This is a genomic window from Bacteroidota bacterium (assembly GCA_040388375.1).
Classification (GTDB): Bacteria; Bacteroidota; Bacteroidia; order UKL13-3; family UKL13-3; genus JAAFJM01.
This window is the reverse complement of sequence record JAZKBU010000016.1, coordinates 1-45,716: the sequence shown is the minus strand read 5'-3', so window position 1 is coordinate 45,716 and position 45,716 is coordinate 1. Positions and strand designations below refer to the sequence as shown.

Here is a 45,716-nt window from a genome sequence, read left to right as displayed (position 1 = left end):
TTATCAACCAATGTAGTTTTCCCGTGATCTACGTGGGCAATAATAGCTATGTTTCTGATTTTTTGCATGTAATGTCTATTTTTAAAAAGCGTGCAAAAGTAGGTTATTATATGCCAATAAAAAAATGTTTTTAAAAGATTGTTAATCATTTAACTTAAGAAATTACTCTGTTGTAAGCTTTTAGTATTTTAGGTGGGCTGTTATTAAATCATAGAAAATAGCCATTAGAGAGACTTATTATTGCAAAAAAAACATGGTGAAGTATGTCAAATAGTATAAGTGATTCAAAATATGTAACAGCTGAAAATGCTGTTTCGGTTGTAAAATCAGGTAATAGGGTATTTATACATGGAAGTGCAGCTACTCCTGTTTATTTAGTACAACATTTATTAAATAGATACGAAGAGTTGAAACGTGTTGAAATCGTGAGTATTACTACTTTTGGTAATATTGATTTTGGTAATATTAAATATAAGGATAGCTTTTATATTAACTCTCTGTTTGTATCGGCTAATACACGTTCGGCCGTTAATAATGGGCAGGGAGATTATGTCCCGGTCTTTTTAAGCGAAATTCCACGATTGTTTCGTGAAAATTATTTGCCCATTGATGTGGCTATTATACATGTATCTCCTCCTGATACACATGGATATTGTTCAATGGGTACCTCGGTTGATATAGCAAAAGCTGCCGTGGCGAGTGCTAAAAAAATTATAGCACAAGTAAATCCTAATATGCCCAGAGTACATGGAAATGGGTTTATTCATATAACCCAAATTGATAAAATGGTTTGGAATGATGAGCCTTTATATGAGGTTGATTATACAAAAGATATAACACCGGTGGTTGAACAAATTGGGAGAAATGTGGCAGCATTGGTTGAAGATGGGGCAACATTGCAACTAGGTATTGGAGCTATTCCTGATTTGGTATTGCGTAATTTAACAAATCATAAAAACTTGGGTATTCATACTGAAATGTTTTCGGATGGAGTATTGCCTTTAATTGAGAGTGGTGTTATAAACAATAGTATGAAGACTGTTAAAAAAGGTAAAGTGGTTACCTCATTTATGGCAGGAACTAAAAAACTATATGATTTTGTTAATGACAATCCATTGATTAATGGTTTAGAAATAGATTATGTAAATGATACAGATATTATCAGAAAAAATGATAAAGCAACTTGTATAAACAGTGCTATCGAAATTGATATTACTGGGCAGGTATGCGCGGATTCTATTGGGACCTATCAATATTCTGGTATAGGTGGTCAAATGGATTTTATAAGGGGGGCATCTCTATCAAAAGGCGGAAAACCTATTATAGCATTACCTTCTACAACCAGTAAAGGTATTTCCAGAATTGTTTCTACTTTGAAAAATGGTGCAGGTGTGGTAACAACCAGAGGGCACATTCATTGGGTGGTAACCGAGTATGGGGCTGTTAATTTGTTTGGGAAAAATTTAGAACAACGGGCGTTGGCTTTAATTAATTTAGCACATCCTGATCATAAGGAGGATTTGGAACGCGAATTTCATCATCGTTTCAAAGTATAGTAATACTTTAGATAAATTTTGTTTAATTAGCATAACCGTATGAAAATTCTACTACTGGAAGATGATTTTACTTTATCGAAAGAGATTAAGCAGTTTCTTGTGTCGAAGGAATTTGAATGCGATGTGGTGTATGATGGAAGTTTGCTTTTAAAGCAAGCCCATATTAGCAAATACGATTTGTTTATTTTAGATATTAATGTGCCGGGTATTAATGGATTTGAGGTTTGTAAACAAATAAGGGCAAATGACAAAGAAACACCCATTATTGTTTTAACAGCTTTTGGCGAAGTAAGTGATAAAGTTAAGGCGTTTAATAACGGGGCAGATGATTATTTGGTAAAACCGTTTCATTTTGACGAGTTATTTGTGCGTATTTCCGCTTTGTTACGCAGGAAAAATAACCCTCAGCAAATAGAAGAGAAACTAGCTATTGACGACCTGGAAATTAATTTAACAGAGCTAAAAGTACAGAGGCAGGGTATAGAAATTATATTATCGCCTAAGGAGTACCAGTTACTTGTTTTGTTAGCCAAGGCCAAAGGTAAATCTGTTTCAAAGCAGGTAATAGCCGAAACTATTTGGGATTACAATATTGAAACCAACTACAATACCATAGAGGTATACATTAATTTTTTACGTAAAAAAATAGATAAAGATTTTGCAGTTAAGTTGATTCAAACAAGACCGGGTTATGGTTATTTTTTAAAAGCAGACTAGTATGACGTTAAAGAGGAGAATAGCCATATATAGCAGTTTGTTTTTTTCCATTATTTTTGGTGTTACCTCCGTATTGGTTTTTGTCCAATTCTCCAATTTTAGGAAGGACGAGTTTAGAGAGCGTTTGGAAGAAAAAGCGCTTACTTCTATGAAACTATTGATAGAAGTGCAGGAAGTAGACAAGCAGCTTTTGCAGCTAATTGATAGAAACTCCATCCACAAATTATACAATGAAAAAACACTTATTTTTAACGATAGCTTTCAACTCATTTATAGCAGTGTTGACGATGTTGTGATACACTGGACAGTTGATGATTTAAGAAAACTGAAAGAAGAAAAAACGCTTTTTAAGGCAGATGGGGAGTATGAGGTGTACGGTATTTATTACGATTCACAGAGTATAGATTATTACGCCTTAATATCGGCTGAGGATAAATACGGTAAAAGAAAAATTCAGTTTTTAAGCGTATTACTACTCATTACTTTTTTGGTGGCCACTTCAGTGGTATGGATTGTGTCATTTAATTTTACACGTAAACTGGTTTTACCCCTCGATAATTTCCAACAGAAAATTACCAATATAAGTTTAAATAATTTAACAGAGCGTTTAGAGGAAAGTAATAAAAAAGATGAAATAAATTTAATTGCCAAAGCCTTTAACCAAATGATGTTTAGGATTGAAAATGCTTACAGGAAACAGCAGGAATTTACCGCCAATGCATCGCACGAGTTAAGAACACCTGTAGCCAGAATAACTACCCAGTTAGAAAACTTAGCACACTTAGAAAACCATTCAAACGAAACTAAAAAATATATTGAAAACTTAAAAAACGATGCCAATCAAATGGCCGATTTAATTACTTCATTGTTGTTGCTTTCAAAGGTTTCTGATAATAACACTGAGTTATTACAAGATAGAAAACGGATTGATGAAATAATTTTTGATGCCATAGCCATTGTAAAAAAGCATTACCCCGATTTTTATCCCCATTTCGAGTTAATAGAAAATCCTTTGGTGGAATATAAGCTGGATATTATTTGTAATGACTCATTGTTACGAATAGCTTTTGTTAATTTATTGAAAAACGCCTATTTGTATTCAAATGATAAGAAAGCCATTATAGAAATAGAGCAATTAAGCAATGAACAGGTGTTGGTACGTATTAAAAATAATGGCGAAGTATTAGATTCTGATGAACAACAAAAATTGTTTCAGGCATTTATGCGGGGTAAAAATTCTATTTATAAACCTGGTTCAGGCTTGGGTTTACGCATAAGTCAGCGCATATTTACTTACCACGGAGCTCAACTAAATTATACCGTTTCTCCACCCAATTGGAACCAGTTTGAAATAATTCTTACGGTTTAAGCTATTTTTAAGCTACAGTTTAAGTCCCATTTAAGTTAAACACAATAACCTTTGTCAATAATTTAACGGCAAGGTAAATGAGGTATTGTATTCTTTTTTGTGTTTATTTCTTAGTTAGTCAGGTAAGTGCACAGCAAACTTATACTGTTGAAGAATGTGAAAGTCAGTTTTTAAAAAACAATCTGCTATTGGTAGCAGAGCAGTTTAATGTGGATGCTGCTAAGGCAGCCATTATTCAGGCTAAAGTATGGGATAACCCTTATATATCTGGTGAGTTTAATTTATACAATCCCAATAACCAACAATATTTTGATGCCGGCACAAACGGACAGAAAGCCTTTGCCATACAACAACTTATTTATTTGAGTGGCAAAAGGCGTAATGAAATTGCATTAGCAAAAACAAACAGCAGTATAGCACAATTACAATTTGAAGATGCACTACGCAATTTAAAAGCAGCTTTAAAACAAAGTTTTTATACCATATACTTTGAACAGAAAAAAATAGAAATTTCAGATAAACAATTAACCAATCTAGATACACTTATTAAAGCATACGTGGTTCAAACCAATAAGGGAAACGTAGCCATGAAAGATTTAGTAAGGTTACAAGCCCTTTATTTTAGTTTGAAGAATGATAGAACATTGCTTATTCAAAGCCTCATTGATGAACAACAAAAATTAAAACTGATTACAGGTATTGCCACTGAAATTACACCTGCTGTTCCATCATTATCAAAATACTATTTACCCGGCAAAGTATTGCAGTATTCTTTAGACTCACTGTATAGTATGGCTATTAATAACCGTCCGGATTATTTATTGGCACTTAAAAGTATAGAGAGCAATGAATTTAGTGTAAGAATACAAAAAGCAATAGCGAGGCCAGATTTAACATTAGGAACTGCTTACGACCAAAGAGGTGGTGCTTTTAATAACCAGATTAATTTCACTTTTGGAATGCCATTGCCTGTGTGGAATAAAAATAAGGGCAACATAAAAATAGCGGAGATACAATTACAGCAATCGAAAACAATGCAAAATTATGCTGCGCAACAAGTAAAAAATGAAGTATATACAAACTATATAAAATGGTCAGAAGCCAATAAAAATTACCAGTATTTAACTACTTCCAACACTGAAAGCTTTGAACTTGTATACCAGGGAGTAATTAACAATTTTAGAAAAAATAATATAACCATACTGGAGTTTACAGACTTTATGGAAAGTTATAACCAAAGCATTCAAAATTTCAATGAAATAAACAAAGCCCTTGTCCTTTCTTGTGAGGATTTGAGTAAAGCCGTTAACAAACAAATATTTTAACATGTTATATAAATCAATTGTTTTCCTTACTAGTATTTTAGTATTGTTTTCATCGTGTAGCGAAAAGAAAAAAGAAGTTGAAACCGCTACTGCTTTTGTATTAAGCGATGTGATGTTGAGTTCAACTAAAACTTCGGTGGCTACTTTATCACCACTTAAAAATGAAATATCATTTTATGGAAAAATTACTGCTGACAATAATAAGCTGATTGAAGTATTTCCAATTGTTGGTGGTAATGTTACCAAGGTTTATGTAGAGTTAGGTGATTATGTTACCAAAGGCCAGTTACTGGCTACCATTTTAAGTACTGAAGTAGCAGGCTTTGAAAAAGATTTGGACGATGCCAGAAATGATGTAATTGTAGCTAAAAACAACCTGAAAGTAGCACAAGAATTGTTTGAAGGCAAGCTAACATCAGAGCGTGATGTACTGGAAGCGAAGAGCCATTTAGATAAAGCACAATCACAATTATTGCGTATACAGGAAACATATAAAATTTATAATATTAAGAAGGGTGCTATTTATGAAGTACGCTCTCCATTAAATGGGTTTATTCTTCAAAAAAATATTAACCAGGATATGTTGTTGCGTAACGATAGGAGTGATAACATTTTTGACATAGCAGAAATAAATGAAGTTTGGGCTATTGCCAATGTAAATGAAAGTGATATTGACCAAGTAAAATTAGGCATTGATGCAGCGGTAACAACATTAACCTATCCAGATAGAGTATTTAAAGGCAAAGTAGATAAGATCTTTAATATTATAGATCCATCAACCAAGGCTATGCAAGTAAAAATAACGCTTAAAAATGATAAGTTTTTATTGAAGCCAGAAATGCGTGCAAACATTAAACTGTCTTATACCGAAAACGATCAGCAAATGATTAATATTCCTTCAGAAGCAGTGATTTTTGATAAGAGTAAAAACTTTGTGATGATATTTAAAGACCGCAATAATATTGAAACAAGACAGGTTGAAGTATACAGACAAGTAGGTGATACCACATTTATTTCATCAGGTTTAAAAGCAGGTGAAAAGGTAATGACACAAAATCAATTGCTGGTTTATGATGCGTTGAATGATTAATTAACAATAAACAACAAGTGATATTAAGATAATTGATAAATCAATTATCCATTTTTAATTTTCAATTATCCATTCAAAAAGTGAACAAACTAATTAAAAATATTATAGCATTCTCGCTAAAGAATAAACCATTTACCTTCTTTTGGGTATCCATATTAATCATCTCCGGATTTGTGGCTTTTAAGAATATGCCCATTGAAGCATTCCCCGATGTTACCAATACGCAGATTATTATAGTAACAGAATGGAATGGCAGGAGTGCGGAGGAAATAGAACGCTTTGTAACTACACCGGTTGAAATTGCCATGAATTCAGTACAGAAAAAAACCAGTGTTCGAAGCATTACCATGTTTGGTCTTTCTGTTATAAAAATAATTTTTGAAGACGATGTAGAAGATTTTTTTGCAAGGCAGCAAGTCAACAACCAGTTAAGGACGGTGTCGCTTCCTGATGGAGTAGAACCTGATGTGCAACCACCTTATGGTCCTACAGGTGAGGTATTTCGTTATACACTTAAAAGTAACACAAGAGATTCACGCGAATTGTTAACCATTCAAAATTGGGTTATTGACAGACAATTGCGTTCCGTACCGGGAGTAGCAGATTTAGTGGCTTTTGGTGGCAGAGAAAAAACGTACGATGTAAGTGTTGACCCTAACCGATTATCAAAATACAATATAACTCCTTTAGAAGTTTTTCAGGCAGTAAATGGAAGTAATTTAAATGTAGGAGGCGATGTTATTGAAAAAAATGGACAAGCTTATGTGGTAAGAGGAGTTGGCTTGTTAGGAAGCATTAAAGACATTGAAAATATTATTATAGACGATGCAGGAGGTAATCCGGTATTGGTTAAAAATGTGGGGGAGGTTGTAGAAAGTTCGTTGCCAAGAGTAGGTCAGGTAGGACTGAATGGTAATGACGATGTGGTGGAAGGAATTGTGGTAATGCGTAAGGGCGAAAACCCAAAAGAAGTATTGGGAAGAATAAAAGCAAAAATTGAAGAGTTAAACACGCGCATTTTACCCAACGATGTAAAAATGGAAACATTTTACGATAGAGATAATTTAATGAATTATACTACCACAACCGTTATGCATAACATGTTTGAGGGAATATTATTTGTTACTGTTATTGTTTTTCTATTTATGGCTGACTGGCGTACCACAGTCACTGTTTCTATTATCATTCCACTCTCCTTATTATTTGCCTTTTTGTGTTTAAAACTAAAAGGTATGAGCGCTAATTTACTATCACTAGGAGCGGTTGATTTTGGTATTATTATAGATGGGGCGGTTGTAATGGTGGAGGGAATATTTGTAACCCTTGACCATATAGCCCATAAGCGGGGCATGACTGCCTTTAATAAACTCTCCATTGGAAGTGTAATAAAGCAAACAGGTACAGAATTGGGTAAGGCAATATTCTTTTCTAAACTAATTATTATAACAGCTTTATTACCCATTTTTGCTTTCCAAAAAGTAGAAGGTAAAATGTTTTCGCCATTGGCTTATACATTGGGTTTTGCTTTGTTAGGCGCTTTAATTTTTACATTAACATTAGTGCCCGTTTTATGCCATATATTTTTAAACAAAAACGTAAAAGAAAAACACAATCCATTTGTTAATTTCTGGAATAAAATAGTGGAGAATGGTTTTGCATGGACATTTAGAAATAAGCGCAAAACATTGATTACATCAGTAGCATTAATAGGGCTGACATTTTTCTCCGCTTCATTTTTAGGTACAGAGTTTTTACCCCAATTAAACGAAGGCGCTTTGTGGGTTGAAGCCAAATTCCCCATGAGCCAGAGCTTAAAAGAAACCGTTGAAAAAACAGCTATTTTAAGAACAGAGTTACAAAAATTTCCGGAAGTAAATGGTGTACTTTCGCAAGTAGGAAGGAGCAATGATGGAACCGATCCAAGTGGCTTTTATTATGTGCAAATGCAGGTTAATTTAAAGCACAAAGATGATTGGAAACGTAAAATATCAATGGATGATTTGGTTAGGGAAATGGACGACTCATTATCGAAATACCAGGGTATAGGTTACAACTACTCACAACCCATTATTGATAATGTGGCAGAGAGTGTAGCAGGTATCAATGCTTCCAACGCAGTTAAAATTTATGGCGATAACTTAGAGAAGCTTGATGAAATAGCCAACGATGTGATTAAACAAATAGAGCATGTTGAAGGTATAAAAGATGTAGGTATTTTAAGGAATGTGGGTCAGCCGGAAATGAGTGTAATACTTGATAGGGAAAAGATGGCGGCCTATGGTGTAAAAGCAGCAGATGCACAAGCCGTATTGGAAATGGCTTTTGGAGGTAAAACAGCTACACAGAAATTTGAAGGAGAGAAAAAATTTGATATACGTGTAAGGTATTTAAAAGAGTATAGAAAAGATGAAATAGACATTTCAAACTTAAAAGTACCCACTATACAAGGAGTAAAAATTCCTTTGAAGGAAATAGCGAGCATTAAAAAAATTACAGGCCCTGCCTTTATTTACAGGGATAATACCAAACGATTTATTGGTGTAAAGTTTTCAGTACGCGACAGAGATTTGGGAAGTACCATAGCCGAAGCACAAAAAAATGTGGAACAAAATATTCAATTACCAACAGGCTACAGCATAGGCTGGACAGGTGAATTTGAAAACCAAGTAAGAGCTACCAAAAGTTTAGGGCAAATGGTTCCAATCAGTTTAGTAGGTATTTTCATTTTGCTGTTTATTATGTTTGGTAATATAAAAGACTCATTGCTTGTTTTGGCCAATGTTCCTTTTGCTATTATTGGTGGTATTATGGCATTACATGTTACAGGTATTAATTTTGGTATATCCGGTGGAGTCGGTTTCATTGCATTATTTGGTATTTGTATTCAAAATGGTGTTATTCTAATTTCAGAATTTCATAAAAACTTAAAAGGCAAAATGAATTTAGAATCTTCTATAAAAGAAGCTGTAAAAGTACGTACACGTCCTGTTGTTATGACGGCATTAATGGCATCTATTGGTTTGTTACCGGCAGCTATTAGTACAGGTATAGGTTCTGAATCGCAAAAACCACTAGCAGTTGTTATTATAGGTGGATTGATAACTGCAACGATTTTAACCTTGTTGGTATTTCCAATTATTTTCTGGGTGTTTAATCGCCCCAAAAATGTAGAAATATAAATAGCATTTACAGCTGCCTGATTTTTAGTGTATTATTTTGTTGTAAGCTTAATTAGGCGTTCAATATTTTACAAATAATGCTTTAATTTGCGCCTTCTATAACATTAAATAAATTATTATAATGAATTACGATTTAGTAGTAATAGGTAGCGGCCCTGGTGGCTATGTAGCTGCCATAAGAGCAAGCCAGTTAGGACTTAAAACAGCCATTATTGAAAAAGCCGAAATGGGAGGTGTTTGTTTAAACTGGGGTTGTATTCCAACCAAAGCTTTGCTTAAATCTGCTCAAGTTTTCGAATATATAAAACATGCTGCTGATTACGGAATTAGTGTTCAGGGTGCAGAAAAAGATTTTGCAGCAGTGGTAAAACGTAGCCGTGGTGTAGCTGATAATATGAGTAAAGGTATTGCATTCTTAATGAAAAAAAATAAAATAGATGTAATAGCCGGTCATGGTAAATTATTAGCTGCCGGTAAAGTAGAAGTGACTGAAGCTGCCGGAACTAAAAAAACAGTAGAAGCTAAACATATTATTTTAGCAACAGGTGCACGCAGCCGCGAGTTACCTAATATAAAAATTGATAACAAAAAAGTAATTGGCTACAGAGATGCAATGGTGTTGCCAACACAACCTAAAAGCATGATAGTAATGGGTAGTGGTGCTATTGGATGCGAGTTTGCTTATTTCTATAACAGCATGGGTACTAAAGTTACTATTGTAGAGTTTATGCCTAATATTTTGCCGGTTGAAGATGAGGATTCAAGCAAAGAAGTAACCAAAGCATTTAAAAAATCAGGTATCGAAATTTTAACCAATGCTTCAGTAGAAAGCGTAGATACAAGTGGTGCAGGTTGCAAAGTAAAAGTTAAAACAGCCGAAGGAGTTAAAGAAATGGAAGCCGATGTAGTGCTTTCAGCAGTGGGTATTCAAACCAATTTAGAAAACTTAGGCTTAGAGACTTTAGGAGTAAAAACAGATAAAGGTAAAGTATTAGTTGATGATTTTTACCAAACCAATATAAAAGGTGTTTATGCCATTGGCGATATAGTAATGGGACAAGCATTGGCACACGTAGCAAGTGCTGAAGGTATTATTTGTGTAGAGAAAATTGCAGGACACCATCCGGAGCCTTTAAACTACAACAACATACCGGGCTGTACTTATAGCTCACCGGAAGTAGCCTCAGTTGGTTATACCGAGAAAGCTGCTAAAGAAGCCGGATACGAATTAAAAATAGGTAAGTTCCCTTTTAGTGCAAGTGGTAAAGCAAGTGCTGGTGGTGTAAAAGAAGGTTTTATAAAAGTAATTTTCGATGCTAAGTATGGTGAGTTTTTAGGAGCCCATATGGTAGGAGCAAATGTAACTGAAATGATAGCCGAAGTAGTGGTAGCTCGTAAATTAGAGACAACCGGAATGGAGATTATTAAATCAGTTCATCCGCATCCAACCATGAGCGAAGCTATTATGGAAGCCGCAGCACAAGCATACGGTGAGTGTATACACTTATAGTAAATACATTATGTAATTAAACAAAAAGGCTACCCAACAAGGTAGCCTTTTTGTTTGCGCTTAAGTTTGGTTTAGTTGTTATTTTATAAAAAATATTTATTATCGTGTTTAATCTTTTTATTAAACATTGGCTACTATAACTTTACTTATCATTATTTTTCTGTGGGCTTACATCAGGTATTTTCATATAGTAAAGCCCGATGCCCCCGATGATATTTACGAGGTAGAAAAAAATGTATTTGACACCTACAATCAATTTTACCAGGCCAATATTCCTTATTACAATAACTTGGATTCGTTATCCAAAGCAAAATTCGTAGAGCGAAGTATAGATATCAGCAAGCATATACAAATTCAAACCCGTGATGAATTGGTGTATGATGGTGAAATGAATATGTTTATTTGTGGTTGTCTAGCCCAATTAACTTATGGTTTGAACAGCCCAAACCTTGATATGCTGAAAGGTGTTGTACTTTTCCCTGATATATTTTACAGTAGATTAGTTGAAAGTGATGTAAAAGGACTGGCCCTTGGAAATGGAGTAGTGTTTTTAAGCTGGCATCATTTTAAAGAAGGTTATAAGGATAGCAGGGATACTTTTAATTTGGGCTTGCATGAATTTGCACACATACTCAGAATGGAAGCTTTAGACGATGATGTAGCAGATAGTAGATTTAGCAATTATTATGAAGAATGGAATGAATTGGCAAGTTTATCGTTTCATAAAATGCGCAATGGCTCCATTAGTTTTTTCAGGGATTATGCAGCCACCAATGAATCGGAATTTTTTTCGGTTTGTATAGAAAACTTTTTTGAAGTGCCCGATTTATTTGAACAGGAACTGCCTTCCCTGTATTATCACCTTTGTTATTTGCTAAATCAAAACCCGTTAAATACAAGCCATAATTATTCATTTAACAGGGATGATATACAAATGATAAATGAAGAGTTAAAGCGTGATATTCCTGTATTTGAACATGTATTTAGTACCTATGAAAAACAGTTTTGGCAATATGGTTCGCACGTTACTTTAATGGCTTTGATTGCTGCTGTTTTAATTTCGGTAAACATATTGAACGCACAAATTATGCGTGGTCTGCTGATAGATTTCTTTATTATATCAAGCATCATATTATGTGTAAGGTACTGGTATTTTTCTGATATACGTGCCATCACTAATACAGGTTATGTTACCCATTTAGTAACCCGTGTAATGCCGCTTTTGGCTGTTATTACCTTTGTGTTTCACTTACTGTTTATTTAAATAAAAAAGCCATCCGGTTGGTACCAAATGGCTTTATCAATTATTTAAAATTTACCCCAGTTGTTTAATTCATCAGTGGTAAATAATTCAGGGTAAAATATACGCAACTGAAAACGCGGAGGTAAGTATTTTTGCCAGTTGGTTCCACCTGTTGCAGGCACATCTTCCTTGGGTTTTTGTAAATATTTTACAGCCGATTTATAATGCATCAAAGGCCAGTTTACATTTACATTTAAATCAAACTTTCTCAATTCCGCTTTAAGCGTTTCGTCTTGTTTATCCGTTTCACTTAGCGTTTGGTATATGGTCCATAAATTGTTCTCTTTATTTTGGCATGCCAGTCGTTTAAGTTTGTCACCATATTTTTGTTCAAACTTGGTTAAGGTTAACGTTTTCTTTCCAGTGTCCGATTCAGTAGCACCTGCTTGCCAGTATATATGATTAAATTGTTGGTCAATCGGAAGGTCTTTTACTTCTTCTCGTTTTTCTTTGTTTACCAAATTTATAAACTCAGTAGCATATATTTCAATCATACGGTATTGTGCACTTTGGAAACCACTTGCAGGCAATAAACTCATTCTAAACTTTAAAAACTGTTCAGGCTCCATACCATTTACCATTATTTCAAAACTATGGGTCAGGTTATTAAAATAAGCATTGATACGTCTTACTCTTTCCGCAAAAAAATGAACATCAATATTGTTTTTTGAAGTTACAATCTGTTCCATTTCATGGAGCGAAAGTTTAAAGTATAATTCAGTAATCTGATGATAGATTATAAAAATCATTTCATCTGGAATTAAAGTTTTTGGTTTTTGTAAAGTCAGTAAACTATCAACAGCTATATAATCCCAATAGTGCGTGTAATCCTGGTATAACAAGCCTTCTAAGTAACTTTTAAAGTTTTGGCCTTGGGTATTGTATTTATCTTTAATCTGGCTGATTAACGATAATACTTCATCGTCTAATATTTCTTCGGACATATGATTATGTTTTAAAAGGGCGATATAAAATTGTTTAATGAAGGCAATACTTTGTCTTTATCGCTAACCAATGGATTTTTTGTTTGCCATTTGATATTTAGCTGTTCATCATTCCAAAGTAAACCTCCTTCACTTTCTTTGTTGTACAAGTTACTGCATTTATATAAAAATAGTGTGTTGTCGGCTAAGGTTTCAAAGCCATGTGCAAACCCCGGAGGAATATAAAACATGGTTTTGTTTTCGGCACTTAATTCTATGGCAAAATGTTGTCCGTAAGTAGGGGAATTTTTTCTAATATCAACAGCTACGTCCATTACCGCTCCCTGAATTACCCTAACCAGTTTAGCTTGCGCAAATGGTGCTGCCTGAAAATGTAAGCCTCTTACAATACCTTTTTGCGATAAGCTTTGGTTGTCTTGTACAAACTCAATATCAATACCGGCAGCATACATTTTTTCTTTGTTATAGCTTTCGTAAAAATAGCCACGTGGGTCGTTAAATACTTGTGGCTCTATAATGAGTAAACCTTCAATAGGTGTTGTTTTTATTTGCATACTGTTATTGAATTTATATTAGAACCAAGAGCTTGATTTGGACTTTGATTTAGTTTTACCTCCTAAGCCAAGTGCGCCCAATAAACTACGTGTAATAATCTGTGCAGCCGTGCGGCCTACCTGTTTGGTTACCGGGCTGCTTAGTATTTGTTCTAAAGTTGATTTTTCGTTTTTATTTGTTTTGCTTTCCGATGCTTGTTGGGTGTTGTCAATAGTACTATTAACAGCATTGGCCAACTTAGCATTTAAAATTTCATAAGCACTTTCACTGTCTATAGTTTGATTGTATTTAGCCGCAATTTTCGATTGGGCTATTACCGCATTTATTTCAGTATCGTTTAAAATATTCATGCGCGACTGTGGTGCACAAAGCATGGTAGCCACCAATGGAGTAGGAATACCTTTTTCATTTAAACAGGTTATTAAAGCTTCGCCCATACCCAGTTGGGTTAATAATTCATCCGTTTTATAAAAATCGGATAACGGATAATTTTCGGCAGTTTGTTTAATTGTTTTCCTGTCAGCGGCAGTAAAGGCACGCAAGGCATGTTGTACTTTTAAACCTAATTGGCCCAGCACTGCTGCCGGCACATCGGCCGGGTTTTGCGTACAAAAAAATATGCCAACGCCTTTGGAGCGGATTAGTTTTATAATGGTTTCTATTTGTTGTAATAGGGCGCCACTTGCTTCCTGAAAAATTAAATGCGCTTCATCAATAAATAAAACCAGTTTGGGTTTATCCAAATCACCTTCTTCCGGTAAAGTGGCATACAGTTCTGCCAATAGGCAAAGCATAAATGTAGAGAATAGTTTTGGCTTGTCCTGTATATCATTTACGCGTAATATAGAAATGATACCTCTTCCATCATCGTTTATACGCATCAGGTCATCTACCTCAAAACTGCGTTCCCCAAAAAAAGCATCCGCATCCTGTTGTTGAAGTTCTATTACTTTACGCAATATAGTTCCTGTTGATGTAGTTGAAATTTTGCCATACTGTTGCTCCATTTCAGCCTTGCCTTCATTGCTTATATACTGCAATACTTTAATGAAATCTTTTAAGTCAAGCAATGGCAATTGTGCATCATCACAAAACTTAAAAATCATGCTTACAAAACCCGCTTGTGTTTCGTTCAGGTTTAAAATTTTTGAAAGTAATAAAGGTCCAAATTCACTTACCGTTGCTTTTACTTTTACGCCCGGTTTATTACTTATAGTAAGCAACTCGGTAGGGAAAGCATCGGGCGAATAGTTAATACCTATTTTTGTATAACGTTCCTGTATTGCATTGTTCAATTCGCCTTTGGCGGCAAGGCCACTTAAATCGCCTTTTATATCCAATAACAATACAGGTACACTGGCATTGCTTAAACCTTCGGCTATGGTTTGTAGTGTTTTGGTTTTACCCGTTCCGGTAGCACCCGCTATCAATCCATGCCTGTTAAGCATTTTTAAAGGTAAATTTACAGGGCACTCTGCCAATGTTTCACCATTAAGCATAGCTGCACCTATCTGAATACTTTCACCTTTAAAAGTATATCCGTTTTTTATTTGCTCAATAAATAGTTCCTTCATTCTTTATGCGTAAAGAGTTATTGACTTAGCGATTGATGAATTAAATACAGGATAGTTTATGCTTGCCCAGTTGGGCCACTAAAATTCATTGGGAATGGAGGCATCATGTCAGGCAGGTTAATTGTACCAACTTGCTCTTCGTATTTCTGGATATTCTCGCCTAAAGCAAGTAATAAACGTTTGGCATGTTCCGGGGTTAATACAATACGCGATTTTACTTTTGCTTTGGGTACACCAGGCATTACTCTTATAAAGTCAAGTACAAATTCACTATTGCTATGGGTAATAATGGCTAAGTTTGCATAAATTCCTTCTGCTATTTCTTCGCTTAGCTCAATATTAATTTGGTTGTTGTTGTTTTCTTCGTTGCTCATATGTGCAAGTATAATTCAAATTTTTGTTTATAGCTTACCACAATAGTAGAGTTTGCAAAAAGTGTTTATATATTTATTGGGCTGCTTTTAATGTAAAGCCAAATGTAGTGCCAGAGCCAATGGTACTTCGTACATTAATGGTTTGCAGGTGAGCTTCAATAATATGTTTTACAATGGCTAAGCCTAATCCTGTACCACCGGCAGCGCTGTCATCCCTTGCTCGGCTTTTATCTTCGCGGTAAAAACGTTCGAAAATACGAGGCAGGCTCTCCTGATTTATGCCCTGTCCGTTATCGGCTATTTCAATTAAAATGTTTTCGCCCATTACGTAGTAAGCAGCAGTAGTAAATCCGTTCTCGTTACCATATTTAATGGCATTGCCAATTAAATTTACCAGCACGGTTCTTATTCTATACCTGTCAGCCAACACATAAAAAGGTTTGTTGCAACCTTCTTTTATCAGTTGCTCAATGCCTTTTTGGTTGGCTTTTACTTCAAATTGTTCATATACATCTTTGGTCAGGGCATTGATATCAAAACGATCCATTTGCATGGTTAATTCACCACTTTCCAGTTTCGATATTTCTAATAAATCAGCTACTAAATCACTTAACCTATCAGTGCTTTTAGCGGCCTTTTGCAAAAACTTTTTATTCACTTCCGAGTCGTCCATAGCACCATCTAAAAGCGTATGCAAATAACCTTGTATGCTAAAAATAGGTGTTTTTAATTCATGGCTTACATTGCCTAAAAATTCTTTTCTGAAGTCGGCTAATTTTTTAAGCTGGTCTATTTCAATTTTTTTATCGCGGGCCCAGTTAATAACCTCTTTGCTCATTTCAAAAATGGGGTCTTTGTCCCATGCAAAATTCTCCAGTACGGCATCGTACTTCTGTGTTTTAAGGCTATGAATGGTTTTATAAATCAGTTTGATTTTTCTATAAATGAAAAACTCCAGCGTATAAAAAAACAGGAAAAAAGATAAGCCGGCTGTAAGTGTAAATATAACAGTAATAGAAACCCAGTTTGATTCTAAAACAAAATACATAACAAGTGATAAAACAGTAGCAATAATGCTTGATACCAGTAAGGCTATATGAATAGGTTTAGGGTTACGAATCATATTGAAATTATAATGCAGTTTGGCCGTTCTTACTTTTTTATTAATCTGTATAACCTAAGTATTCCATATAGTAATAGGGCGCCCCCCAAAACATATTTTACTATATCATTAACTATTAAAGGTACTTTGCCTAATAGTATACCTGTTCCTAAAACAAGGTAAAATAAGCCCATTACTGCGCCAAAGTATTTAACAATATTACCAATTTTATGTGTTCTTTCTTCTCTGATTTCTTCTAAACTCATTACTAACAGGTGTTTTTATGCATTTTATATAAACAAATAAGCTCACTAAACTAATTGTTTAGCAAGCTTATTTTGTATTATGTTTTTATGAAATAATTATTGTTGTAAATTAAACAAAAACGGTAAAGTAAAGTAAACCGGTACCGGGCGACCGGCCTGACGGCCCGGACTCCATTTAGGCATACCTTTAACAGCTTTTATAACTGCTTCTTCGCATCCCCAACCTAGTTCTGGTTTGTTTATTACTTGAATGCCGCTTATTGTTCCGTCTGACATTACTGCAAAACGTAATACTACACGTCCTTCAATATTATTTTCTTTTGCCATTGGAGGGTAATCAACTGCCGAACTTAAATATTCGTACATTTTTTCTTCTCCTCCCGGAAACTCAGGTGGAACTTCAGCGTCTAATAATATTTCGCTTGTTCCTCCGCCATCGCCCGTTCCGGGGTCTTCCGTTAACACGTCTTTGGCATTAGGATCACCATCTACTGTTTGTGCTCCGGCATCAACCTCTTGCAATTTTTCTTGCGTTGGAGGTGGTTCGTCCGGTACTTCCTCATCTTTTTTAATCTCTGGAGGAGTAAACTTAATAGTACTCTTAACCGGAGGTGGTGGTGGAGGAGGAGGTGGTGGTGGTGCTGATTTGTCTAGTGGAGGTGGAGCATCCAATTTGGTTACATCTGCTTCCACTATAATGTTTTCTTTAGGTATTTGAGCTTTGATGTAATTTACAATTACTGGTGCCGCTATTGCCAACGAAAATCCGATGATAGAGAAAATTATTCCTTTAATGGTATAGCTGCTACTTTTTTTACGTAGCACAAAAGCTCCATATTGTTGGTTGCGCCCTTCAAACACCAAATTAACCCAATTGTTATCAAAAATACTTGTATTTGCCATGTCAATTAGTTTTGTTTTAAGGCTTCGGCTAAAGATGCTGCCGAACTTTTAATTAAATCTTTTTCAGGATCTGAAATATCAACAATCGCATAACGGCCAATATTACAAATTAACATTTCATCTAAAATGTCAACTATGTTTTTAAACTTAGCGTTATCGTCAGCCTTAATTACTACTATTAAACCATCTTTCCAGGCTTTAATATCAGCAATACGAGCTTTCATTTCACTTTCCTTTATCTTAGATGTTTTGAACAAGTCTTTATACACTTGGATAGAATCCAATTTTGGATTGCGTTTTTTATTTTCACGCAACAACATAGGTCTTATTCCTCCGTCACTAAAATCAGTTATTTGTGGAGTCATAGGTTCCAATGTTACTGGATCACTAAAATAGTACATTACTTGATTATTTCCTGTTAATAGAACTGTAACTGCCTGAGAAACCTTAATTGGTGTATTATCTCCATTAGGATCTTTTACCGGCATGTTCAACTCCATGGTTTTTGGCTTGTTGAGCGAGGTAGTTAACATAAAAAAGGTAATCAACAAGAAGCCTAAATCTACCATGGGTGTAAAATCTACACGGGTTGATAGTTTCTTGCCTTTTGGTTTACCGCCTTTTTTATGACCGCCACCGCCACCGCCTTCTATTTCTGCCATTTTTTAGTTTCCTTTCTTAAATTATTTACCACCTTCCATTGATGTAATAAAATTAAATCTATTTACATCTTTGTCTTGTAGGGTTTTAATTACTTGTTTAATTGTTGGGTAACTTACCTCTCTATCGCCTTTAATAGCCACTCTAAAGTTATTGTTGGTCAATCTACTTTGCCATACCCAGTCTCCCAATTCATTGTTTAATGAGTCGCAAGGAATACCGGTTGATGGCATAGATTTACGTTTATCCGGACTTAAGTTAATGTATTGTTTCAACTGAGCAATGGGTAAACCAAAACTACTCATGTTTGAAAACTTTTGTCTTTCGTCTTCGGTAAATGCAATATTGTACTTTTTACCCATACGCTCCAATAAGGCATATTTATAATGCTCTCCTTGAAGGTCAAAGAATACTTTATTATCATCACTGATGGTAATAAGCATTACGTCAACATCGGGTAGTGGAATTTCGGCAACAGAGGCTGGAGTTAACACCTGTACTGGTTCATCGGGTTTGAACTGGGTAGCCAACATAAAAAATGTTAGCAATAGGAATGCAACGTCTGTCATTGCAGTCATATCAACCGAGGTACTTTTACGAGGTACTTTTACTTTAGCCATTTTGTTTGTTTTATTTTAAAATTATTAAAAATTAATAAGCAATTCTGAAATTGCCAATAAAACTAGCGTTTGTGAGCTGCTGCAAAGTTTTGTACAATAGTGAAACCAGCTTCATCAATAGTATAAGTAATTTTATCAATTCTGGTTGTAAATACGTTATACATAATGATAGCGATAGCTGAATTACCAATTCCTAAAGCTGTATTGATAAGTGCTTCAGAAATACCAATAGCTAGGGCAGTTGAATCAGGCGCTCCTGCATTTCCTAATGCCGAGAACGCTTTAATCATACCTAATACAGTTCCTAATAACGCAACTAACGTTGAAACCGAAGCCATGGTTGCAATAATTACTAAGTTTTTCTCTAACATTGGTAATTCCAATGAAGTAGCTTCTTCTAATTCTTTTTGAATGGCTAAAATCTTTTGGTCTTTCTCCATGTTACTTTCGCCTTCCATTTCTTTGTATTTGTGTAAAGCAGCTTTTACTACGTTAGCTACTGAACCTTGTTGTACATCACACTCTTTAATAGCTGCATCAACATTACCTGCTGTTAAATGGCTTTTTACTTTGCGAACAAATGCTTCTGCTGAACCTTTACCTGATGCTTTTGTAATAGTTAAAAAACGCTCGATTGAGAAAGTAATACTCATTAATACCAACGATAATAAGATAGGTACAATAAAACCACCTAAGTATATTAATCCTAAAATTGAACCAATACCTTCTTTTACTGGGGTATGGCGTGTTACTCCATCGGCAAAATTACCTTCAAAGCCTAATACAAATTTCCAAAGTAAAAAACCTACTAATACTAAGATTGGGATAGCTAGCGAAGAGAACAAGCTCCCGGCTTTGCTTTCTTCTTTTTTTGTTGCTGTTTGATTCATTTTTATGTTATGTTTAATTTAATGGTTACGAATAAAATTATTTTACTTGAATAAACACATACTGTTTACAAAAAAATAATGGCTTTTATGTTAAATGGTTCTTTTTTATTTTGAAAAATTTACTTGAAAAACGACTGATTATGAATGCTTGCTTGTAAGTAAGAAATTGCGTGTACGTAGGTTGCACGCTAAATAATGCTTACAGAAATATGACAATTTATAAGGTATCGTTTTAAAGTGGTTACTCAATAATTTATGGTTATCAGTTATCTAAAAACTTGCGCAAACATGCGCTTATTTATTTGATAATGCGATAGTTTGCTAATGAAATGCAATAAATTTAACCTGAAACGTACAATTTGAAAGTTGAACGCTATGGATTATACGTTAAATTTAAAGTGCATTACATCACCATCGTTTACAATATATTCTTTACCCTCCATACGCAGTGCACCTGCCTCGCGGCATGCTGACTCTGAACCGTATTTTTTAAAGTCTTCGTATGCAATTACATCAGCTTTAATAAAACCTCTTTCAAAATCGGTATGGATTACACCTGCTGCCTGTGGTGCTTTGTAGCCTTTGTCAATAGTCCAGGCTCTAACTTCCTGCACACCTGCGGTGAAATAAGTAATCAGGTTTAATAATTTGTAAGAAGCAGTAATAAGTTTAGCTACGCCACTTTCTGTTAAGCCCAAATCGTTTAAAAAAGCTATTCTGTCTTCATAGCTATCTAAACCAGAAATTTCGCTTTCTATAGCTGCACTTATAATTAAAACTTCTGCATTTTCATTTTTAACGGCTTCACGTACCAACTCCACAAATTTGTTTCCGTTAACAACCGAAGCTTCATCTACATTACAAACGTACATTACCGGCTTAGCCGTTAATAAACACAAGTCTTCTACATGTTCTTTTTCGTTGTCAGTTACTTCTAACGTTCTAACTGATTTTCCATCGTCTAAATGTGCTTTGTATTTTAATAAAGTAGCTTCTACTTTAAGCATGTCTTTATCGCCAGTTTTGGCTGCACGACTTACTTTTTGTAATTTCTTTTCTACTGAATCTAAATCTTTTAACTGTAATTCAGTATCAATAATTTCTTTATCGCGCAATGGATTAACTGAACCATCTACGTGAATAATATTGTCGTCTTCAAAACAACGCAATACGTGTATAATAGCATCGGTTTGGCGTATATTGGCTAAAAACTGGTTACCTAAACCTTCGCCTTTACTGGCACCTTTTACCAAACCGGCTATATCAACTATTTCTATATTGGTTGGTACTACTTTGTTGGGTTTAACTAAACCTTCTAACACATTTAAACGCTCATCGGGTACGGTAATTACACCCACATTTGGTTCAATGGTACAAAAAGGAAAATTAGCGGCTTGCGCTTTGGCATTGCTTAAGCAATTAAATAAAGTTGATTTGCCTACATTGGGTAAGCCTACTATTCCACACTGCATTTTTGTTTATTTTTAGCTTCTGGCTACTAGCTCCCGATAGCTATCGGGATGGTACTGGCAGTCATTTATGTTTTAAATTGTTTAATTTATTATTGTTTTGGCTAAAGGTCCCTATAGCTATTAGCCTTTAATAATTTGTTTCATATCCATAATTATTTTTTCGGCTAAGTGGTTAGCGGTTGCCTCACTTTTGCTTTCTGAATAAATACGAATAATTGGTTCGGTATTACTTCTGCGTAAATGTACCCACTCGTTATCAAATTCTATTTTAACACCATCAACGGTATTGATAGGTTGTTTTTTGTATTTTTCTTTGATGCCTGTTAAAAGCTCATCAATATTAATGGTTGAATCTAAATCGATTTTCTTTTTGGCAATGGTATAATCAGGGTAGCTTGAGCGTAGGATTGAACATAATTTATCGCTTTTGGCTAAATGCGATAAGAATAAAGCTATACCCACCATGGCATCGCGGCCATAATGCAATTCAGGGAAAATAATACCTCCATTGCCTTCGCCACCAATTACTGCTTTGGTTTCTTTCATCATGGTAACAACATTTACCTCGCCTACGGCACTGGCACTGTATTTACCTTTGTATTTTTCGGTTACATCGCGCAAGGCACGGGTTGACGAAAGGTTTGAAACGGTATTTTTCACAAAACCATTGCGTTTTAAGTTATCGCTGCTTACATTTTTAAGTACATAATCAGCTACGGCTACCAAAGTATATTCTTCGCCAAACATACTTCCATCTTCGTTCACCAAAGCCAGTCTATCTACATCAGGGTCAACTACTATACCTAAGTCGGCTTTCTGGCGGATTACTTCGTTTGAAATAGCTGTTAAGTTTTCTGGTAGTGGTTCCGGGTTATGTGGGAACTTACCGTCAGGTGTACAGAATATTTCTACTATATCATCAACTCCTAAAGCACGCAATAACATAGGTACTGCTATACCTCCGGTTGAGTTTACTGCATCCACTACTATTTTAAATTTCTTGGCTTTAATAGCTTCTACATCTACTAAATCCAGCTTTAAAATTTCGTCAATATGTTTTTTAATATAATCTTTCTTCTCGCTTATTTTTCCCAGCTTATCAACTTCAGCAAATTCAATGGCTTCATTGTCTGCAATGTGCAGCATTTGTTTGCCAAATTCGTCTGAAATAAATTCGCCTTTGCTGTTCAATAGTTTTAATGCATTCCATTGTTTTGGATTGTGGCTGGCTGTTAATATAATTCCGCCATCTGCTTTTTCCATTACTACCGCCATTTCAACGGTTGGTGTAGTACTTAATCCTAAATCTATTACTTCAATACCTAAACCTGATAGGGTGGCGCAAACCAAACGGTTTACCATGTCGCCACTTAGGCGGGCATCTCTTCCAACCACTATTTTACACGATTTAGTGTCTTTTTTTATCATACTACCAAAAGCTGCAGTAAATTTTACTACGTCAATAGGAGTTAAAGCGTTTCCACTTTGGCCTCCAATTGTACCTCTAATACCTGAAATTGATTTAATTAACGTCAAAACTTATATTTTTTTAGCTGCGCAAAATAAGCCTATAAGCGCAATAGATAAAGTTTTTGTGCTGTTTGTGAATAAATAAAGCCTTTCCATATATTTTAATGTAAAATAAAAGTTAGTTTAATGATTTGTAAAACAGGTTTTTGTATTTGCATTTTTCGCCTGTTGTTAAGTTAATGTTACTAGAATTTACTTACATAATTTATATGAATAGCAGTAAAACTGGTTGTTTAGTGAATGACTGAAGATGCCTTATTTCTTTAAAGATGAAATCCATTTGTAGAGTAAACTTTCCTTATTGGCAAATGGTTTCATTTCATCATAACTAAATTTTACTGCTACAGGTGTTTTTTTGTTTTGACTTTCGGTATTTTTAATTATAAAATAAACACCATCTGCACGCAATTCTATTTCTGGGCTATAGTGCCTAAAAGCTTGCTCGGGTATAATACATCTCTTGTTGCGCCAAAAGTCATTATCGTCAAATCCTGCTACGTTTTTCAGTTTATTAAAAAGCATGGTACTTAATAGAGAAGTTTCAATTAATTCATATTCCGGGTATGGCGACAATCGATAAAGTGTATCATTTAAAATAAAATAATTGGTTATTGATATTTCGCTTCTCCTGTTATACTCATATTGTATATTGAATAAGTAAGGACTATGGTAATTAAAGGAGTATTCCTCATCAGAATTTTGTTCTGTAATGGCGGTATAATGTAAGGCTGTGTTTATGGCATTGATAAATGAAGACGGGAATCTTTTATCATCGGCCAATTGAGCAATATATGTTCTGTTTTTTTGTTTACCTGGCTGATAGCTGTAAGTAGAAAAATGCATATCGGATAAGTTTGTTAACGTGTAAACATTTTTTGCATTTTCGGGTACCGAATTCATGTCCTTTACCTTTGATAATTGTTTTCTTATATCGAAGTTTAAAGACATGGCATTATAATCATTTCCTCTTTGTACAATTGCTCCTTTTTTTGATATTAGTATACCATTTACCTGGGTATAACCTAAGCTAAAAGAATTGGTGTGTTCTGTTTGCAGGGTGGTAATTAAGTTAAGATTTGAATCATACAAATCGTAACCTTTTCTTTGATACCCCCACAAAATGGGTTCTTGTTCGTCAATCCTAAGCTGATTAAAGGGTATTTTTTTTAATGAATTATCGGTAATAAAATAAGAGTCCTGGCCACCTTTTTTGTTATAAATTAACATAAGCTTTTCATTTATCCGAATATCCTGAAATGGTGGGTTATTTATTTTATCAATTAATTTAAACTGCTTATTGAAAAAGGATAGTATTTGGTTTTTATTGTTGTAAGCTGCTATATAATTATCTAGTATAACTATTTCGTCATATATGGTATCTAATGCTAAGTTTTTTTCGGGAGTTATAATGCCATATTTATTTGTACCGGTACGAAACAGGTAAAATACAACAGGGTAATCGTCTACTGTATCTGTAGTTCCCCAATAATTAATAGTTATTTGTTTAGGAACGGTATTTTTATCCAAAACGGCCATTAGTTTACTATACTTTCCTGATTGAATCCCGTATAAGTAATACTCACCTGACCTATCTTTTAAAGTAACTTTTGAGATAGCATTTTGTTGTAATAATTGATGGTTATCTTTTTTGTACCGGTCCGATATTATATATTCATATAAAAGTTCTTTAAAATTCCTAGTATCATCACCTTCAGAATAAGTTTGTTCCATGATTAAACCTTCAGGATTCATAAAAAAAATAGCACTCGGATGATCACCAAAAATGCTTGGAAAACTTAATAATGAATAGGTGCCGGGTATTAATTTTTGCAGCACTATATTATTGCCGGCAGATATCAATTGATAGAGGTAGTCATCTATCCGCGTAAACATTCCTTTAGCTATTAATGTATGCCCGGTTTCTTTCTGCTTATTTATGTTACCCGATAAATACAGCACTTTTGCTTTCAGCTTAAACAGGAAATTATAGTCTTTATCAAAAATATACAGGGTATCACCTGCTGTTGCCTGGTAGGTGCGCTTTGTCAGTTGAATAATGGTGTCAAAACCTACGGGATATTTAATTTCGCCCTGTAAATTTAACAGGTAAGTTTTGTTGTTTTTGCGTATGTAAATGGCGCCTAATCCCCAGCCTAAAACATTTTTGTATTTACAGTCTGAAAGATGTTTAAGTGCATGGTTTACTACACTTGTTTTACCTCCTTTACTTAACAGGTAGTAGTTGCTTTCTTCTACATCATATCGGGTATCTAAAATATCCCGTATGTCGTTTAATTTGGGTATTGACCGGAACATATCAAAAGTGTCAACAATCAAAGGGGGTGTGGTATCTTTTATAAGATAAAATTGATGAGCACTTTTTTCTAACATTAAATATCCTTTTAACGGGTGTACATTTATAAAAGAATCTTTAACTATTGGAGTGCCATTACTGTCACATATTTGGTATGTAATACCATTTTTATCATTACCCTGTTTAAATAGTCTTATGTAAATGGGTTCATCTCTATCTGAGTAAGTGTATGAAATTTCCTGAAGATAACGTTTGGAAACAACCTTGCCCGTTGTGTCTATTAAGAGGTAACTACCATTAGAATCTTTATAGGATAAATAGAATCTTTTTTTTATCAGGAGCGTTGCATAACCATGTGGTTCTGATAACTCTTCATATTGAGGTTTTATTAATTCCTGGCCTTCTATATTGATAAGTCCGTATTTCGCGTCTTGCTTACAAATTAACAGCCGATTGGTAAACCATTTAAGGTCATCATAAACAGGTTGAACTACTAATTGAAAGCATCCATTAATGGCACCTTTACGCCCGTTTACAGTTATGATGGCAATGCCATTTTTATTAAAATCCTCAGCTTCCTGGTAACGAATGTCGTTTATCCAGTTGTCGTTTTCCTTATAACCCCATCCGCATGAAAAAATATCGTTATCAGGATGAAGCGAGCGCCCTTTGTTCTCCATGCAATTTTTTTCAAAGTCTGAGAATAAACGGGTTTCAAAATTATAGGCTGTCAGCTTGTTATAAAAAGCCAATAAATCTTTTTTCAGCTCTTTACATTCATCTAAATTTTGTTGTTCATTAATTAAGGGTAGTAATGGTTTTAAGTAGTGTGAAGCTACTTTGTTAAACCTTTTATTGACTTGTGTTTTCCGCTTAATTTCGGCAAAATAAGCATAAGCTTCTGCCCATTTAAATTGGTTTAAAAGACTTAGCTTTTGTTCTATTTCTTTGGGAACATTTTTAAGATTGTGGTTTAAAGCAGCATATCCTTGCTTTAAAAGTTTATTGATAAGTAAATTGTAAGTAACACTATCATTATCTGCTACTGTTAACCTGTCAATAGGACGCCAAATATCCATTAAGGTATCAATACAATGAAAGTAGGTAGTGCTTAGCTCTAAGTTTTCGCCATCTCTGTCCCATAAATTTAACAAATTAATTTTTACGTTTTTTCCGGGCTGTATTACATAGCGTTCGTCTCTTTCATTAATAGATAAAGTAATGCATGTGGCGTAGGAGATAGGAAGTGTAAAGCAAAGGGAATCGCTGTTGCTAAAACGGATAGTATCTCTGTGTATTACATTGTCGGATTCATAATATATAGAACAAAAGAATTTGCGAGATGTGGTGTCGCCCTCTTCCCGAGAATAAGCCTCATTGATATATTGTTTTGTTACCAGCACACATATGTTTGTTGATTTTATTTTATTGGTGGAGGCAAAACCACCCACAACAAAGCTTATACTCAATGCTAAAAAAGTAATAAATGATTTCATAAGTTATACGAACGAACAGGCAAAACAAATATTACACCAGTTTTGCTTGGTAGAATGTAAGTTGCAGTAAAATAGTGTCTTGCGTTTTTTAAAGTTGCAATAAACAACTTTTATTATGGTAATGCATAGTAACTAAAAATACAAACGATACATTACGTTAGGAAAAAAGCCAAACTGGGTTAAGTAGCCAACAGAGTTGCTTTTACTGGTGTCGTAATACTCGGTAATGCGGGCTTGGGTGCTGGTTAAGTTTTGTAGGTTTACATATAACTCATGTGTTTTGGTGGGTTTGTTCCATTTGTAGTTAACGGATAACGTTATTTCATACACATTGTCCAACGATTGGTTATAGGCTTTTTTGTAGTTCCAAAAACGATTATTGGCAGGGTCAACGGCTAGTTTACCATTGGCATCGCGCAGTAAAGGAATATACTTTTGCCCACCTGCAAAAAACATTTTCACATTAAGACTTAAAGTTTGGTTTTTGTTTTTACCTAGGTTGGTAAAGTCTTTACCTGCTAATGCATTGATTAGGTATTGCCCATTGTAAAGGGTATTGCGCTCTATACCTTCTAACGATTTATATTTTGATTCGTACAAGGAAGCATTGATTAAGAAGTAATAGTTTTTATCGAAAAAGCGCTCTAAGGTTATTTCCAACCCATAGTTTTGGCCTGTACCTTTGTTTACTAAATTAACGTAATTAAAATCGGTACCTTCGTTAATGGTGGCATAATAGCTGGTATCATTGTTTTCAACAGGTAAGTTGTACAGGTATTGGTAATATACTTCGGTTTTAAAACGTATGTTTTTACCAAAGCGTTTTTCGTAGCCTAATACATAATGGTCGGCTTTGAGTAAATCAAGGTTTTTATTGGGCTCCGTTATACTGCCATCGGCTTGTTTTACTTTAGCAAAATAGTTGTGTACGCTTTCCATGGTGCTGTGTTTTCCATAACCTATATTGATGGCATTGGAAGGGTTTATTTTCCAGTTAAAAGCTATACGAGGTTCCAGGGTGCTTTTGTGGTTGTACAATACATTCATGTTATGAAAACCAGCTACCATAGTAATGTTTTGGTTAAAGCGGTGTTTCCAGCTTATAAAGTTGCGTACGGTACCTATGTATTCGTTCATGTTTACCAAGGTAAAACGTACATTGGTGCTATCAGGCAAATGGCTTAAGTTATAATCGTAACCCATAAGTGCATATTTGCTGCCTATTTGAAAAGTGTTTTTTGCATTGGCTTTGTAATTATAAGTTACAGCAGCACGGTAAGCTGATTTGGTTAAACGGGTTTTGTAATCTAATAATTTATTGCCTACGGAGTCGCGTACAAACACCCCATTGCCATCGTATATTTTAATGGTTTTGGTTCTGAAAATATCTTCCATAATGCCATTGTCCGAATAGGATAAGGCGGTTTGAACAAAGCTTTTTTTGTTAAGGGTGAAGGTATGGCCAAGTCCATAATTTGATAAAAAAGCATCTTTATCATAATCTTCGCGCACATTGCCAATATTGGTTTTGTTGGTAGGCGTTGGAAACAAATCGGCTTTTACATCTTTTAACTCAAAACCACTTAAACCTCCTAAGCCAAATAATGAAAACACACCCAATTTTTTAGTAGGCAATACTATTTTAAAGGCAGCATCCTGAAAGTTAAGTGTACCCGGTAAATCAACAGCGCCTAGTTTACTAATTAAGCTAACGGTGGAGTAACGGTAATTGAATAGAAACGAACCACCGTATCCTTTTTTAAATGGCCCTTCTAAAGTAATCTCGGTACCAATAATACCAAGGCCCAAAGTGCATTCCCTTTTTTTGTTATTGCCTGCTCTTAGTTTTACATCGTACACACCTGAAAGCACATCACCATACTCGGGTGAAAAAGCACCCGTTGAAAAATCGGAGGTAGCCAATAAACTATTGTTTAAAGCACTAATGCCTCCTTTAACTGAGTTCTGGTCAGCAAAATGGGTAGGGTTGCTTATTTCAACACCTTCTAATCGCCATTGAATATATTTAGGTGAATTACCTCTAACTATAATATCGTTTTCGCCATTTTGCGAGTTGGTAACACCTGCAAAGTTGGTTAGTATGCGAGCAGGGTCGTTAAAGCTACCTGCATAACGTTTGCTTTCTTCTAATGAAATGGAGCGGGTACTGATTAACGACATTTCATTAATGGCTGCTCCTTTTTCTAACTTATTGTTAGTTACTACTACCTCTTTTAATTGTTTGAGAGCCTCTTGCATACTCAGGTTAAGTATTTTTTCTTTGCCTGAGTTTACTTCAATATCGGGAATGGTTTTGGGTTCGTAACCTATGTAAGTTAATTGTAGGGCTATGCTGCCTACGGGTACTTTTTCTAATATAAACTCGCCATTGGCATTGGTAAAAGTTCCTACAGCCGGATTGCTTCCTGCTATTTTAACAACTACACCAACAATGGGTAATTTACTGTCGGCATCTATTACCGTTCCTCTAACTGTTTGGTTTAAATTTTGACTAAATACATAGCTGGCCAATAGCCATAATGTAAAGAATGCAATTACTTTTTTCATGAATAAACTTTTGTTTGAATACTTATTTTGATGCAAAAGTGAATGAATGAAAGGGGCGCAGCTATTATACTATGCCAGCCCAATAAAGGTATCTGCAAACTGGCTTTTTATGTCTGCCAAATGGTTTGTGAAAATTATTTTTAAGAAGTTTTATTGTTGATGATTTGGAAAAACTGCTCCTTATAAGTATCAGAAATAGGAATACTTTGATTGGCTATTTTAATCCGACTGCGTTCAATAGAGTCAATTTTATTTAAGGCCACCATATACGATTTATGAACCCTGCAAATAATATGTGGGGGGATTATTTGCTCCAGCTCCTTAAAGTTTTGTAAAGTCATAATACGTTTATGGAGCGTATGTATTCTTCTATAATCGCGCATGCCTTCAATAAATATAATATCGTTAAAGGCCACTTTCTCTAAGCGGTTTTCTGTTTTTATAAAAATGAAATCATTGGGAGCTGCGTCAATAGTTGGAACTAATATATTTTTTTGCGCTTTGTTGACAGCCTGTAAAAACCGATTGAAAGTAAAAGGTTTTAATAAATAATCAGTTACGTTCAGTTCATATCCTTTTAAAGCATATTCCTGGTAAGCAGTGGTAATAATTACCTGACAAGTAATGTTTGAACTTTCCAGCAATTCAATGCCTGATAGCTCATCCATATTGATGTCTAAAAAAAGCAAATCAACCTGATTATTTTGCAGGTACATTAACCCGGTTAAAGCATTGTCAAATGTGGCACAAAGCTGTAAAAAAGGTATTTTGTTTACAAAGTCTTTGGTTCTTTCCAAAGCCAACGGTTCGTCTTCTATAATTATACAGTTGTACCTATCCATGTGTAATTGTTAAATGTATGCTATACAATTCGTTTTGATTGCTTATGGTTAAAGTATGTTGGTGAGGATATAATAATGCCAGTCTTTTTTTGATAAGTATATTGCCTAAACCATTATTAGCCGATGGCGTTTGTCTATGTGGGTCGTATTTGTTTTCACAAATCAGTTCAATGCTATTTGGGTTTATGATGATTTGAATATTGATAGCATCAACCAGTTTTTTATTATGGGTATGTTTAAATGCATTTTCAATAAAAGGAATAAACACCATAGGGGCAATGCTTTTACCATTTGGGTTGCCAGTAACTGTAAAGTGAACATAGCTCAAATTGGCTGTTCTTATTTTTTGTAGTTCAATATACTTTTCAATGTATTCAATTTCTTTGCTTAATAATACCTGCTCTGTTTTGGTTTCAAAAAGCATAAAGCGCATAATGTCCGATAGCTTGTTTAAATAATCAGATGCCTGTTCTGCATTTTTTAAAATTAATACATCAATATTGTTAATGGTATTGAATAAAAAATGAGGATCTAATTGTGATTTAACCAAAGCCAATTCAATTTCACGGTTTTTAATGGCTAATTCATCTTTTAGCTTTACCTCTTCAAACCAGGTAATAAAACCCTTTATAACCAAGGCTATAATGCCACACACCAAAGTAATAAAGGTCATAAAAAGAACCATGGCAGTAATGGTCATATTACTTTCGTTTTCTATACAATTGTCGTCATCGCTAATAACAATCCATTGCAATAAAATATAGCCAATAAAAGCGGCAACAAAAGCGATGGCTATGCCATACAAAACGGCCAGTAAGAATTTTTTTTGTTGAATGTACCGGGTAAATAAGAAAAAATAAAACAGGTAAAATGAAATGGCCGAGGGAACCAGTGCAAAGTAAATAAGGATATTAAAAGCATTGGCTACTCGTGCTTGCGATGTTGTTTCGTTGTCGCCAAACAATACGCCTAATATGACCATAATGAGTACTAAATAGCATAACCAGAAACCGATATGCAAGAGTACTACAATGGACTTTTTCATGATACGAATTTAACAATTTAACAGTGCCAAATGTCATTACTTAAATATAACAAAACAAATCTGTTATGCAAAGAAGGCATATTCGTCTGCAAAATTGTGTGGGCTGTTTATTGTAGTTGGGTGGTTACGGATATGACGCCCCGATGGGGCTTACTGATGTACTGTCCTTACTGGAGTTTACCGATGTTTCGTCCCTAAAGGGACTACCGATGTTACCGATGCGGGCTTGGTGTTTTCGGTAAATTTTTTATACCGATATGTAATCCCTAAAGGGATTAAGGCAAATTCGAATAGTTTAATGTGAGGCTAGTAACAACGAAATATCAGCAAAAGCCAGTCCCGTAGGGACAACATATCGGTAAGTTGGTAGCAAGTATACCAGCCAAATAAAGTCCCATCGGGACAACATATCGGTAAGTCAGTAACAAGTATAGCAACTAAACAAAGTCCCTTTAGGGACGAAACATCGGTAAGCTGACAAGGACTAAAACTAATAAATAAGCCCCATAGGGGCGATACTTCTTGTTCATCTGTAGTATACATGTTTCGTCCACATCGGGGCGAAACCCACTAAATCAAATCTTTAAAAATATATTGTTCGTTATACTCCACTTCAAATGCTTCTAACAAGGCTATATACTCCTCTCTGAAAGTTTTATTAGCGTGGTGCTGCTCTTGGTTTTCTATATAAGCAATCACATTTTTTAATTGAGATTTACTATAGGAAAATGCACCAAAGCCAGCTTGCCATTCAAATCTACCGGGCGTTAATTTTTGTTCATTAATCCATTTTGATGAATTGGCTTTTACATCCTGCATTAAATCTGATAAGGATTGTGTTGGTCGCATGCCAATTAATAGATGTACATGGTCAGGCATTCCATTAATGGCAATCATTTTATGTTGGTTGTTTTGTACAATGCCTGTAATGTATTTATACAAATCGTTTTTCCATGTTGCATGGATAAGCCCTGAACGGTATTTTACAACAAATATAAAATGTATATGAATTTGGGTATAGGTGTTTGGCATATGAGGTATTATGCTACTAGCTTGACTATATTGTTTGCTACCAATTATAGACTTCTTACAGTACAACTGGTAGCAAATATTGGATATTATCTATTCTTCTTCCGCTCTTCCTGCACCCATATTAAACATGCTGCTCATTAAATCTTTAAACTCAAAGCCGCTGTTTAACTGGTGTTTGCTTAACTGGCTAAATTCTGAAAGTCCATGTAATACAAATTCCATCATCAATAGTTCATCGGCTTTGCTGCTTTTGCCCAAGGTTGTTTTCACAATGTCTTTTAAGCCTTTTACTTTCAACAGTTCACTTTCGTATTGTTGGTTGGAAGCAGTTGATAAAATACTGATCATATCACCATCGTTAAACCAATTAATAATTTCGGCATACGGGTTTGGTTTCTTTGATTTTTTTACTTTTTCAGGATTAGCAAATTGCTCGCTGAATAAGGTACGAATGGCTTTACCAATCAGGTTTTGGGCTACATTGTTGGCTCCTTCCAATTCACCTTCGTAAACCAACTCTACTTTACCGGTAATACTTGGCAATACGGCAAATAAATCGGCTATACGCAAATGGGTATTCTTCTCGCCATTCAATAACATTCTGCGTTCGGCTGCACTGTATAAGTTTTCCATGGCGCTAATGGTTAACCTGGCTGATACACCACTTTTTTGGTCAACCAATTCGCTTTGGCGTGCTTCCATGGCAATTTGTTCAATGAGGTTATTCAATAACTCATTTGAAGTAATAGCTGCTCTTTGCTCAGGCTTAATGGCTGCTTCCTGTTGCGTAATGGTTTTAGAAATGTCTAAAGTTTTTGGATAGTGGGTTAATATCTGGCTGTCAATCCTGTCTTTTAAAGGCGTAACTATACTGCCACGGTTGGTATAATCTTCAGGATTGGCTGTAAATACAAATTGTACATCCAATGGTAAGCGTAATTTAAAACCGCGTATCTGCATATCGCCTTCCTGTAAAATATTGAACAAAGAAACCTGTATGCGGGCTTGTAAATCGGGCAATTCATTAATCACAAAAATACAACGGTGACTGCGTGGTATCAATCCAAAATGGATTACGCGTTCATCGTTATAATGTAACTTTAAAGTAGCTGCTTTAATCGGGTCCACATCGCCAATTAAATCGGCTACGCTTACATCGGGCGTGGCTAACTTCTCCGTATATCTGTCGTTGCGGTGCATCCAGGTAATGGGTGTATCATCGCCTTTTTCGGCTATTAAATCAATAGCATAACGGCTTAAAGGTTCCAATGGGTCATCGTTTATTTCTGAGCCTTCTACTACCGGAATATATTCATCTAACAAGTTTAACATTAAACGGGCAATACGTGTTTTTGCCTGTCCGCGTAAACCTAACAGAATAATATTGTGTTGAGATAAAATAGCAGTTTGTAATTGAGGTAATACGGTTTCGTCATAACCTTGTATGCCTTCAAAAGGATTTTTTCCTCCTTTTAAAAAGGCTATTAAGTTATCACGCATTTCTTGCTTTACACTTTTTGGTTTGTATCCGCTTGCTTTTAATTGAGCTATGGTTTTTATGTTCATATATGTTTTGCCTTTGGCTGCTGGCAGCTAGCCTCTGGCTTTATGTTGTTTAATTGTTATACTTAAGTTTATATTTTATATTTGGCTAGTAGCTAGAGGCCAGTAGCCAGCAGCTATTTAACAACTTTCCGTTTTCCGCGTTCAAAGTCTTCAAACACAAAATCGCCTAAGCCGTTGAGTCCACTGTAGTAGGCTTTGCCATTGTTAACTTGTGTAAACTCACGCACAAACTGTTGTAAGTAAGGGTCGCTGGCAATCATAAAAGTAGTAATGGGTATATTAACCCTGCGGGCTTGTGCGGCCATGGTCAGGGTTTTATTGATTACTTTTCTGTCTAAACCAAAGCTGTTTTGGTAATAGCCGTTGCCTTCCTTTAAACAGGTAGGTTTGCCATCGGTAATCATAAATATTTGCTTGTTGGCATTTTTACGTTTGCGTAAAATATCCACGGCTAGCTCCAAACCTGCATACGTATTGGTATGAAAAGGCCCTACCTGTAAATAAGGCAAATCCTTTACTTCTATAGGCCATGCATCATTGCCGAAAACAATAATATCCAAAGTATCTTTCGGGTATTTGGTTTTAATTAATTCTGCCAGAGCCATGGCTACTTTTTTAGCAGGTGTTATGCGATCTTCGCCATATAATATCATACTATGGCTAATGTCAATCATTAACACAGTAGAAGTTTGCGTTTTAAAATCGCGCTCACGGATTTCTAAATCATCTTCCGTTAAACTAAAAGTATCTATGCCATGATTAACCTGTGCATTGTGTAAACTGGCCGTTATGTCAATCTGGTCAATAGAATCGCCAAAGTTAAACTTGCGGGTATCGCTATTGGTTTCATCACCCTGGCCTGTAAATTTGGTTTTGTGGTTACCACGTCCTCCTTTTTTCAACTTGCCAAAAACTTCTTCCAAACTTTTTTTCCTGATGGTTTGGTTGGTTTTACTGGTGGGGTCAAGTGTTCCCTCTGCCGGATTTTCTTTTACATAACCTTTGTCTTTCAGGTCCTGTATAAAGTTACCCATTCCGTATTCGTTATTGGTAAAATGGTGTTCCCTGTCCACTTCGTTCATCCACTCCAGGGTTTCTGCCACATCGCCATTGGTATATTGCATCATTTGTAAAAACAAATTGAGCAATTGGTCAAATAAGGAACCTTGGTTTTGATTGGGGATGTATTTTGAAAATAAATGACCTTTCATATAATGAATAACAATGTAATTAAATTTTGTTGTATAAACTTACGAATAAAATGCTAACGTAATAAAAAGCAGCAATATTTAAATTGCTTAGCAGGCAACAATCGACTAAAATTGTGCCATGAAAAAAATGGCAGTTTTTATAGGCACATTGTTACTATTGGGCAATGTAACAGCACAACAAAAAGTTTGTGTGGCGTTTTATAATCAGGAAAATTTATTTGATACCATTAACAACCCGAATAAAAACGATGAAGAGTTTTTGCCGGAAGGAAAATACAAATGGAATACCGAGCGCTATTTAAATAAATTGGACCACATGGCTAAAGTAATAGCCAGCATGAACAATGGCATGGGTGCTGACTTTTTGGGCATGTGTGAGGTAGAAAGCATTGAAGCATTAACCGATTTAACTAAAAATAAGCAATTAGAAAAAATGGCTTACAAAACAGTTTTTTTTGAAGGTGAAGATGAACGTGGTATTGACAATGCTTTTATATACAAAAGCAGTTTGGTAAAAGAAGCCAAAGGACAAACCATTAAAATAAACAGTGAAGGCATAGATGGAGACCATACCCGCAATATTTTAATTGCTGAGATTACTTTGAAAAATAACGAGAAAATATTTTTTGTGGTGAACCATTGGCCAAGCAGAAGAGAAGGGGAGAAGGAGAGTGAGTTTAAACGTATATATGTGGCCGGAGAAGTACGCAAAGCCTGCGATGCTATTTATGCCAAAGATGCCAAAGCCAATATTATAGTCATGGGCGATTTAAACGATGAACCGACCAATATGTCAGTGGTGGGTACTTTGGGCGCTACGGGTGCTGTAGCCAAAACAAAGGATAAAATGTTATACAATACAGTAAAAGAATTAGCCATGGACGGACAAGGCTCTCATAAGTTTAAAAACGAATGGAGCATGTTGGATCAGATTATTATCAGTGCTAATTTATTAAACGAAAAATCAAAAGTGAGCTTTGTAGCAGGTTCAGCACAAGTGTATAAGCAGAACTTTATGCTGGAAACAGAAGAGAAATACAAAGGGAATCCTTTAAGAACTTTTGCAGGCATGAAATACCTGAATGGTTACAGTGATCATTTACCAGTTATGATTTATTTGCAGGTGGGTAAGTAAGTATATGCATATGTTGTAGGCGAGGACGCCTACAACGGCTCTATAGCCGTTCTCATGCCCTTGCTGGCGTCCTCGCCTACAAGAAAGTATAGCAACTAAAAATCATGGATAACGATTCAATTTCAACAAGCAATCAGATAGAGTTATATACCACCAATGACGGTTCACACACTTTATATGTGCCTGAGATGGATGAAACTTACCACTCGCGCAACGGGGCTGTAGAAGAAAGTTTATACGTATTTATAGGCAAAGGATTGCAGGCTTTTGTAGCTGCAAACCCAGAGAAAAAAACAGTACACCTATTTGAAGTGGGTTTTGGTACGGGTTTAAATGCCATCCTTACTTTTATGGAAGCCAAAAAGCTAAACATTCATATTGTTTACCATAGTATAGAAGCGTTTCCATTGGCTATAGATTTAATTAAGCAATTGAATTATACCGATGGTTTAAATACGCATGAACAAGCTGTATTTAACCAAATGCATGTAGCCGATTGGAATATACCTGTAGTTATTGAGGAGCAATTTACTTTGGTAAAACACCATGCTAAGCTGGAAGACTTTTCATTTGCAGCCTTACAAAATTATTTTGATGTAATATACATGGATGCATTTGCACCTAACAAACAAGCCGAGTTATGGGATATAGCTATTTTTGAACAATTGTATAAGGCTTTGGCTGTGCAGGGTATATTGGTAACTTATACTTCTAAAGGCGATGTAAAAAGAGCTATGCAGCAAGTAGGATTAACCATTGAAAAACTAGACGGTCCACCAAAGAAAAGGCATATGTTGCGGGGAACAAAAAGTGAATAGTTGATGAACGATAGACCATAGCTAATAAATTTTAGAATTTCAAATCACGAATCAAAAATCATTCAATCAAAAATAAAAGTGGAAACCAATTACCTCATTATAGGACAAGGATTAGCGGGAACTTTACTGGCACATGAATTAATGAAAGCCAATGAAAGTTTTATAGTGATTGATGCATTTAAAGAAAGCACATCGAGCAAGGTAGCTGCGGGCATGTATAATCCTATTAGTGGTAAACGCATGGTTAAAAGCTGGAATGCTGATGAACTGTTACAGGATACTTTTAGTGCTTATAAGGAATTAGAAACATTATTGAATTGTCAATTGTTATTTCAGCAAAACATCTATCAATTATTTGGTTCGGTAAAGGAGCAAAACGATTTATCAACCCGCATGGATAATGACGATTTTGCCAAACATGTAAACCTATTCCCTGCAAAAGAACCGCATTTGAATGACGGCTTTGGTGCTTTTGAGATTAAGGAAACAGGCTGGGTTTATACAAGAGCTTTGGTGGAGAAAATGAGGCAATTGTTGTTGGATAAAAATGCACTGATTGATGAACAATTTGACTACGGACAATTGACTTATACGGATGGCTTATGGTATTATAAAAACATACAGGCAAAGCATATTGTATTTTGTGAAGGTTATCAAAACAAGCACAATCCTTATTTTAGTTATTTACCTTTTGTATTGTGCAAGGGAGAAGTTTTTACCATAAAGTGCGTAGGTTTAACGCATGATAAAATTATAAAAAAAGGCATTTATTTAGTAAACTTACACGATGATTTTTATAAAGTAGGAGCCACTTACGAGTGGAATGATTTAACCGAAAACACCACTGAAGCAGGCAAAACTTTTTTAACGGAGAAGTTGGATGAGTTATTGAATTGCCCTTACGAAATAGTAAAACACGAAGCCAATATACGCCCTACTACTAAAGATAGAAAAGCCATTGTGGGTGAACACTTAAACCATAAAAACATGTTTGTTTTAAACGGGTTGGGTACAAAAGGAGTTATGCATGCACCTTATTTAGCCAAGCAGTTATTGGCTTTTATTGAACAAGGCACAGCAATAGACAAAGAAATAAGTATTCGTAGGTTTGATAAAGTTATGGTTTAACAGCCAATAGTTTTTGCAATTGCACCTCTACATCGCCATAAAATATATTTTTGGCAATAATATTTCCTTGTGCGTCCAGTAAAAAGTTATTGGGTATATGTTCTACCTTATATAAGTTTACTACTGTACCGTACCAACCATTAAAATCGCATGCATGGTAAGACCAAGGCAAAGCTTCCCTGACTATAGCTACTTTATATACTTCAGACTTTTGGTCAATGCTTATACTAACCACATGAAACTTTTTAGCGGCAGCAAATTTTTTATCCTTGTACTTGTTGTATATGCTAATTAACTCTAAATGATTTTTACGGGAAGGAATATCCCAACTGGCCCAAAACTCCAATAAAGTAATAGAGCCTTTGAGCGAACTTAAAGTAAATGATTTATTGTTATCAAGCTTGGTAGTAAAATCAGGAGCAGCGCTGCCAACAGCTAAGCTGGGAGTAGGCGCTACCTGAAAACTGCAATTGATAAAACAAAAGCAACCAATTAAACCATATATAAACCAGTTTCTAATCAACACGGGTTATATCAGCTCCAATTTTTCTCAAACGTTCATCAATAAACTGGTAACCTCTGTCTATTTGTACAATATTGTTAATAGTGGAAGTTCCTTCGGCAGCTAATGCGGCTATTAGCATAGCAACCCCCGCTCTGATATCTGGACTGCTCATGGTAATGCCTCTTAGTTTTTGTTCGCGGTTACTACCAATTACTACTGCTCTATGCGGGTCGCATAAAATAATTTTAGCCCCCATGTCTATCAAATTATCTACAAAGAACAAACGGCTTTCAAACATCCACTGGTGAATTAATACCGAGCCTTTTGCCTGCGTAGCAGTAACCAATGCTATAGAAATTAAATCTGGTGTAAAAGCAGGCCATATACCATCTCTGATGGTTAACATAGAGCCATTGATTAAGCTTTCTATTTTATATGAATTTTGTTGAGGTATATAAATATCATCGCCTCTGAATTCCATTTCAATACCCATACGTTTAAACATTTTGGGTATAACACCTAAGTTAGGAATAGAACAGTTTTTAATGGTAATTTCTGAATTGGTAGTAGCGGCTAAGCCAATAAAACTACCTATTTCAATCATGTCGGGTAACATGCGGTGAGTGCATCCACCCAAACTATCCACCCCTTCAATATTTAATAAATTAGAACCTATACCTGTAATTTTTGCACCCATGCTGTTTAACATTTTGCATAGTTGTTGTAAGTAAGGTTCGCAAGCAGCATTGTAAATAGTGGTTTTACCTTTAGCCAAAGAAGCCGCCATTAATATATTGGCAGTTCCCGTTACCGAGGCTTCATCAAGTACCATATAAGTACCCGTTAAATTTTTAGCATCTACACTATAAAATTTTTCTTCGTGGTTATAATCAAACTTAGCGCCTAAAGCTTCAAAACCTCTAAAGTGCGTATCTAAGTGGCGTCTGCCAATTTTATCGCCTCCCGGTTCCGGAATATAAGCTTTACCAAAACGTGCCAACAAAGGTCCTATAATCATGACCGAACCGCGTAAGCTCGCACCTTTCTTTTTAAAATCGGCACTTAACAAATACTCCAAGTTTACATTATTGGCAGTAAACGAATAAGTATCGGTATTTATTTTTTCTACTGCTACACCCATTTCTGAAAGTAGTTCAATCAGTTTAAGTACATCGTGAATAGCAGGTATATTTTCAATAATAATTTTTTCGGGCGAAAGTAAAACAGCACTGATAATTTGTAATGCTTCGTTTTTTGCTCCTTGCGGAATTATCTCGCCTTTTAACGGATTGCCTCCTTTAACTTTGAATGATGCCATTTGTATTAATTTATGATACGAAAGTATAGGTTTATGATTTTAATACAAGATTAACAAATGGAAAGATGTAAAGATTAAAAGGTTGAAAAGATGAAAAATATTACATGATTGGACAGTATGGAGAGATTAAATTGTTGGATGGTTATATTGTTGAATTGTTAAAATGTTTGAATTATATAATCAACCAACTAGTAACAGACAACTATTAATTAAAAAGTAAATGCTTTTCCCACAGTAAGCACTTGCAGGTCGGCTTTCAATAAAGCTTTGTTTGTAGGTTCCTGTAATACTTTTTGTGGTTCGCCAACAGGTTCATCACTTAAGTCGAAAGTACCAAAATGCATCGGTATCATGGTTTTTGCACCCATTTCATTTACTGCTTTAATGGCATTTGATGGCGATATATGATTGGCTCCCATAAACCACTCAGGCTTATATGCCCCCACACCAATAATGCATACATCTATGCCATTGAATAAATCGCCCGTTTGTTTTAGATGGCTTCCGTAACCTGTATCGCCACTAAAAAATATTTTTTTACCATTGGCTTCAATTACAAAAGAACCCCATAAATGTTTATTGGTATCCGTTAAACCACGTCTGCTCCAATGTCTGGCCGGCATAAAATAAATATTAACAGCTGTATTGTCTGTTTTATATTGTTGGTACCAGCCGGCCGTTTGTAATTTGGGTTTGCTTAGCATTTTATTAAGCCATTCCTCCATTTTTAGTCCGGTTAATATTTCAGCCTGCGGATTGTTTTTATAAACTAGGTTCATACTTTTTTCATCCAAATGGTCGCGGTGGTCGTGGCTTAATAAAATATAGTTTAAGTTTTTAATCAGTGCAGGATCAAAAGGCATATCAATTTTACGTTTTAAAAAAGTACCCGGGCTACCAAATACCGGATCGGTTATCATACTAATACCATTGATACGGATAAAAAAAGTAGCATGACCTAACCACACAATCACATCGTTTTTACTATTCAAAAATGAAGTATCGTTTTTTACCAAAGCCAATTGAAAAGTATCTTTTTTCTTTTCAGGTTTTTGTTTATTTTTCTCTCGTTGCCATTTCCATACATCGCCAAAATAAGGCCAAAACGGAAATTCATGGTTCATAAACAAACCTTTTTCATCAAGCGGATTGCCTTTCCAAGTATTGGTATCAATAATGGTTTTTAAATTCGGATTGTGCGTATAGTTGCTTACTTTCATGTGTTGTGCTTGGGCTATGAGTGCTAATTGACCCATTATTAGCAATAGTATTTTTTTCAATGGATGAATTTTATGGTGGACGAATATCAGTATTGAAAGCAAAAAAGCAATTGCTGTTTAAATAATAGTTTTAACCGGTATTTTTATTTATAGTTTTAAATTCCTTTTTTTACATAAAGGAAGATAAAAATGGCTACAAGATTTATCAATAATCATACAGTAAAACAAATAGTGATTTGTTGTTTTATATTTTTTTGCTCATGTCAGAATAACCAATGGGAAACTATTAAATCTATCAATAATGTTTACCCTAAACAGGATTCGATGGAACGAATTGAACTAACAGGTTTTTGGGGAGAAAAAAAAATTGTAGAGCGAAATCTTTCTTTAAAAGATTATCCATACAAGAAGTATTGCGAAAATAGGATAACCGTTGAAATAGATTTATCCAATAAAGAAATGAATGAGTTTGTAACATATAATTATAAAACAATTCCATCCACTTTTTTGAGCGAAAGCAGAAAGGCTTCTATTACACACTATGCGGGTCATACCAAGGATAAAAATAAATTGACTTTGATTTTTTATTCGGAAGATGGTATGAGTTTGCTCCATTACGATAAAATACCATGTACATTTATTTATGAAAAGGATACTGAATGGAAAGCTTATCAGGAATTATTAGATAGTAAATGAAAGCTATGGAAGAGAATTTAAAATTTACCGAAACTGATTCCCGGTTAACGATAGAAATTATACCCGTTATAAAGCCAATTGAAAAGGTAGTTTTTATAGTTAAGAGTTTATTTTATGTAGGAATTGGCATTGGTTTAATGGCTGTGCTTATATTTCAAATGAGCGATTTAGGCTTAATATTGGTAGGATTCTTTGCCATACTTGCTATTTATATTTTAATTGGGCGAACCTATTTTAACAATACGTTTTATAAAGAAATAATTGAAATAACAAAAGATGATATATTGGTAATTGACCAATACCCTTTTTCAAAAAAGATAAAAACTTTTCCAATAGCTGAAATTTCGCATATTGGTTTTGTGGGGCAAAGAAAATATACGTCACATCCTTTGGATGGCAATTCAATTGATTTTAACGGATTTGCTACCATGGAAAAAGAAATGCAATACCTGATTAAAGATGGTACAATAGAGATTTTTTACAATGGTGCCGGCAGACGATTTGGGAAGAATCTTCCCTCATGGGATGCTGAAGAAATTATAAAAAGGATTACCGCTTTTACGGGGAATAATTTAAATATGGATGATAAAATGGAACAAATGTTTGAAGAATTAAATACAAAAATTGAACAATAGGTATTGATTGATATAAAACAAAAAAGGCTACTCTATAAGTAGCCTTTTTTGTTTGAATCATATATTAGTTAAGCTAATTTAACGTTAACCGCATTCAGTCCTTTTTTACCTTCTTGTATCTCAAAAACTACGGTGTCGTTTTCTCTTATTTCATCTAGTATACCTGATACGTGTACAAATATTTCTTTTCCACTACCTTCTACTTTAATAAACCCAAAGCCTTTAGCTTCGTTAAAAAATTTTACTGTTCCTTTTTCCATTATTATTTTTTGTTAATTGTAATGAACCAAAAATAATATTTTCTCTTAAAGAAAAAACAAAATATTATAACGAGAGCATATTTTATTAGGTAATTTATTTATATCTACGCATAAATTTATTGTTACTTTAAATAATTATAAAATAATCTTACTATAAAATAGAAAACCAAATGAGTACGAATAACGAAAAACTATATACTACTTTAGTAGATTTATTGAGAAATTTTGAAAATAGAATTAATACCATTAATGTAAAGTATAAAGTGGCAGCTCAAGTATTCCACAATGCACAATTAGCTACCCATTTTGCGGAACAGGAATACAGTGAAATAGAAAAAAATATTTCAACAAAAGAAACAATCATAAAAAAAGCAATTGAATGTAGTCAGGCAAGTAAAAATGTGCTCACTACTATTACTCAATTAAAAGCATGTTGTAGTGAAACAGTCACACAAGCAGCTACTAATGCCAGTCATATTCAAAGAGCAAGCCATGGTATTTTACTGGTAACATCCGATATGGGAAGTATCAATAGCATATTACAAGCCAGCGATATAGAATCTGATTTAGCATTTTTAGCACAACAGGTATTCAAAAAAATAGAAGAAGTAGCTATACTGTCAGAAGAGGCATCGCAATTATCCATGGAAATAGCTGCGCATACGGCTGAAGTAGCTGCACCTACATTACTGGATAAAATAGCGTACAACGATTCTTTATTAAATAGTTTACTTAAAAAATTAACGGATAGTCAACAAAGTGCCAAAGAAGAAAGGGCTAATAAAGAGCGTATACTGGCTGAAACAAAAAACAACGAAGCTTTGGCGGAAGGGAATTTTGAAAACTTAAATGCATTAAAAATTTCATTTGATGGCACGTATGCATTAACCAATGGAACATTAAATCAGCAATTACAAGTAAAGGTAGGGGAAACGGATTTGGTAATTAGTTTTAATACTATCCAAGCACCATTTAAAGAAGAAAAAACAGAACAGGTTAGTACGAATGTTATTTATCCTGTAAAGGAATATTTTTTATTTTTTGTTAAGCATGATAAAAAAGCCATGTTTGATTTACGCTATGCAGAGAGTATTGTAGCAAACGAGAAGGCTGATCAATATATTCAAATTAATCAAAAGCTGGCAGGTAAAACAATTAAAATAGATAAGAAATCAATTACCTGTACCATAAATTCAGGTAACTTAAAATATAAAGATAGTGAAGGCCATGCCATTGAAACCAATACAAATTATGTAATATTTTTAATGGCAGAATATGAAGAAAAATACCAACGATACCTTGGTCAATTTAGCGGTTATTTGTCAGCACCTTCATTACCCTTTTCCGTAATAAAAAAATCAATTGACAATAAAAAAAGTAAAGCTTTGAGTAAGCAATTGAATTCGGTCATTCAGGAAAATAAAATCGACATCGATTTATTAGAAACAACTTTAAATGATTTAAACAATAAACTGGTTTGGAAGCAGAATACACAACTAAGAACAAGAACTTATGGTAGCAGCATTTTAGATTATAGGAATAATTTATTGAAAATAATCGAAGCAGTGAACGATTTAAATAATAATGAACAAATTATTCGGGTAGAAGTGAGTGGGGCAAATGCACAGATTAAAGAATTAACTAAAATAGTCGATTTGCTGCTTAAAAAGCTACTATTTGCTATTGATGTAATTAATAAATTGAGCAATACAATTATGAGGAAAAAAGCAGTTAATCCCTTAATTTCTGATGACTTGGTTAGAAGTATGTCAATTATTGCAGAAAATAGCAGTTTGGTTATTGATGTTAGCATGTTGGTGTTGCAACATACTGTCAGTACCTTATCAAGCAGTAATGAATTAACAAGTATCAGTAAGCTAACGCAATTACAGTTACAAGTTTATTATCAATTATTAACCGATGAGAAGAAAAAACAAATGAGTTTAAGTTATTTGATTAACCGTGAACAAAACGAAACTCAGCAACAAGAACAACAGTTAATAAAGGATTTAAATCTGTTGCAAATACAAATAGAAAAAACGAATGAGGAGTTAAGTAAAGCACGGGCAAAGTATCAATCCAATGAATTAGCTCAACTTGCAATAAAGCAAATTTAGCATCAGCGAAATACTGTTTAGGGTAATATAGATTCTTTAAAAGTTAAATGAGCCTCAGTAATCCAGTTTCCATCTGCTATATAATGGGTAATGCCGGTTGCCAGATAGGTTTTATTAAAAGGAGCACCAATATTGCTTACAGATATTTCGCTACCGGCCTCAACCACCGATGTGCCTTGGAATTTTACTGCTCCTGTTGTTTCGTATAAACTATCGGCCGGTAATATTGAAGTAGAGTTTTTGCCTGCAGATAAATCTATGCTCAGTATATTATCACCATAGGCTAATGTCAATGCTGCATTTTGAGATACAGTATCTGTAACAATAACGGGCTCTTTGCCCTTACAGGTAATAATAAGAAACAAATTATTTGACTCATTGGTAATAATTCTTTGCGCAGAAACCACACCTTTAAATATTGTTTGGTTATGTCCATCATAACCTGCCTCAATAATTACTTCATTACTAAATTTAAATACGTCAGTAATAGCCGTACTCATATTATCTTCCGGGCTTATTACACACAAAAAAGTAATTTGAGCAGTTGAAGTATGATGGAACTGAGAAGCACACTCAATTGAATATACCATGAAGTCATGAGGCATGACCTGACCGTTTATTTTGATAGTAAATGAAATAGAGTCTCCCATAGTTATTTGTTTTAACGATTATGTACTTGGTTTGCAATATATTATTAAATGGTTTTCGTTTGTAGGTGGAGTAAATTTAAATGAAACAATTTCGTATACTTTTTGTTAAGTAATTACTAATCATTGCTTTTTAATACCAACGGTAAAACATCAAATCGTTATTTAATCCGGGCATTTTTGCATAAACAATAATTAAAGTTAAATTCGTACACTTTAAAACT

39 protein-coding genes are annotated in these 45,716 nt (G+C 34.7%); 14 read left to right on the top strand and 25 right to left on the bottom strand.

Annotated features, from left to right (window positions below):
- Nucleotides 1–68: GTP-binding protein (locus V4538_16135; GenBank protein ID MES2382578.1), on the bottom strand; the 68-nt coding region annotated here is incomplete at its 3' end.
- Nucleotides 69–263: 195 nt separating this feature from the next.
- On the opposite strand from V4538_16135, the gene V4538_16130 reads away from it, so the two are divergent.
- From V4538_16130 to V4538_16095, 8 genes are all read left to right on the top strand, one after another.
- Nucleotides 264–1,556 carry an acetyl-CoA hydrolase/transferase C-terminal domain-containing protein gene (locus V4538_16130; protein MES2382577.1) on the top strand — a complete coding sequence of 431 codons (1,293 nt, stop codon included), beginning with the start codon at nt 264–266 and terminating at the stop codon, nt 1,554–1,556.
- A gap of 39 nt (nt 1,557–1,595) precedes the next feature.
- Entirely contained in the window at nt 1,596–2,273 is a 678-nt protein-coding gene (locus V4538_16125) for a response regulator transcription factor (GenBank protein MES2382576.1), read from the top strand.
- A 1-nt stretch (nt 2,274) separates the two neighbouring features.
- Nucleotides 2,275–3,642 carry a HAMP domain-containing sensor histidine kinase gene (locus V4538_16120; GenBank protein ID MES2382575.1) on the top strand — a complete coding sequence of 456 codons (1,368 nt, stop codon included), beginning with the start codon at nt 2,275–2,277 and terminating at the stop codon, nt 3,640–3,642.
- Nucleotides 3,643–3,719: 77 nt separating this feature from the next.
- On the top strand, nt 3,720–4,967 hold the full coding sequence (locus V4538_16115; GenBank protein ID MES2382574.1) for a TolC family protein: 1,248 nt from the start codon (nt 3,720–3,722) through the stop codon (nt 4,965–4,967).
- A 1-nt stretch (nt 4,968) separates the two neighbouring features.
- Nucleotides 4,969–6,057 carry an efflux RND transporter periplasmic adaptor subunit gene (locus V4538_16110; protein MES2382573.1) on the top strand — a complete coding sequence of 363 codons (1,089 nt, stop codon included), beginning with the start codon at nt 4,969–4,971 and terminating at the stop codon, nt 6,055–6,057.
- Nucleotides 6,058–6,137: 80 nt separating this feature from the next.
- The gene (locus V4538_16105; protein MES2382572.1) at nt 6,138–9,236 is read left to right on the top strand and encodes a CusA/CzcA family heavy metal efflux RND transporter; all 3,099 of its coding nucleotides are present in this window, start codon (nt 6,138–6,140) and stop codon (nt 9,234–9,236) included.
- Nucleotides 9,237–9,357: 121 nt separating this feature from the next.
- Nucleotides 9,358–10,746 (top strand): dihydrolipoyl dehydrogenase, encoded by a 1,389-nt coding sequence (lpdA, locus tag V4538_16100; protein ID MES2382571.1) that lies wholly within the window; start codon nt 9,358–9,360, stop codon nt 10,744–10,746.
- A 127-nt stretch (nt 10,747–10,873) separates the two neighbouring features.
- The gene (locus V4538_16095; GenBank protein ID MES2382570.1) at nt 10,874–12,010 is read left to right on the top strand and encodes a zinc-dependent peptidase; all 1,137 of its coding nucleotides are present in this window, start codon (nt 10,874–10,876) and stop codon (nt 12,008–12,010) included.
- Between the two features lie 44 nt (nt 12,011–12,054).
- Here V4538_16095 and V4538_16090 read toward each other — a convergent pair whose 3' ends face one another.
- From V4538_16090 to V4538_16000, 19 genes are all read right to left on the bottom strand, one after another.
- Nucleotides 12,055–12,993 carry a tryptophan 2,3-dioxygenase family protein gene (locus V4538_16090; GenBank protein MES2382569.1) on the bottom strand — a complete coding sequence of 313 codons (939 nt, stop codon included), beginning with the start codon at nt 12,991–12,993 and terminating at the stop codon, nt 12,055–12,057.
- Between the two features lie 11 nt (nt 12,994–13,004).
- Complete coding sequence (gene rfbC, locus V4538_16085) at nt 13,005–13,547, bottom strand: dTDP-4-dehydrorhamnose 3,5-epimerase (GenBank protein MES2382568.1); 543 nt, start codon at nt 13,545–13,547, stop codon at nt 13,005–13,007.
- 18 nt (nt 13,548–13,565) lie between these two features.
- Nucleotides 13,566–15,122, bottom strand: a complete 1,557-nt coding sequence (locus tag V4538_16080; protein ID MES2382567.1) for a helicase HerA-like domain-containing protein — start codon at nt 15,120–15,122, stop codon at nt 13,566–13,568.
- A 56-nt stretch (nt 15,123–15,178) separates the two neighbouring features.
- A complete protein-coding gene (locus V4538_16075) occupies nt 15,179–15,496 on the bottom strand; it encodes a DUF3467 domain-containing protein (protein MES2382566.1) in 318 nt (105 codons plus the stop codon).
- Nucleotides 15,497–15,569: 73 nt separating this feature from the next.
- Complete coding sequence (locus V4538_16070; GenBank protein MES2382565.1) at nt 15,570–16,619, bottom strand: HAMP domain-containing sensor histidine kinase; 1,050 nt, start codon at nt 16,617–16,619, stop codon at nt 15,570–15,572.
- Between the two features lie 29 nt (nt 16,620–16,648).
- The gene (locus V4538_16065; protein ID MES2382564.1) at nt 16,649–16,864 is read right to left on the bottom strand and encodes a hypothetical protein; all 216 of its coding nucleotides are present in this window, start codon (nt 16,862–16,864) and stop codon (nt 16,649–16,651) included.
- A 96-nt stretch (nt 16,865–16,960) separates the two neighbouring features.
- A complete protein-coding gene (locus tag V4538_16060) occupies nt 16,961–17,767 on the bottom strand; it encodes a TonB family protein (protein ID MES2382563.1) in 807 nt (268 codons plus the stop codon).
- Nucleotides 17,768–17,772: 5 nt separating this feature from the next.
- On the bottom strand, nt 17,773–18,429 hold the full coding sequence (locus V4538_16055) for a biopolymer transporter ExbD (protein ID MES2382562.1): 657 nt from the start codon (nt 18,427–18,429) through the stop codon (nt 17,773–17,775).
- Nucleotides 18,430–18,450: 21 nt separating this feature from the next.
- Nucleotides 18,451–19,047, bottom strand: a complete 597-nt coding sequence (locus V4538_16050) for a biopolymer transporter ExbD (GenBank protein MES2382561.1) — start codon at nt 19,045–19,047, stop codon at nt 18,451–18,453.
- 62 nt (nt 19,048–19,109) lie between these two features.
- Nucleotides 19,110–19,937 carry a MotA/TolQ/ExbB proton channel family protein gene (locus tag V4538_16045; protein MES2382560.1) on the bottom strand — a complete coding sequence of 276 codons (828 nt, stop codon included), beginning with the start codon at nt 19,935–19,937 and terminating at the stop codon, nt 19,110–19,112.
- A 380-nt stretch (nt 19,938–20,317) separates the two neighbouring features.
- On the bottom strand, nt 20,318–21,409 hold the full coding sequence (gene ychF / locus V4538_16040; GenBank protein ID MES2382559.1) for a redox-regulated ATPase YchF: 1,092 nt from the start codon (nt 21,407–21,409) through the stop codon (nt 20,318–20,320).
- Nucleotides 21,410–21,529: 120 nt separating this feature from the next.
- Nucleotides 21,530–22,945: a phosphoglucosamine mutase gene (gene glmM / locus V4538_16035; GenBank protein MES2382558.1), complete on the bottom strand. Its 1,416-nt coding sequence runs from the start codon at nt 22,943–22,945 to the stop codon at nt 21,530–21,532.
- 249 nt (nt 22,946–23,194) lie between these two features.
- Entirely contained in the window at nt 23,195–26,749 is a 3,555-nt protein-coding gene (locus tag V4538_16030; protein ID MES2382557.1) for a WG repeat-containing protein, read from the bottom strand.
- A gap of 132 nt (nt 26,750–26,881) precedes the next feature.
- Nucleotides 26,882–29,317 (bottom strand): TonB-dependent receptor, encoded by a 2,436-nt coding sequence (locus V4538_16025; protein ID MES2382556.1) that lies wholly within the window; start codon nt 29,315–29,317, stop codon nt 26,882–26,884.
- A 140-nt stretch (nt 29,318–29,457) separates the two neighbouring features.
- A complete protein-coding gene (locus V4538_16020) occupies nt 29,458–30,159 on the bottom strand; it encodes a response regulator transcription factor (protein MES2382555.1) in 702 nt (233 codons plus the stop codon).
- Nucleotides 30,152–31,204 (bottom strand): histidine kinase, encoded by a 1,053-nt coding sequence (locus V4538_16015; protein MES2382554.1) that lies wholly within the window; start codon nt 31,202–31,204, stop codon nt 30,152–30,154. Before V4538_16015 ends, V4538_16020 begins: the two co-directional genes overlap by 8 nt.
- 570 nt (nt 31,205–31,774) lie before the next feature.
- Nucleotides 31,775–32,236, bottom strand: coding sequence for an IS200/IS605 family transposase (gene tnpA, locus V4538_16010; GenBank protein MES2382553.1), 462 nt, complete (start codon nt 32,234–32,236; stop codon nt 31,775–31,777).
- Nucleotides 32,237–32,326: 90 nt separating this feature from the next.
- Complete coding sequence (locus V4538_16005) at nt 32,327–33,802, bottom strand: magnesium chelatase (GenBank protein MES2382552.1); 1,476 nt, start codon at nt 33,800–33,802, stop codon at nt 32,327–32,329.
- 113 nt (nt 33,803–33,915) lie between these two features.
- A complete protein-coding gene (locus V4538_16000) occupies nt 33,916–35,013 on the bottom strand; it encodes a VWA domain-containing protein (GenBank protein MES2382551.1) in 1,098 nt (365 codons plus the stop codon).
- 118 nt (nt 35,014–35,131) lie between these two features.
- On the opposite strand from V4538_16000, the gene V4538_15995 reads away from it, so the two are divergent.
- From V4538_15995 to V4538_15985, 3 genes are all read left to right on the top strand, one after another.
- Entirely contained in the window at nt 35,132–36,148 is a 1,017-nt protein-coding gene (locus tag V4538_15995; protein MES2382550.1) for an endonuclease/exonuclease/phosphatase family protein, read from the top strand.
- Between the two features lie 104 nt (nt 36,149–36,252).
- Nucleotides 36,253–36,966, top strand: a complete 714-nt coding sequence (gene mnmD / locus V4538_15990) for a tRNA (5-methylaminomethyl-2-thiouridine)(34)-methyltransferase MnmD (GenBank protein MES2382549.1) — start codon at nt 36,253–36,255, stop codon at nt 36,964–36,966.
- Between the two features lie 78 nt (nt 36,967–37,044).
- Nucleotides 37,045–38,094: an FAD-dependent oxidoreductase gene (locus V4538_15985; GenBank protein MES2382548.1), complete on the top strand. Its 1,050-nt coding sequence runs from the start codon at nt 37,045–37,047 to the stop codon at nt 38,092–38,094.
- Here the strand turns inward: V4538_15985 and V4538_15980 are convergent.
- The 3 genes from V4538_15980 to V4538_15970 form a co-directional block, all read right to left on the bottom strand.
- The gene (locus tag V4538_15980) at nt 38,084–38,617 is read right to left on the bottom strand and encodes a thioredoxin-like domain-containing protein (protein MES2382547.1); all 534 of its coding nucleotides are present in this window, start codon (nt 38,615–38,617) and stop codon (nt 38,084–38,086) included. The genes V4538_15985 and V4538_15980 overlap by 11 nt on opposite strands.
- A complete protein-coding gene (gene murA / locus V4538_15975; protein MES2382546.1) occupies nt 38,610–39,917 on the bottom strand; it encodes a UDP-N-acetylglucosamine 1-carboxyvinyltransferase in 1,308 nt (435 codons plus the stop codon). Before murA ends, V4538_15980 begins: the two co-directional genes overlap by 8 nt.
- Before the next feature lie 209 nt (nt 39,918–40,126).
- Entirely contained in the window at nt 40,127–41,197 is a 1,071-nt protein-coding gene (locus tag V4538_15970; GenBank protein MES2382545.1) for an MBL fold metallo-hydrolase, read from the bottom strand.
- Nucleotides 41,198–41,326: 129 nt separating this feature from the next.
- Here V4538_15970 and V4538_15965 point away from each other — a divergent pair, with 129 nt between their 5' ends.
- On the top strand, nt 41,327–41,833 hold the full coding sequence (locus V4538_15965; GenBank protein ID MES2382544.1) for a hypothetical protein: 507 nt from the start codon (nt 41,327–41,329) through the stop codon (nt 41,831–41,833).
- A gap of 5 nt (nt 41,834–41,838) precedes the next feature.
- Nucleotides 41,839–42,468, top strand: coding sequence for a hypothetical protein (locus tag V4538_15960; GenBank protein MES2382543.1), 630 nt, complete (start codon nt 41,839–41,841; stop codon nt 42,466–42,468).
- A 68-nt stretch (nt 42,469–42,536) separates the two neighbouring features.
- On the opposite strand, the gene V4538_15955 is transcribed toward V4538_15960, so the two are convergent.
- Nucleotides 42,537–42,728 carry a cold shock domain-containing protein gene (locus tag V4538_15955; protein ID MES2382542.1) on the bottom strand — a complete coding sequence of 64 codons (192 nt, stop codon included), beginning with the start codon at nt 42,726–42,728 and terminating at the stop codon, nt 42,537–42,539.
- 170 nt (nt 42,729–42,898) lie between these two features.
- On the opposite strand from V4538_15955, the gene V4538_15950 reads away from it, so the two are divergent.
- Complete coding sequence (locus tag V4538_15950; protein MES2382541.1) at nt 42,899–44,845, top strand: hypothetical protein; 1,947 nt, start codon at nt 42,899–42,901, stop codon at nt 44,843–44,845.
- A 17-nt stretch (nt 44,846–44,862) separates the two neighbouring features.
- Here V4538_15950 and V4538_15945 read toward each other — a convergent pair whose 3' ends face one another.
- A complete protein-coding gene (locus V4538_15945) occupies nt 44,863–45,495 on the bottom strand; it encodes a hypothetical protein (protein MES2382540.1) in 633 nt (210 codons plus the stop codon).
- Nucleotides 45,496–45,716: the final 221 nt, after the last annotated feature.

Coding starts and splice junctions, on each gene's coding strand:
- V4538_16130 (MES2382577.1), top strand. CDS start 264: ATGTCAAATAGTATAAGTGATTCAAAATATGTAACAGCTGAAAATGCT.
- V4538_16125 (MES2382576.1), top strand. CDS start 1,596: ATGAAAATTCTACTACTGGAAGATGATTTTACTTTATCGAAAGAGATT.
- V4538_16120 (MES2382575.1), top strand. CDS start 2,275: ATGACGTTAAAGAGGAGAATAGCCATATATAGCAGTTTGTTTTTTTCC.
- V4538_16115 (MES2382574.1), top strand. CDS start 3,720: ATGAGGTATTGTATTCTTTTTTGTGTTTATTTCTTAGTTAGTCAGGTA.
- V4538_16110 (MES2382573.1), top strand. CDS start 4,969: ATGTTATATAAATCAATTGTTTTCCTTACTAGTATTTTAGTATTGTTT.
- lpdA (MES2382571.1), top strand. CDS start 9,358: ATGAATTACGATTTAGTAGTAATAGGTAGCGGCCCTGGTGGCTATGTA.
- V4538_16090 (MES2382569.1), bottom strand. CDS start 12,993: ATGTCCGAAGAAATATTAGACGATGAAGTATTATCGTTAATCAGCCAG.
- rfbC (MES2382568.1), bottom strand. CDS start 13,547: ATGCAAATAAAAACAACACCTATTGAAGGTTTACTCATTATAGAGCCA.
- V4538_16080 (MES2382567.1), bottom strand. CDS start 15,122: ATGAAGGAACTATTTATTGAGCAAATAAAAAACGGATATACTTTTAAA.
- V4538_16075 (MES2382566.1), bottom strand. CDS start 15,496: ATGAGCAACGAAGAAAACAACAACAACCAAATTAATATTGAGCTAAGC.
- V4538_16070 (MES2382565.1), bottom strand. CDS start 16,619: ATGATTCGTAACCCTAAACCTATTCATATAGCCTTACTGGTATCAAGC.
- V4538_16065 (MES2382564.1), bottom strand. CDS start 16,864: ATGAGTTTAGAAGAAATCAGAGAAGAAAGAACACATAAAATTGGTAAT.
- V4538_16060 (MES2382563.1), bottom strand. CDS start 17,767: ATGGCAAATACAAGTATTTTTGATAACAATTGGGTTAATTTGGTGTTT.
- V4538_16055 (MES2382562.1), bottom strand. CDS start 18,429: ATGGCAGAAATAGAAGGCGGTGGCGGTGGCGGTCATAAAAAAGGCGGT.
- V4538_16050 (MES2382561.1), bottom strand. CDS start 19,047: ATGGCTAAAGTAAAAGTACCTCGTAAAAGTACCTCGGTTGATATGACT.
- V4538_16045 (MES2382560.1), bottom strand. CDS start 19,937: ATGAATCAAACAGCAACAAAAAAAGAAGAAAGCAAAGCCGGGAGCTTG.
- ychF (MES2382559.1), bottom strand. CDS start 21,409: ATGCAGTGTGGAATAGTAGGCTTACCCAATGTAGGCAAATCAACTTTA.
- V4538_16030 (MES2382557.1), bottom strand. CDS start 26,749: ATGAAATCATTTATTACTTTTTTAGCATTGAGTATAAGCTTTGTTGTG.
- V4538_16025 (MES2382556.1), bottom strand. CDS start 29,317: ATGAAAAAAGTAATTGCATTCTTTACATTATGGCTATTGGCCAGCTAT.
- V4538_16020 (MES2382555.1), bottom strand. CDS start 30,159: ATGGATAGGTACAACTGTATAATTATAGAAGACGAACCGTTGGCTTTG.
- V4538_16015 (MES2382554.1), bottom strand. CDS start 31,204: ATGAAAAAGTCCATTGTAGTACTCTTGCATATCGGTTTCTGGTTATGC.
- tnpA (MES2382553.1), bottom strand. CDS start 32,236: ATGCCAAACACCTATACCCAAATTCATATACATTTTATATTTGTTGTA.
- V4538_16005 (MES2382552.1), bottom strand. CDS start 33,802: ATGAACATAAAAACCATAGCTCAATTAAAAGCAAGCGGATACAAACCA.
- V4538_16000 (MES2382551.1), bottom strand. CDS start 35,013: ATGAAAGGTCATTTATTTTCAAAATACATCCCCAATCAAAACCAAGGT.
- V4538_15995 (MES2382550.1), top strand. CDS start 35,132: ATGAAAAAAATGGCAGTTTTTATAGGCACATTGTTACTATTGGGCAAT.
- mnmD (MES2382549.1), top strand. CDS start 36,253: ATGGATAACGATTCAATTTCAACAAGCAATCAGATAGAGTTATATACC.
- murA (MES2382546.1), bottom strand. CDS start 39,917: ATGGCATCATTCAAAGTTAAAGGAGGCAATCCGTTAAAAGGCGAGATA.
- V4538_15965 (MES2382544.1), top strand. CDS start 41,327: ATGGCTACAAGATTTATCAATAATCATACAGTAAAACAAATAGTGATT.
- V4538_15960 (MES2382543.1), top strand. CDS start 41,839: ATGGAAGAGAATTTAAAATTTACCGAAACTGATTCCCGGTTAACGATA.
- V4538_15955 (MES2382542.1), bottom strand. CDS start 42,728: ATGGAAAAAGGAACAGTAAAATTTTTTAACGAAGCTAAAGGCTTTGGG.
- V4538_15950 (MES2382541.1), top strand. CDS start 42,899: ATGAGTACGAATAACGAAAAACTATATACTACTTTAGTAGATTTATTG.
- V4538_15945 (MES2382540.1), bottom strand. CDS start 45,495: ATGGGAGACTCTATTTCATTTACTATCAAAATAAACGGTCAGGTCATG.